The 41,041-nt window shown below is 67.6% G+C and carries 35 protein-coding genes; 21 read left to right on the top strand and 14 right to left on the bottom strand.

Features of this window, described 5'->3' with window-relative positions; genetic code table 11:
• Together EB084_00735 and EB084_00730 are read right to left on the bottom strand one after the other, a co-directional pair.
• The coding region (locus tag EB084_00735) for a thymidine phosphorylase (protein NDD26781.1) at positions 1-1,219 on the bottom strand (1,219 nt) is incomplete at its 3' end.
• A gap of 12 nt (positions 1,220-1,231) precedes the next feature.
• Positions 1,232-2,119, bottom strand: coding sequence for a purine-nucleoside phosphorylase (locus EB084_00730; protein ID NDD26780.1), 888 nt, complete (start codon positions 2,117-2,119; stop codon positions 1,232-1,234).
• A 183-nt stretch (positions 2,120-2,302) separates the two neighbouring features.
• Between EB084_00730 and EB084_00725 the strand changes: the two genes are divergently transcribed.
• Positions 2,303-3,406, top strand: a complete 1,104-nt coding sequence (locus tag EB084_00725) for a hypothetical protein (protein NDD26779.1) — start codon at positions 2,303-2,305, stop codon at positions 3,404-3,406.
• A gap of 45 nt (positions 3,407-3,451) precedes the next feature.
• On the opposite strand, the gene EB084_00720 is transcribed toward EB084_00725, so the two are convergent.
• Positions 3,452-5,449 carry a hypothetical protein gene (locus EB084_00720; protein ID NDD26778.1) on the bottom strand — a complete coding sequence of 666 codons (1,998 nt, stop codon included), beginning with the start codon at positions 5,447-5,449 and terminating at the stop codon, positions 3,452-3,454.
• A gap of 72 nt (positions 5,450-5,521) precedes the next feature.
• Between EB084_00720 and EB084_00715 the strand changes: the two genes are divergently transcribed.
• From EB084_00715 to EB084_00690, 6 genes are all read left to right on the top strand, one after another.
• Positions 5,522-7,396, top strand: a complete 1,875-nt coding sequence (locus EB084_00715; GenBank protein NDD26777.1) for an ABC transporter ATP-binding protein — start codon at positions 5,522-5,524, stop codon at positions 7,394-7,396.
• On the top strand, positions 7,393-9,201 hold the full coding sequence (locus tag EB084_00710; protein ID NDD26776.1) for an ABC transporter ATP-binding protein: 1,809 nt from the start codon (positions 7,393-7,395) through the stop codon (positions 9,199-9,201). The genes EB084_00715 and EB084_00710 overlap by 4 nt, the downstream gene beginning before the upstream one ends.
• Before the next feature lie 20 nt (positions 9,202-9,221).
• The gene (locus EB084_00705) at positions 9,222-9,575 is read left to right on the top strand and encodes a hypothetical protein (protein NDD26775.1); all 354 of its coding nucleotides are present in this window, start codon (positions 9,222-9,224) and stop codon (positions 9,573-9,575) included.
• Positions 9,576-9,670: 95 nt separating this feature from the next.
• On the top strand, positions 9,671-11,035 hold the full coding sequence (locus EB084_00700) for a hypothetical protein (protein ID NDD26774.1): 1,365 nt from the start codon (positions 9,671-9,673) through the stop codon (positions 11,033-11,035).
• A 116-nt stretch (positions 11,036-11,151) separates the two neighbouring features.
• Positions 11,152-11,868, top strand: a complete 717-nt coding sequence (locus EB084_00695) for a Bax inhibitor-1/YccA family protein (GenBank protein ID NDD26773.1) — start codon at positions 11,152-11,154, stop codon at positions 11,866-11,868.
• Positions 11,869-11,928: 60 nt separating this feature from the next.
• The gene (locus EB084_00690; protein NDD26772.1) at positions 11,929-13,455 is read left to right on the top strand and encodes an RluA family pseudouridine synthase; all 1,527 of its coding nucleotides are present in this window, start codon (positions 11,929-11,931) and stop codon (positions 13,453-13,455) included.
• Between the two features lie 117 nt (positions 13,456-13,572).
• Here EB084_00690 and EB084_00685 read toward each other — a convergent pair whose 3' ends face one another.
• From EB084_00685 to EB084_00670, 4 genes are all read right to left on the bottom strand, one after another.
• Positions 13,573-14,073, bottom strand: a complete 501-nt coding sequence (locus tag EB084_00685; protein NDD26771.1) for a hypothetical protein — start codon at positions 14,071-14,073, stop codon at positions 13,573-13,575.
• A gap of 14 nt (positions 14,074-14,087) precedes the next feature.
• Positions 14,088-14,909 carry a septum site-determining protein MinD gene (gene minD / locus EB084_00680; GenBank protein ID NDD26770.1) on the bottom strand — a complete coding sequence of 274 codons (822 nt, stop codon included), beginning with the start codon at positions 14,907-14,909 and terminating at the stop codon, positions 14,088-14,090.
• Positions 14,910-14,923: 14 nt separating this feature from the next.
• Positions 14,924-15,724 (bottom strand): septum site-determining protein MinC, encoded by an 801-nt coding sequence (gene minC, locus EB084_00675; GenBank protein NDD26769.1) that lies wholly within the window; start codon positions 15,722-15,724, stop codon positions 14,924-14,926.
• Between the two features lie 150 nt (positions 15,725-15,874).
• The gene (locus tag EB084_00670) at positions 15,875-16,450 is read right to left on the bottom strand and encodes a hypothetical protein (GenBank protein ID NDD26768.1); all 576 of its coding nucleotides are present in this window, start codon (positions 16,448-16,450) and stop codon (positions 15,875-15,877) included.
• Positions 16,451-16,772: 322 nt separating this feature from the next.
• On the opposite strand from EB084_00670, the gene EB084_00665 reads away from it, so the two are divergent.
• From EB084_00665 to EB084_00655, 3 genes are all read left to right on the top strand, one after another.
• Positions 16,773-17,276, top strand: coding sequence for a hypothetical protein (locus EB084_00665; GenBank protein ID NDD26767.1), 504 nt, complete (start codon positions 16,773-16,775; stop codon positions 17,274-17,276).
• A gap of 173 nt (positions 17,277-17,449) precedes the next feature.
• Entirely contained in the window at positions 17,450-18,214 is a 765-nt protein-coding gene (locus EB084_00660) for an ABC transporter ATP-binding protein (protein NDD26766.1), read from the top strand.
• Complete coding sequence (locus EB084_00655; GenBank protein NDD26765.1) at positions 18,211-19,485, top strand: ABC transporter permease; 1,275 nt, start codon at positions 18,211-18,213, stop codon at positions 19,483-19,485. Before EB084_00660 ends, EB084_00655 begins: the two co-directional genes overlap by 4 nt.
• An 11-nt stretch (positions 19,486-19,496) precedes the next feature.
• Here the strand turns inward: EB084_00655 and EB084_00650 are convergent, their stop codons facing one another.
• Positions 19,497-19,892 carry a hypothetical protein gene (locus EB084_00650; protein ID NDD26764.1) on the bottom strand — a complete coding sequence of 132 codons (396 nt, stop codon included), beginning with the start codon at positions 19,890-19,892 and terminating at the stop codon, positions 19,497-19,499.
• 181 nt (positions 19,893-20,073) lie between these two features.
• Positions 20,074-22,539 (bottom strand): hypothetical protein, encoded by a 2,466-nt coding sequence (locus tag EB084_00645; protein NDD26763.1) that lies wholly within the window; start codon positions 22,537-22,539, stop codon positions 20,074-20,076.
• 255 nt (positions 22,540-22,794) lie between these two features.
• Here EB084_00645 and EB084_00640 point away from each other — a divergent pair, with 255 nt between their 5' ends.
• From EB084_00640 to ftsY, 5 genes are all read left to right on the top strand, one after another.
• Positions 22,795-23,571 (top strand): hypothetical protein, encoded by a 777-nt coding sequence (locus EB084_00640; GenBank protein ID NDD26762.1) that lies wholly within the window; start codon positions 22,795-22,797, stop codon positions 23,569-23,571.
• A 195-nt stretch (positions 23,572-23,766) separates the two neighbouring features.
• On the top strand, positions 23,767-24,879 hold the full coding sequence (locus EB084_00635) for a hypothetical protein (protein ID NDD26761.1): 1,113 nt from the start codon (positions 23,767-23,769) through the stop codon (positions 24,877-24,879).
• 41 nt (positions 24,880-24,920) lie between these two features.
• Positions 24,921-25,802, top strand: coding sequence for a sugar ABC transporter permease (locus EB084_00630; GenBank protein NDD26760.1), 882 nt, complete (start codon positions 24,921-24,923; stop codon positions 25,800-25,802).
• A complete protein-coding gene (locus EB084_00625; protein NDD26759.1) occupies positions 25,795-26,622 on the top strand; it encodes a carbohydrate ABC transporter permease in 828 nt (275 codons plus the stop codon). The genes EB084_00630 and EB084_00625 overlap by 8 nt, the downstream gene beginning before the upstream one ends.
• A 106-nt stretch (positions 26,623-26,728) precedes the next feature.
• Positions 26,729-27,796, top strand: coding sequence for a signal recognition particle-docking protein FtsY (gene ftsY, locus EB084_00620; GenBank protein ID NDD26758.1), 1,068 nt, complete (start codon positions 26,729-26,731; stop codon positions 27,794-27,796).
• Between the two features lie 13 nt (positions 27,797-27,809).
• On the opposite strand, the gene EB084_00615 is transcribed toward ftsY, so the two are convergent.
• On the bottom strand, positions 27,810-28,709 hold the full coding sequence (locus EB084_00615; protein NDD26757.1) for a polysaccharide deacetylase family protein: 900 nt from the start codon (positions 28,707-28,709) through the stop codon (positions 27,810-27,812).
• On the opposite strand from EB084_00615, the gene EB084_00610 reads away from it, so the two are divergent.
• The 5 genes from EB084_00610 to EB084_00590 are packed head-to-tail and all read left to right on the top strand — an operon-like array spanning position 28,594 to position 35,685.
• Complete coding sequence (locus tag EB084_00610) at positions 28,594-30,318, top strand: glycosyltransferase family 2 protein (protein ID NDD26756.1); 1,725 nt, start codon at positions 28,594-28,596, stop codon at positions 30,316-30,318. The two genes, EB084_00615 and EB084_00610, sit on opposite strands and share 116 nt — an antisense overlap.
• A gap of 33 nt (positions 30,319-30,351) precedes the next feature.
• Positions 30,352-30,933: a hypothetical protein gene (locus tag EB084_00605; GenBank protein ID NDD26755.1), complete on the top strand. Its 582-nt coding sequence runs from the start codon at positions 30,352-30,354 to the stop codon at positions 30,931-30,933.
• Between the two features lie 33 nt (positions 30,934-30,966).
• Positions 30,967-32,085: an ABC transporter permease gene (locus tag EB084_00600; GenBank protein NDD26754.1), complete on the top strand. Its 1,119-nt coding sequence runs from the start codon at positions 30,967-30,969 to the stop codon at positions 32,083-32,085.
• Positions 32,086-32,122: 37 nt separating this feature from the next.
• Positions 32,123-33,394, top strand: a complete 1,272-nt coding sequence (gene rho / locus EB084_00595; GenBank protein ID NDD26753.1) for a transcription termination factor Rho — start codon at positions 32,123-32,125, stop codon at positions 33,392-33,394.
• Positions 33,395-33,441: 47 nt separating this feature from the next.
• The gene (locus tag EB084_00590; protein NDD26752.1) at positions 33,442-35,685 is read left to right on the top strand and encodes a hypothetical protein; all 2,244 of its coding nucleotides are present in this window, start codon (positions 33,442-33,444) and stop codon (positions 35,683-35,685) included.
• A 3-nt stretch (positions 35,686-35,688) separates the two neighbouring features.
• Here EB084_00590 and EB084_00585 read toward each other — a convergent pair whose 3' ends face one another.
• Positions 35,689-36,360, bottom strand: coding sequence for a TrkA family potassium uptake protein (locus EB084_00585; protein NDD26751.1), 672 nt, complete (start codon positions 36,358-36,360; stop codon positions 35,689-35,691).
• Positions 36,360-37,112, bottom strand: a complete 753-nt coding sequence (locus EB084_00580; protein ID NDD26750.1) for a TrkA family potassium uptake protein — start codon at positions 37,110-37,112, stop codon at positions 36,360-36,362. The genes EB084_00585 and EB084_00580 overlap by 1 nt, the downstream gene beginning before the upstream one ends.
• A gap of 155 nt (positions 37,113-37,267) precedes the next feature.
• Between EB084_00580 and dacB the strand changes: the two genes are divergently transcribed.
• Positions 37,268-38,851, top strand: coding sequence for a D-alanyl-D-alanine carboxypeptidase/D-alanyl-D-alanine-endopeptidase (gene dacB, locus EB084_00575; GenBank protein ID NDD26749.1), 1,584 nt, complete (start codon positions 37,268-37,270; stop codon positions 38,849-38,851).
• Here dacB and EB084_00570 read toward each other — a convergent pair.
• Positions 38,848-39,963, bottom strand: coding sequence for an XdhC/CoxI family protein (locus EB084_00570; protein NDD26748.1), 1,116 nt, complete (start codon positions 39,961-39,963; stop codon positions 38,848-38,850). The genes dacB and EB084_00570 overlap by 4 nt on opposite strands.
• 65 nt (positions 39,964-40,028) lie before the next feature.
• On the bottom strand, positions 40,029-41,041 hold a 1,013-nt coding region (locus EB084_00565; GenBank protein NDD26747.1), incomplete at its 5' end, for a CPBP family intramembrane metalloprotease.

Here is a 41,041-nt window from a genome sequence, read left to right as displayed (position 1 = left end):
CAACGCGCGACTCGTCGTTGACGTGCAGGGTGGCGAGCACGTCGCCCGCCTTCAGATGCTGGCCGGCCCGCGCCTTGAGCACCACGCCCACGGCCGGGTCGACGCTGTCTTCCTTCTTGGCGCGCCCCGCGCCCAGGCGGTTGGCCGCCTCGCCGATGTCGAGGGCGTCGACCGCCGCGAGCCAGCCCTCGCGCGGCGCCATCACGTCGACGAGCACCCGCGCCTTGGGAAGCAGCCCCAGGTCTTCGGTGACGCGGCCGTCGCCGCCCTGGGCCTCGATCATCTCACGCAGCTTCTTCAGCCCCGCGCCGCTGCGCAAGGCCTCTTCGGCTTTCGCCCGTCCCTCGGTGGGGTCGAGAGCGAGCCCGCCCAGGGCCAGAAGATGCCCAGCCAGCACGAGCGAGACCTCCCACAGCGGGGTGCCCGCGTGCTTGCCCTGCAAGATCTCCACCGCCTCCTCGACCTCGAGGGCGTTGCCGATGTAGGCGCCCAGCGGCGTCTCCATATCGGTGATGATGGCGCTCACGCGACGCCCGAGATGGCGGCCGATGTCGACCATGGCCTGGGCCAGCTTGCGGGCGTCTTCATGGGTCTGCATGAACGCGCCGCGGCCGCACTTCACGTCGAGCACGATGGCCTCGGCGCCGGCCGCGATCTTCTTGCTCATCACCGAGCTGGCGATGAGCGGGATGCTGTCGACCGTGGCGGTGACGTCGCGCAGGGCGTAGAACTTGCTGTCGGCCGGCACCAGGGTCGGGGTCTGGCTGATGACGGCGATGCCGATGCGCTTCACCTGATCGAGGAACTGCTCGCGGGTCAAGCTCGTGCTCAGGCCCGGAATCGACTCGAGCTTGTCGAGGGTGCCGCCGGTGTGCCCCAGCCCGCGCCCGCTCATCTTGGCCACCTGCCCGCCGCACGCGGCCACCAGCGGCGCGAGCACCAGGGTGGTGGTGTCACCCACGCCCCCCGTCGAGTGCTTGTCGACCTTCACCCCCGTGATGCCGGACAGATCGATCTGCTCGCCGGACTCGGCCATGCACATGGTGAGATCGGCCGTCTCCTGCTCGGTCATGCCATTGAGATAGGCCGCCATGAGAAACGCGCTGACCTGGTAGTCAGGGATGCTCTTGTCGGCGGTGCCGTTGCACATGAAGGCCAGCTCTTCCCGGGTGAGGGCCTCTCGGTTTCGCTTCTTGCGGATGACGTCGATGGCGCGCATGCAATGTTCCTTTCAGTGGGCCGCCGCGGGCGCCGCGGCGGGAAGGTTGGCAAGAACGCCGCGCACCAGGCCGATGAAGCGCGGTCCGGTCTCCTTGGCCTGCTTGACCACGGCCTCGTGACCGGCCTCTTCGTAGCCGCCGTGCAGCGCGTTGGTCACACACGAGATGCCCAGCACCCGCAGGCCGCTGTGACGCGCCACGATGACCTCCGGCGCCGTCGACATGCCCACGGTGTCGGCCCCGATCTGCTTGAAGACCCTGATCTCGGCCTGGGTCTCATAGCTCGGGCCCGTGAGGGCCAGGTACACGCTCTCGCGGATCTCGAAGCCCTGCGACTTTGCGACGTCGCGCGCGTACTGGCGCAGTGCGGGGTCGTAGGCGTCGACCATGGGCGGGAAGCGGGGGCCGATGGAATCGTCGTTCGGGCCGATGAGTGGGTTGGTGCCCATGAGGTTGATGTGGTCGCGAATCACCACGAGATCGCCCGGGATGAGGAACTCGCTGATTCCACCCACCGCGTTCGTCACCAGCATGGTGTCAGCCCCCATGGCCTTCATCAGGCGCACAGAGAACGTGATCTGCTGCATGGTGTAGCCCTCGTAGAAGTGCACGCGCCCCTGGTAGATCATGACGTTGCGCCCCTCGAGGGTGCCCAGCACCAGGGTTCCGGAGTGCCCGTGCACGGTGGACGACGGGAAGTGCGGAATCGACGAATACGGGATGCGCACGGCGTTCTCGACTTCGTTGGCGAGATCGCCCAGCCCCGATCCGAGGATGAGGCCGACCTTCGGATGCCAGCTCTCGGCACTGGCGGGTGCGGTGGATGGCGCGGCGGCGGCGATGCGGCGAATGGCCGCGACGGCCTCCTTGAGGTGGTTCGAGAGTGCGTTCGAAGACATGCGGTTCCCTCCTCGGCGACGGTGCGAACGCCCTGCATCGATGCGTGGGCCGCACGCGCGGACGCTGTGCGGGCGTTCAGAGAGAGGCGGCTTTCTCGCGGCCGCTTCGATGTCCTGCGTGTCTGCAAGCCCGGCTCGCGTCCTGCAGAGGAGGCTGGCCCGGCGCGGGCGAAGCCGCCCTCCATGCGAACGCGCCTTCTCACGCTGCTCACTGCCGTCTTCGGGCTCTGCGCCCTTCATCTCATCGGGTTTCCCGTGCAGATCGCCGCGGCGCCCGCACCCGCAGCTTCAGCGGCCCCATCGGCGGCCCCATCGGCGGCCGAACCCGCACCCTCGGCAGACCCGTCGGCCGACCCCGCACCCGCGGCAGACCCGTCGGCCGACCCTGCTCCCGCGGCAGAACCATCGCCCTCGCCCACGCCCGTCGAGGGCTTCGCCTCGCACATCGTCGCCGTGGAAGGGTTCCTCTCGCGCGGTGAGCTGCAGCCTGGCCAGTGGGTGCTTGGCGAGACGCGCTACACGCGCTTGCAGAGCCCGCATCACGTGCAGCTCGACTTCGCGCCGTTCGGATACGCCGAGGGCTTCACCATGCGGCTGGGTCCGAACACCGCGGCCGAAGACGCCCTGGTGGCCGCCGGGGTGGCCCTGGCCACGGGGTGCCCCAGCGTCTATCTGGTGACCAGCCGCAAGGACCTGCCCTGGTTCCTGCGCGACGCCGACCAGACCTACCGCGGGCAGGTGGCCATCCTCGAGGGCCCCGACCCCCTTGCCGCCCTGCACGGCACCCTGGTCAGCCTGAAGCGCGGCGTATCGACCACGCCTCGTCGTGAGCCGAAGACCGACGCCTTCATCGGCTGCCTGATGAGCCATCTCGACGAGCTGCGCTACGCCCAGTCGCAGGCGGTTCTGAAGCGGCTCACCGTCGCCCTGCGCGACAGCCTGGGGGAGCGAACCTCGTTCTGCGAGGGGCTCAAGCCCCGCGACGACGTCGGCCACGACAAGCCCGCCGAAGCGCTGCTGCGCGACGTCACCGCTGTGCGCAACGCCCGTCGATGCGTGTTCTACGTGGGCGAATCAGCCCCGCGTCCCTCCAGCATGTGGGTCGAGGCGGGCGTGGCCCTCTCCACGGGGCATCCCACCGTATTCATCACCCCCACCCTCGACGCCATGCCGCCCTCGCTGCGCCGTGCCTGGCCCACGGGGAACGCACGGGTGCAGGTGTACGGCACGCCCAACGAGCTGCTCGACGCGCTCGAGAAGGACGCGGAGGCCGTGCTGCGCCCCTGAGCCCGGCGGAAGCGCCCTCCCTCATGCATCACGCCCCCTCATGCCTCAGGGAACGCTGAGACCCGCCTTGCGCGCCAGGTCCCGGGCCGGCGTGAAGGCAGGGTCGAGGCGCAGCGCCTCGCCCAGCCATCGGGTGGTCTCATCGACATGCGCGGCCCTGGCCTCCGCCAGCGCGATGTTGTAGGCCAGAGACGCCGAGGGCGCAAGCCTCCACGCCGTCTCGAGCTCGGCCTTGCCGCCCTCGAGATCGCCCGCGCCGACTTTGAGTCGCCCCAGCGTCGAATGCGGCAGGGGATGCTCGGCATCGATGGCGATGGCCCGCGCGCAGGCCTGCGACGCACCCGCGCCATCGCCCGCCGCCGCCAGCGCGTCAGCCAGCCCGCACAGCCCGCGCACCGAAGGCATCTCCCGCGCAGCGCGAACCAGATCGGCCCGGACACGCGAGTCGGTGATCTCCCATGGGGTGGCGGCGCCCGGCCGAAGCGTGTCGAACGCGGGAAGCGAAGCGAACGCGGAAGTGCGCCGCACGTAGACGAGGGCGGTATCGTCGAACCACACCAGCTTCCATCCGGGGTCGACCTGCAGCCAGGTGAGCAGCTGCCCGGTGATGTCATCGGGCTGGCCGTAGCCCACCAGCATCACCTGCACCCCCCAGCGATCGAGGGTCGCGTTGGCCTCGCGCCCCCCGCGGCTGATGACGATGTAGTCGTCGAACAGCTGCTCGTCATAGGTGGGGTCGAAGCCGTGGATGAACGCCCGATAGGCGGGGCGGGCGCGCCACGTCATGTAGCCGCCGAAGTGAAAGGTGTTGAAGACGGTCGTGGGCAGCCCACGACGGGCGATGAACGCCAGCGCCTCGTCTGGATAGGCGTAGCGCGCGGCCCGCAGGGGCAGCCGCTGCGGCGCCAGCCAGACCAGGCAGGCGGCCGCCGCCACGGCCGCCAGGATGGCGAAGGCGCGTGGCGATATGCGCGCCAACGCGCGGCGCAGAAGCTCGGGCGCGAGGGCGCCCAGCGCCGACAGCCCCAGGGCGAGGGTGGCCTGATTGGTGGCCACGAGCTCGCCACACGAGCGGCTGCGCGACTTCGCCGCCCAGGCGAACACCACGAACACAAGCACGTCACGAAGGCGCAGCCCTCGCGCCACGCCCAGCGCGGCCAGGCCCGCGATCTCGAGGGCGACGAAGAGCGTCAGGGGATTGCGACCGAGCTCCGCCGGCGCCCACTCGGCGATGAGCTGAAGGCCGCGGTTGTGAACGAAGATGTGGTCGACGAAATAGACGGCCAGCCAGAATCCGGCGGGGCAGCAGACGGTGGCGGCGAGCGTGAGGGCGAGGGCTCCCGCGTCGCGGCGCAGAAGCGACACGGCGCCGTCCGACAGGCCGAGCAGCCCACGCGCCGCGTTCGCGTCGACCGCGCGGTCGCCTTCCTCGGCACCCGTGCTCTCCCGCGCGGCACGCGCCCTCTCGACCACGCCGGCGATCAGATCGGCCACCATGCGCAGGCCCAGCCAGGCCACGCCGATGAAGCAGCCGGCGTGCAGGTTGCACCACACCAGCATGAGCGCGGCGTAGGCCCATGGCGGAGTGCGCTCACGCTCACCCATGTAGACGAACGCCGCCAGGAAGAGGTCGGTGATCAGCTGGGGACGCGGCATGAGCCGCGACTGCAGCAGCAGCGCGCCGAGCACCGCCGCCAGCGCCGCCCCTCCCCATCCCGCGCCCCGCCTGCGGGCCGTGAGCGTGCCCAGCACCAGACAGCCCCAGGCCGGAAGCGCGGTGAGCAGCAGCGAGAGCCCGCTCTCCCCGAAGGCGTGGTGCACGGCGTGGGCCAGCACGCAGAATCCCCACTCATCGTTGGGAAACCACGGCTGGGGCAGTCGGTCGTTCGGCCACACCCAGTCGCTGTGATGCACGATCTCGCCCGTGCGCGCGATGTGCTCGCCCATCGCGAGATCGAACCAGACGTCGTAGTCGAACACCGTGGGGTGCACGCACGCGACGAAGAGCACGACGAGGCCGATGGCGATGGCGAGGCGACGCACCCCTCGAGATTCGCCCGAAAGCCCGCGGCGCCTCCCGGCCGCGTTTGACAGGCCTCCGCGCGGACGCGTAGAATGCGGGTCAACGCCGCCATGCCCACTTCCACACCGCCACCCCCGCCCACATCGGGCGCCCTCCACGTACTCGGTCGCCTCGCGCGCTACGGGCGGCCCTTCCGAGGGCTCTTCGCGGCGGCCGTGCTTGCCTCTGTGGTGCTGAACGTGGCCAATCTTGTGCGACCGCTGCTCGTGAAGACACTCACCGATGACGTGCTGACCGCTTCCGGGCTCACGGGGCGCTACGGCTTCCTGGCGTGGCTGCTCGCGGCCATGCTCGGCGCCACGCTGCTCAAGGGCCTGTTCACGTGGCTGCAGGGCATCCTCCTCAACCGCGCCAGCCAGGGCTGCGTGCGCGGCCTGCGCGAGCACGCCTACGACCATCTGATGCGCCTTCCGATTGCGTGGTTCGACCGTCAGACCTCAGGCGAGCTCATCACGCGCTTCACCGATGATCTTCGCATGGTCACCGAGCTGCTCACCACCGGCCTGCTCGTCATCACGAACGACACCATCGTGCTCGTCACCTCGCTGGCGTTCATGATCGCCAAGGACGTTCAGCTCACGGTTCTTGCCATGATCGTCACCCCCGCGGCCGGCATCGTGGTGCGGCGGTACGCGCGGCGCCTCACCAAGGCCACCGACGACGCCCACGAGCAGCTGAGCGAGCTCACCAGCCACGTGCACGAGACGGTGAGCGGCATCAAGCAGGTGAAGGCCTTCAACCGCGAGGGCGACGAGAGCGAGCGGTTCCGCGGCAAGAACCAGGAGGCCTTCCGTCACGCCATGCAGCTCGTGCGCCTCACCGCCACCCAGAACCCCATCATGGAGGTGCTGGCCACGAGCGCCATCGCCATCGTGATGTGGTACTGCGCCCTGCGGATCATGAGCGGCCAGCTGACCCTGGGCGATCTGCTTGCCTTCTGGGCCTACATGCTGCTGGCCACCACCCCCATCAACCGCCTGCCCCAGACCACCGCGGTGGTGAGCCGCGGGGTGAGCGCGGGGGCGCGGCTCTTCGCCCTGCTCGACACGCCGGTCGAAGCGAGCCCCGCGCCACGCGCGCCGGGTCACGCCGCCGACGCCGCAACCCCACACGTGGGAAACGCCCCCCTGCCTGCGCCGGACGCGCTGGCATCGGCGGGCGCCAGACCGCGTGGAGCATCCCTGGCGTTCGACGACGTGCACATGCGCTATCGTGATGATCGACCAGAGGCCTTGCGAGGCGTGACCCTCGCGGTGGCGCGCGGGGAACGCGTCGCCGTGGTGGGACGCAACGGTGCCGGGAAATCGACCTTCGCCAACCTGCTGGCCCGCTTCTACAGCTGCGCGCAGGGGCACATCACCCTCGACGGCGCCGCGATCGAGACGCTGCCCCTCGACACGGTCCGCGCCGAGGTGGGGCTCGTGGCGCAAGAGGTCTTCCTGTTCAGCGGAACGATCCGCGACAACATCGGCTACGGCCGCGAGGGCGCCACCGACGACGAGATCGCGGCGGCCGCGAAGGTGGTGGGCGCCCACGACTTCATCGTGACCTTGCCGGACGGCTACGACCACATGGTCAACGAGCGCGGCGCGAACCTCAGCGGAGGCCAGCGCCAGCGCGTCGCCCTGGCGCGAACGCTGCTCGCCGACCCTCGGGTGACCGTGCTCGACGAGGCCACGGCCAGCCTCGATCCCCTGGCTGAAGCCGCCCTCGAGGCCTCGCTGCGCACCGCCACGGCGGGCCGCACCGTCATCGAGATCGCGCACCGGGCCACGGTGGCGCGGGCCGCCGACCGCATCGTAGTGCTCGACGCCGGACGGGTGGTCGAACAAGGCACCCACGATTCGCTGCTGCAAGAAGGCGGCGTGTACGCCGCGCTCTTCGCCGAGGCGCAGCGCCCGTCATGATCGCCCAGCCCGTCAAGAGCGTCCCCAAGTCTCCCCCCATGTCAGGGCGTGAGATGCGCGCCCTGGTGGGCCGCTTCGCGCCCTACGCGAAGCCCTACTGGCCGTGGTTTGTCGCTGGCGTCGCCGCCACGCTGGTGCTCAACGCGGCCAGCGTGGCCCAGCCCTACATCTTGAAGGTGCTCACCGATCGGGTGCTCTCGCATCCCGGCGGGGAGATGTGGGTTCTCAACGTGTCTCTGGCGGCGCTCGTTCTCACCGCCTGTGTGAAGGGGGCCTTCGCCTACGCCCAGGCCTACGCCATGGCCATGGGAAACAACTCCACGATTCGCGAGGTGCGCGAAGACGTCTACCGACACCTGCAGATGCTGCCGCTGTCGTGGTTCGATCAGGCGCGCATGGGCGACATCATCGTGCGCCTCACCGATGACGTGCGCCTCGTCACCGAGCTGCTCGCCGCCAGCGTGATCCTGCTCTTGAACGACACCCTGGTGGCGGTGGGAGCCATCACCTACATGGTGACGCAGAACCCCACCATGACGCTGCTCACGTTCTCGCTGTCGCCCCTCACGGCATGGCTCATCGCGCGCTCCGACCGACGGGTCGAGGGGCTCATCGAGGCCTCGCACGCCACCCACGACGACCTTGCCTCGCAGGTGCAGGAGACGGTGGCCGGCATCCGCGTGGTGAAGTCGTGCCGACGCGAGGGCTGGGAGAGCGCCCGCTACAAGCGCACCAGCCAGCAGGCATACGACCTCTCGCTGCGCGTGCTGGGCCAGACCCTGGCGCAGAACCCCACGGTGGAGTGCATCTCCACCGTGAGCATCGTGGTGGTCATCGGCTACGGCGCGTGGGAGGTGGGCACCGGGCGCATGACGCTGGGCGGTTTTCTGGCTTTCTGGGGATACATCATGCTGGCGAGCACGCCGGTGTCACGCATCACCCAGACCCTGTCGAACCTCCGCAGAGGCCTTCACGCGGCGCGGCGCATCTTCGAGATCAAGGACAGCGAGCGCGAGGTGCACGACGCCCCCGACGCCATCGCCCTCCCGCCCTTCTCTGAGACGGTGGAGCTCGACCGCGTCTCGTTCGGCTACCGCGCCGACGCGGCGCCCGTGCTACACGAGGTGAGCTTGCGGGTGGGTCACGGCGAGATGGTGGCCATCGTGGGGCACAACGGCGCCGGCAAGTCGACCCTCGTCGGTCTGCTGGCGCGCTTCTACGACCCGCAGGAGGGCAGCATCCGCATCGACGGCCACGATCTGCGCACGGTGCGCATCGACTCGCTGCGACGCCAGATCGCCTTCGTGCTGCAAGACAACGTGCTCTTTCGCGGAACGCTGCGCGACAACCTCAAGTACGGCCGCCCCGAGGCGTCTGATGAAGAGATGCGGGCCGCGGCGCGCACCGCGCGATGCGACGCATTCATCGAGGCGCTCCCCGACGGCTATGACACCACGGTGGGCGAGCGCGGCCGTGGGCTGTCTGGCGGGCAGCGCCAGCGCGTCGCCATCGCCCGCGCCCTCATCACCGATCCCCGCATCCTCGTGCTCGACGAGGCCACCGCCGCCCTCGACCCCGAATCGGAGCGACTCGTCCAGGAAGGTCTCGAGGCCCTGATGAAGCATCGCACCACGTTCGTCATCGCGCACCGCCTGTCGACCGTTCGCAGAGCCGATCGAATCGTGGTGCTCGAGCACGGGCGCATCGCCGAGATCGGCACCCACGACGCGCTGCTGGCGCGCGATGGGCTCTACCGGCGCCTGCACGACGCCTTCCACGACGACGCCGTTCCCCACGCCCCCTGAGCCCGAATCGAGGAGGCCCCATGCCCGACAGCACCTTCCACCAACGTCTCGCCCTCGAGCCCTCTCCCGCGCTGCACGAGCAGATACGCTCGGCCTGGGCGCGTCACAGCCGTGCCCTCGAGAGCCGAGACCTCGACGCGGTGCTGGCCACCGTGTCACCCGACTGCGCCTACGAGATCGTGCCCATCGGCCAGCGCTGGGAAGGGCACGCGGGGGCGCGCGCCTTTTACGGCGAGATGTTCGAGGCCACCTCCAAGGGCTGGTGGGGCGGCATGCCGCCCACGGGGCGGGTCATCGAGCTCAAGCTCATCGTCTACTTCCCCTGGGATGCCGTGGCGGAGCGCTTCGCCGGTGAGCGGGTCTGGTTCGCCTGAAAGCGCTCGGACACGCGCGCCATCCTGAAGAGGAACCCACGAAGCCCCGTAGAAGCCCCCCGCCGACTTGCGCCCGACCCTCTCACCCGCTGCTGATGCACGGCGAGGGCATCGGGGCCGGAATCACTGGGGGGAACGTCTTCGTGTCCAACCGTCGCCCGACCAACGCTCTGCTCGTCATCGCCGCCCTGCTCACCCTGCTCGCGCAGGCGCGGCCTATCCTCGCCGAGACCCGCACACCCCTGCGGGCAACGGCCCTGACCCAGCTCCTGCCCTGGATCGCCTCGTCGAGCGTCATCCACGTGTCGACAGACAGGCTGCTCGCCAACATCGAGAAGGCGGCGGCAAAGATCGTCAGCGCCAAGACCCCCTCCGCAGGTGCACCGCCCGCCTTGACCGGCCCGCTTTCATCGCGCGTTGCGGCCTTCGAGCGGTGGCTGACCCGGGCCGTTCCCGACGCTGCCGCCCAGGGCCTCGTGCTGCGCCAGGCGCTGGCCCGTGCGCTGACCAAGGAGCGCAGCGACGGCACCGAGCTCTTCGCCCCCAACCACTACATGCTCCCCGCTGAACAAGAGGGGTATGACAAGGGCGGCGTAGGGCTGCTCGTCGACCCGCGTCCCGATCCGCAGGGCCGCTTCATCGTCTTCGAGCTCCTCGACGGCTTCCCCGGCGCCTCCGTCGGCCTGAAGCGGGGCGACCGGCTCGTGGCGGTGGGCGAGCGATCAGTCATCGGCCTGTCATACCGCGAGCTGGCCGATCTGGTGCGCGGCCCGCTGGGAACGCGCGTCAAGCTCACCGTCGATCGTCCCGGCGAGCACACGCCCGTCGTGTTTGAGGTCGAGCGGGTGTGGCTCAACCCGAATCCCAAGAACATCTCGCACAAAGTCCTCCCGAACGGGATCGGATACGTGCGGGTCAAGTACCTGGGTGAGCGCATGGATCTCGAGCTCTCCCGCGTCATCGACGCCTTCGACAAGGATGGCGTGAAGAAGATCATCCTCGACCTGCGCAACAACGAGGGGCTGCTTGTGGGCACGCAAGACGTGGGCGGCGTGTTCCTCGGGCCCCGCGTCGAGATCACCAGGCTCGTGACCCGCAAGGGCTCCGAGGTGCGGCGCACCCACGGAACCCAGCTCACCAAGGCCCCCGTGGTGGTTCTCGTGAACCGCTACACCAGCGGTGCCGGCGTGCTGCTCGCGGCGGCGCTGCGCCAGAACGTGAACGCGCGCCTGGTGGGCGAAGTCACCGTCTGGCGCGATCAGCCCACGGTATCGAAAGAGCTCTCCGACGGCTCCACGGTGACCGTGGCCAGCGGGTACTACATCCTTGCAGACGGCCAGGTTCTGCGAAACCGCCTCGACAGCCTCAAGCTCGACGCCGCCGTACCGCAGAACCCGCTCGAGCCCTTCGGCACAGACAGCGACGCCCAGCTGAGCAAGGCCGTCGAGCTGAGCCGCTGAGCACGTCAGAGGGACGTGGCCGGATCGGCTGGAAACCTTTCACAACCGGATACGTCACTGCTTCAGACGATTACGAAGGCGCGCCCCACGTGCGCCGCAAGAAAGGGTAGAACACCATGTATCCCGGCACAGTGCAACCTCAATCTCCCACCCCCCTGGGCTCATGGGGCACAGGCGCCGAGCACGGCGACCAGCAGGCGCAGTTCATGCAGCGCGTGCTCTCGAACTTCGGCTTCTCGTTGCTCATTGCGGCCGGCGGCGCCTACGCCGGCTGGTCGCTGCCACCGGCGGCCTACCTCGGGCTGATCCTGGTCGAGTTCATTCTGCTGATGGCCGCCATGTTCGTCCGCCGCTCGGCCACCGCCTCACCCTTCCTGGTCTACGCGTTCGCCGCCGTGTCTGGCGCCACCACCGTCCCCATGATCAAGTGGGCCATCGGCTACACGCATGGCACCGCCGTGGTGTACAACGCCCTCGGCGCCACGGGCGCCATCTTCTGCGCCATGTCGTGGTACGGCATGACCACGAAGCGCGACCTCTCCGGCTGGGGCACCTTCTTGATGATGGGCCTCATCGGCGCGTGCATCGCGTCGTTCATCGGCATCTTCATCACCCACACCCCCATGTACCAGCTCATGATCTCCGCGGTGGTGACCATCGTGATGACGGGCTTCATCGGCTACGACATCAACCAGATCAAGATGAACTGGCAGGCCTACGACATCAACGTCGCGACGCTGAGCCTCTATCTCGACTTCCTGAACCTGTTCGTTCACCTGCTGCGCATCATGGCGATGCTCAGCGGCGGGGGCAGCAGCCGGGACTGGGAATAACCGGCGCGCGTACGTTCACGCTGCTGAGGAATATCGCCCCCTGACGGGCGCTCTCTCCTGATGCTCAGCCCCCTTCCGCCCTTCCTCGCTGCTCCGGGTGGCGTGCGATACCTCTACGAGGGCCGCTGCCCGGTCAGCGGGCAGCGGCTGACGCTTCCCCGCACGACCCGAGCAGAGCAGATCCTCTCCCAGATCATCGAATCGCTCCCCACCGGAGGCGAAGGCAAGATGATCGGCGTGCTCGTCGTGCAGACACCGCAAGGCCTCGCCGCCATCAAGGCCTTCTCCGGTCTCTGGGAGGGAAGCGCCACGCGGAGCGGCTGGGCCCCCCCCATCGGCGGCGAGCCGCCGCCTTCCACCGCGTCCACGCTGGAACGGCTGCAGGCCCTCAAGGCGCACCTGCGGCGCCTCGATGATCACGGCGCCAGCGCGGCGCTGGCCGAGACACGCTTGACGTGGGACGCAGCACAAGAAGCACTGGACGCGCGGCTCTCCGCCGCCAGGGCGCGGCGCCAGACCCTGCGCGCGGCGGGTCATGCGGCGGCAGCGCTCGATGACGAGAGCCGCCGGGACAGCCGCGAGCGACGCCTGTTCCGCCAGGCGCGCGAGCAGGCCCTGGCGCCCCTCACGCAGCACGTGGCCAGCCTGCAGGACGAGATCATCGCGGTGAAGCGCGAGCGCCGCCAGCTCTCGCGGGCGCTGCAGGCCGAGATGCACGCCGCATTCGACGCAACCCTGTCGACCGACCAGCCATGGTCGCTGGCCTCACTCTTTCCCAACGGCCTGCCTACCGGCACCGGCGACTGCTGCGCGCCCAAGCTTCTCTACCACGCGGCACGAAACGGCTGGACGCCCCTCGACATGGCTGAGATGTGGCATGGCCCGCCCAGTCCGAACGGCCAGCGCCAGCCCGGCGTCTTCTATGGGGCATGCGAGAACCGCTGCCAGCCGCTCCTGGGGGCGTTGCTGTCGCGACACGCGTGCCCACTCGACGTGCGTCTCGAAGACCCCCACATTCTCGTGGTCGTCAAGCCGCCTGGGCTGCTGACGGTTCCCGGGCGCGAGCACTGGAAGCACGACAGCCTCCTGGCTCGCCTGCAGCAGAGACATCCGGACGCCCGCGCCGTGCATCGCCTCGATCTGGAGACCTCCGGACTGGTGGTGTTCGCCCGCGACGCCCAGACCCACGCCCGTCTGCAGCGGCAGTTCGCGGAGCGGGAGGTGCGCAAGGTCTACCACGCCTGGCTCGACGGCGAACCCGCGCAGCGTCACGGCACCATCGCGCTGGCGCTGGGCCCGGATCCGCATCGGGCCGGCGGCTACCGCGCCGACCCTTCCGGAAAGCCATCGCTCACCACCTATCGCGTGATCGACGCGACGCACGTCGAGCTGCAGCCCCACACGGGCCGCAGCCATCAGCTGCGCGTACACATGGCCACCGGGCTGCGCTGCCCCATTCGTGGCGACCGCCTGTATGGTTCACCGCGAGACGGGGAGACCCGCCTGTTCCTGCACGCCACCTCACTCGCCTTCCGCCATCCGGAGAGCGGACACGAGGTGCGCGTGGAGGCCGCCCCACCGTGGTGAGCCGCCTTCGAAAGGGCCGCCGTGAGAACGAGAGCGGGGCGCCCGCTGCCGGACGCCCCGATTGAACCCCTGGGGTAGAGCAACCTGCGATTGCCCCACCCACGTCGGTTGCAGCGGCTACAACCCGCTGCGACGGCTCTGCCGACGTCGGCGCAGGGCACGCGCGCGGGCGCGGGCCTCGGGCGACAGCGCGGAGCGACTGCCATCTGGTCGAATCAAGAACTCACCAGAATCTTCAACAGGGTCTTCGGCGATGGCCATGACGCCTCCCCGGCGCCCGACCTCAGCCGCGGGTGCGGTGTCTACGCGGAACAGCTCGCGCGTCTCGTGCACGACCATGCCTTCGCCCCCCCCGTCGCGCTGACGCACCACGGGGATCTGGGCCGCCAGCGCCACGGTTCGACCTTCCGCCTGGACCGCGAGGGTCATGGCGTTCTCGTCGATGATGAGGTAGCGCGAGATGCTGCGCACCACGTCATTGCGAATCTGGTCGAGCGTTGCGGGGGAGAGGCTCAGACGGTCGAGGACCACGCTGCCCTTGAGACGACCGGCCGCCATCTGCGCCGAGTCGTCCTTGCGCATCAGCTTTTGAATGAAATCTGCCCAGAAGTTGAACATGTGCTGCTCCTCTCTCAGGCCTGACGGGCGACTTCTTCGCCCATGCCGAGAACCCGTCGCATGCGCGCCCAGAAGCTCTCGGTACGGGGCGGCACCACCGCCGGCGCGTTGACCGGATCGATGAGACGCTGCACGACCTCTCGGTAGGCCTGACCCGCCTTCGACTGCTTGTCGAGCACGGCCGGCTCGCCGCGGTTGGAGGCCCGCAGGATCTTCTCGTCTTCGGGCACGATGCCCAGCAGCTTGACGTTCAGGATCTCTTGAACGTCGGCGATGCTCAGCATCTGGCCCTTGCGGATCATGTCGGGCTTGATGCGGTTCACGATGAGAGACGGGCTGCACTTGTCTTCCGCCTCGAGAAGCCCGATGACGCGATCGGCGTCGCGCACCGCCGACACCTCCGGATTGGTGACGATGACCGCTTCGTCTGCGCCGGCGATGGCGTTCTTGAACCCGCCTTCGATACCGGCGGGGCAGTCGATGAGCACGAAGTCGAACTGCTCGCGCAGCTCATCGCACAGCGCCTTCATCTGCTCGGGCTTGACGGCGTCCTTGTCCCGGCTCTGCGCCGCCGGCAGCAGGAACAGGGTCTCGTTCCGCTTGTCTTTGATGAGCGCCTGCTTCGCCGTGCGGCACTTCTTCTCGACCACGTCGACCAGGTCGAACACGATGCGGTTCTCGAGCCCGAGCACCAGATCGAGGTTGCGCAGCCCGATATCAGCGTCGATGAGCACCACGCTCTTGCCGGTCTGCGCCAGACCGGTACCGATGTTGGCCGTGGCGGTGGTCTTGCCGACGCCGCCCTTGCCGGAGGTGATGACGATGACCTTGCCCATGGGGAGACCCTCCTTCAGCGACCGTAGAGGCAGGTGGCGACGGAACCCTCGTGGATGCGCGCCATCACCGCTGCGTTGTTGGTAAAGCTCTTCTGCGTGGCAACCATGCCGATGAGATTGCCCACGCGCAGCTGCGAAGCGTGCAGGTTGAGCGCAACGACAACCGCGTCTGCCTTGCCCTTGCACCCCGCGTGAACGATGCCGCGAACGTTGCCGAGAACGATCACGTCGCCCTCGGCCTCGACCTCGGCGCCGGCATTGACGTCGCCCATGACGACGACGTTGCCCGCAAACTGGATGCGCTGCCCGGAGCGCAGCGTCTTGCGCACCATGAGGGTGGGGTCTGCGTCGGCGGGCGACGGCGACGCGGCGGCAGCGCGCTCGACCGGCGCCGCGACTTCCGCGGTCTCGGCAACATCGGCCGAGGCTGCGGCCTCGGCGGCCGGTGGTTCCACAGGCGCAGGGGGCTCTGGCGGGCGCGCGGCGGCTTCCGCCTTCACGCGGGCGTTTCCGCCGTGCTTGGCCAGCCCGAGGGTACCGATGATGCACTTGATGCCCTGCCCCTCGAGCAGCCTGCGGGTGGCGAGCGAGCTGCTGATGACCCCGAGCAGCTTCACGCCCGATTCGTTCAAGACGCGCATCAGCTCGAGGTAGTGCTCTTGCGTCAGCTCGCGCCACCCCAGATCGAGGCTGACGGGAGACCCGGCAAAGAACTGGCGCTTCTCGGCAATGGCGGCGCGCAGCTCGAGCAGACCGTCAGCGAACGGACATTCCTCAGCGATGCTGACGAGAATGCCGCGACGGGTGCCTTTCATCGAGACGTACTGGTGGGTAAGCACTGTCGACCTCCGGTGTTCCCGGAAGATTTCGAAGCGCAAATTGAAATTCCTGCAAGATCATGGGCAGATCTGGCTTGTCATGCGGAACTCACCGATCAAGTGCCTGAACCGGAGCGAACCCCGCGATCAGTTGGGCGCGGCGGCACCGCTCCGCGGCATCGCTGCGGCAGGCGGGGGAGCCGAGACCGCGGCGGCCGGACGTGAGACCGCCGCGCGCGCGGGCGACATGGCCGGCGCCTTCTTGCCAGCGATGGCGGTGGGCGCCACGTCGAGCGCCTGCGCCAGGCGAACGGGCACAGTGCCCCATCGCCCCTCGAGCGAGAGATTCGCGGCCGCGGTCAGCATGCAGCACGTGATGGCCAGCGCGAGCACCAGGGTCGGGTTGAGGCGCTTCTCTTCAAAGGCGGCGGGCGCCCCCCAGATCGTGCGCCAGGCCTGCTGGCCGAAGAGACCGACGCAGGCCAGTCCGAGCAAGGGCGCTCCCAGATAGAGCGCCGAGAGACCGCTGAACCGCATGAACTGCCCCTCGAGCATGGAGTCGTGGTATCCGCCCCAGACGAATGCCGCCACCACAAGCCCGAAGAGCGCGAACGAGAGGGCCAGATACGCCCCTCCCAGCAGCAGCGCCGTGAGCGCGTTCATGAGACCATCGCCAGCGGCGAACAGCATTCTCTCGCCACGGCTGTAGGTGTGGTCGTGCATGTCTCTACCTGCCCTCTCCTGTCGCGCGCAGCATCTCCACGTGGGATGCTGGAGCGCAAGAGCCGGTGGGACGGCGAGCACGAAAGGGCTTCCCTGCCACGGGCGCCCTGGCTCGCGGTCTCGCTCTCGCGCGTGTGCCGCGTGCGGTGAGGTTCGCTTCGGCCCACGGGAATCCTCGTGCCCCCCCCTCCAACAAGAGCGACCAGAGCGCCCCTTTCCCCGAGCGCTGCGGGGCTCGCGCAGAACGTTAACATCGCGGAAACATCCTTCACACATCGTTCACAAATCGACCGTGTACTTTCATCGTCGCCACGTGAGAAGGATGCTCGAGACAGATGGTGATGAGGAGAGACACATGAGCATTCTGGGTGGAATCGGGAAGACGCTGTCCAACGCCGCAGGTCTGGTGACCGAGCCCCTCAAGGTGGCCGGCAAGGTCGTGAGCACGGCCGTTCACACCGACCTCAACCTGCTCAAGGACGTGGTGACCCTGAACCCCAAGGCGTTCGTGAAGGACGCCGCCCACGGCATCAACGAGCAGGTCAACAACCTGGCCGAAGGTGCAACGCACCAGATCGACCACGTCGGCGGCATCGTCGGTGGCCAGGCCGAGACCCTGGGCAGCACCGTGAAACTTGGCACCGAACCGCTGCGCACAGCAGGGCACCTGATCGGCAACCACCTGTCTGGCGCGGGCGACGCTGTCAGCGATCTCGCCGATGGCCACCCGGGAGACGCGGTGGGCGACACCTTCCAGATGTACAAGCGAGACGGCAAGATCCTCCAGGATCACGGCCACCGCGTGCTCCACGATCTGGTGGGGTGAGTCGGGCGAAGCCCGCCAGCGCAAGCGCTGTGGCGCGCAAACAAGGTGCGTCGTGCAGTGCGGCCGGAACGACACCCGTGGAGGGACGGCTCCAGCGCAGGCAGAACAGATGGGGCGTGGAACGCGTGTTCCACGCCCCATCTGCGTTCTCACGGAGGCCTCCCCTGCCCCTCATCGAGTGCTCCCATCTCTGCCGCACCTTCTCCGAAGGCGCATCGCGCTCCACAGACGAGAGCGTCGAAGGCGCGAGCACGCGCCGCCCGGCCCTCGCAGACGCCACCTTCACGGTGGAACGCGGCGAATTCGTCGCGGTCGTCGGCCCTTCCGGTTCGGGCAAGTCAACCCTGCTGACTTTGCTGGGAGGGCTCGACCGCCCCACGACCGGTCGCCTCGTCATCGACGGCGTCGACATGTCGAACGCAACCGAGGCCGAGCTCGATCGCCATCGGCGCGAGCGCGTGGGGTTCATCTTCCAGTCGTTCCACCTCAATCCACGCCGCACCGCCCTCGAGAACGTCCTGCTGCCGCTCGTGTTCGCCCCGAGCGGCGAAGCAAGCGCGGCTGATCTGGCGCGCAGGCGCCTCGAGCAGGTCGGGCTCGCCCCGCTCGCCGACCGCCCCGTCTCGACCCTCTCCGGCGGGCAGCGCCAGCGCGTCGCCATCGCCCGCGCCCTGGTTCGCAACCCCTCGCTGCTGCTGGCCGACGAGCCCGTGGGGAACCTCGACGCCGGAACGGGGCGCGAGATCGTCGATCTGCTGCGGGCCATCAATCGCGACCAGGGCGTCACCATCCTCGCCGTCTCGCACGATGCGCTGCTCCTCGAGGCCGCAGGTCGCCTGCTCGAGATGCGCGAGGGGCGATTGCTGGAAGGAGGCGCCGCGTCGCACACGCGCGCCATATCGCCCCTGCCATCGGCCACGCCCGAGGCCACGCCGTGACTGCGCTGCGAAGCCTCGCCTGGCGAGACGCCTGGGCCGCCCCGGGACGCACCGTGCTTCTCTCGGTGGGCGTGGCCGTGGGCGTGGCGGCCCTGGCGCTCATATTGGCGCTGAGCAGCGGTGTCGAGTCCATCGTGCTGCGCAAGGTTCTCGGCGTGCTGCCCGACCAGCTGGTTGTGGAGCCACAGACAACGGGGGTCGGCCCCCTGCAGATCACCAGCGGCCCCGCCCTCGATGACGCCATGATCGCCCGCGTCTCGACCCTGTCAGGGGTGAAGGCGGTCTATCGGCGCGTGCGCATCCCCCTGCCCTCGCACATCAATGCCGAGTACAACGGCAAGGCGTTCTACACCGACGTGCTCGTCGAAGCGGTCGACCCGCAGCTGGTGGAGGCCGACATCGCCACGCCCGGCGCGTTCACGTTGCGCTCCGAAGCCGATCCGGTGCCCGTGGTTCTGCCCTCGGCCATGATCGATGTCCTCAACATGGGCTTCACCGTGAACACGGGGCTCCCGGCCATCAATCCGAGCGTGATCATCGGGCGCCACTTCACCCTCAACCTGGGCAGCAGCAGCTTCAAGGTCGGCCCCAACGTCTCGATGCGCTGCGAGATCGTGGGCATCTCACCCCGCGTGTTCGTGGGCGGCCCCTCGATTCCGCTGGGCTACGCCCCCCGATTCGATCAGATGCTCAAGGCCCAGGGCGCGGGGCTCACGCTGCCGCCCGCCTCCAGCCTCACCATCTTGTTGAAGAGCCCGTCCTACCTGCCGGCCGTGGCCGAAGGCATTCGTGCCCTCGGCCTCACCGCTCCGCAGCAGGAGAAGGCCCGCAGCGTCACCGCCGTCATCCGCGCCATCACGCTGATGCTGTCAATGTTCGCGGGGCTGGTGCTGGTGGTTGCGGGAACGGGCATCGGCAACGGCCTGGCCCTCATGGTGAAAGACGAGGCTGGCGAGATCGGCCTGTTCCGCGCCGTCGGCGCTTCCCGCGGTCAGGTGCGGGCCCTGTACCTCATGCGCGCGGGCGTGGTAGGGCTCACCGGCGGTGTCGCCGGAGGCGCGGTGGCCCTGGCCATGACCTGGGCGGTGAATTCCGCCGTGGGGCACTGGGTGCCCGGCCTGCTCGAGGGCGGCGAGCGCGTGGTCGCCATGACCCCCCTGCACCTGCTGGCCGGCCTCGGCTTCGGCCTGGCGGCAAGCCTGGCGGCGGGCCTCATCCCCGCGCAGCAGGCGGCTGGGCTAGAGCCCGCCAGCGTGCTGCGCGAGCGGTAGGGCGAAGGCCCTCAGGCGGTCTCTTCCTCGTCGAGGGCCTCTTCGGGCTCGTCGATCTCGTCGACGCCCTCGCCCTCTTCGCCGCTCACCTCTTCGAGGGCGGCGTGGGCGGCCTCGTAGCGCGCCTCGGCGGCTTCGCGCGAGAGCAGCGTCCAGCCCTTGCGCCCCCACTGCTCGTCACTGGGCGGCGACTCACTGGCCGCCACCGTCTTGCCGCCGATGGTGCGCGCGTCGTTGCGCTGCACGCGGAACACCTCCCACGCGTGCAGGCGATCGTCGGCCCACTGCTCGTACATGGCGACCTCCTCGGAGCGCTTGACGAGACGGTAGTCGAATCCGCGACGGTTGAACCGCTCCTTGAGCGGGCGGTACTCCTTCGAGGCGCTCTGGGAAGAGGCGTCAGACATGGGTGTTGGGGCTCCTGAGCATGAGATGCCACGCCGTGCGCGGCAGGCGTCAGACGACGCGCGGCGCTGCGGGCTGGCATCGTTCGCCACGCATGCGCGCGCCTCCCCCTCTGCCCGCGGCGCCGACCCGTCGCCTCCCGCCGGTCACCCCGACACCCCGCTCACCCAGGGCCTGGCGACCTCACGGCTCGCCTCCACCGTACCAGGCGATCCCCGCGGCGGTCACCATGGCGGGAATCACGAGGTCGCGGGCCTGCGGGGCCTTGGTATCGATGCCGTACAACCGCAGGATCTCGGCCTTCTTGGCGGCGTGATCTTCCACGAGCCACTGATACCACTTCAGGTCTTTGAGCCGCTGGTGCTCGAGCAAGACCTTCGCATGGGTCTCCGCAAAGTCTTCGGCCGCATTGGTGGCGCCATACCGTGTCACCGACGCCCCTCTGCCCCAGGGTCCTCGAGACGAATGTCGACCCCCCGCGTCGAGCACGTGACCGGCTTCGTGGTAGAGAAGGCTGCGATCGCGCTCTGATGCCTCGAGAAGCACGTCGCGGTTGATGACGATGTGCTTGCCATCACTCAACCCCTGCACCGTGGTGAGCTGCCCGTCGGCGCGCTCACCGAACCCCAGCTCGCGAGAGAGGTGGATCTCGCGCATGTGCGCGCGGGCCGCGGGCGGCGCCGCGTTGATGGCCTTCCCCAGAACGGCCAGCTCCGCCTGTGACGCATTCCCGTGAACGGTCACCGTTACGGGGACCCCTGCGGCTCCCTCGAATTGACTGAAGTGCGTGCCCAGCGCCTCTGACTCCCGCAGGAGGTCAGACATCGTTCCGCGCGTGAACATGCGGTACCCCGGGTTCTCGTGCACCACCCACGGGATCGAGCGCAGGGCGAGCTGCCGCTGCGCCATCACTATCGCGGTGTTGAAGATGCCCTGCGCACCCGCGCCGTCTGCCGCGGCGACCGATGCGGCAGACCCACGTGATGCGGCGCCTTCGGCAGCGCGCGTGCCCGCGCCCTTGAGCACAGCCAGATTGACTGCACCCAGCCCGAGCTTCACCCCACCGCTCACGCCCAGGCGCCGGGCCTCGGCGTCAAATGTGCCCGCGTCGACGGCGGCTCCAGCGCGCCGGAGGCGCTCACCCTGCTCGGCGTACGCGCTCGCCCGCCCCAGATCGAGGCCCGCGTCGCGCGTGAGACCATAAGAGCCCAGGGTGACCAGCTCAGCCGCGGCACCCGCCACCCCTTCGTGCTTCGAGGCCGTGTGCGCGCCGAAGGTGGCGACATCCTTCACTGCGTCAGCCGCGTGAACCGCCTCGAGGCCGCTCTGCGCGATCGACGCGTCATCGTGCAGATGGCGCGCCTCGAGGGCGCGACGGCGATCGGGCGGCAGCGATTGCATCCACGCCTGCGCGTCGCGCGCCACCGATTCGAACTCTTTACGGAAATCCTCCGGCGTCATGCGCGCGGCTTCGGCAAGCGATTCGAGGGTGGCCGGGGTCTCGAGGTCAGCGGGTCCGAGGCGTATCATGTAGTGGCGGGCCACCTCGAAGACCTCGGCGCGGGTGTCGACATAGCGGATGCGGGTGCGACCGGTGGTGGGGTCCATGATGTCGCTGAAGGCCACGGGAACCAGGCGGTCGCCCTGGCGCGTGATCATGGCACCGCTGCCGCCGCCGGCGAGGAACTTCACAACGCCGTACCCGAGCTCTCGGGTGTACTCTTGATCGAACGGGATGGGGGCCGCGCAGCGCAGCTCGTAGCCGATGTCCTTGTCGACGATGGTGAGCGCGATGCCCCGCGCCTTGAGGCGGGCGCGCACCCGCTCCTTCACCAGCTCGCCCAGGCGGATCTCCGCTAGCCGGAGATGCCCGTGCTCGTCGCGCTCGGCCCCCTCGATCTCGGGCAGCGACGCGGGGTCGAGAATCTCGGCCAGCCCCTCTGCGAGGATGCAGCAGCCGTCAGAGCGCCCCATGGCCAGGCGCTTGATGATGGAGCCCTCGATGATGGCGCAGAGGTGGTCGAAGCTCACCGGGCGCTGGCTGAACTCTTCGGGGATGAGGCTCAGCGTGGCGCCCGCCGAGACGCCGATGCCCAGCGCGAGATGGCCGGCGTTTCGGCCCATGGCGACGAGGAAGTACCAGCGGCTCGTGGTCTGGGCGTCGGTCATGATGGCCTCGACCGTGCGGGTTCCCACGTGGCGGGCGGTCTGGAATCCGAACGTCGAGTAGCCGCCGTCGAGGGGCAGATCGTTGTCGATGGTCTTCGGCACGTGGGCAACGCGGATGCGCCCTTCGCTCGTCTCGAGCACCCGGCGCGAGCTGAAGGCCGTATCATCGCCGCCGATGGTGACCAGGTGCGTGATGCCGAGATCGGTGAGCGACTTCACCACGGTCTCGAGGGCCTTTGGGTCGCGGGTGGGATTGGCCCGGGAGGTGCGCAGAATCGACCCGCCGCTGAAGTGGATGCGCGAGACGTCGCGGATGCCCAGCGGAGAGACGTGGGAGGTGTCGCCCTTCATCAGCCACTGGAAGCCGTCGTAGATGCCCGCGACCTCGAAGCCGCGATTGATCGCCTCGATGGTGGCGGCGCTGATGACGCCGTTGATGCCGGGGGCCGGGCCACCCCCGACCAGAATGCCCATGCGCATGTGTGTTGCTGCCTCCTTGGTGCTCGTGACCGCGTGTCGCATACCGGCTTCGCGCGAGGTCGAGGCCGAGAGGTCGGTCTCGTCGATGCGATGCCGGCCTGTGCAGTCGGCCAAGGATTCGAACGGGCGCGCCGCTCTCCTTCCGCGCGGGCCCGTCATCAGCGTGTCCCGGCACGCGCGTCGGCGTCTGAAAACGGTGCGTTCCGACCCGCTGATCCGGAAGGATCAGCGGGTGCGCGGAGGAATCAGTGCGCCATGAAGATCCAGCGCCCCCGCCTCCCTGTCATCGACCGCGGAACCGTGGTCGATGAGGTCAGCGCCATCGTGAAGATTCCGCGCGGGTTCCGCGCGGGGCACACCAGCGCGGTCGTGCTCGCTCACGGGGCCGGCGGTGGGTTCGATGACCCGCTGCTCACCTACGTGCAGAGCTATCTCGTGGGGCGTGGCTTTCTCACACTGGGCTTCAACTTTCCCTACAGAGAGAAGGGGCGCAAGACCCCGGATCGAGAGCCGCTGCTCGAGGCCACCGTGCGCAGCGCGGTCGACTTCCTGCGCAACCACGAAACGCTGAAGCCGGGGCGCCTGCTCATGGGCGGCCGCTCGATGGGCGGGCGCATGGCATCGCACCTCGTGGCGGGCAACCCGCACATGGCGATGGGGCTCATCCTGCTGGCCTATCCCCTGCACGCGCCCGGGCGACCGGATCGGGTTCGCGACAAGCATCTGCCCAGCATCGCTGCGCCCACGCTCTTCGTTTCCGGCACGCGCGACGCGCTTGCGCCGCTTCCCCAGCTGCAGGCGGCCGTGAAAAAGGTGAGGCGATCTGCGCTGTCCACCATCGATGACGCCGACCACTCGTTCAAGATTCTCAAGCGCAGCGGTCGAACGCAGGAAGACGTCTGGTACGAGGTGGCAGATCAGGTTGCGAACTGGGCCGAGGTGCTGGTGGGCGACGTAGGTGAGCCCCAGGCGCCGCTCACGCCTGCGTCGGTCGAGCGCTTGCCCGGGACGGCACGCACCACGCCGAAGTAGTCGGCGCGCCACGCGCCCTGCTGCAGCGCCCGTCTGCGCGCCTCGCGCGGCCAAGAGGAATCGCCTGCGCTCCGAGGAAGTGTGCGCCCAGGAACCGCCCGCGCCGCTTCTGTGAAGCCCGCCTCGGGCGCCGAATCGTCTCCGCATGGCGCGAGACACGCATGGATGGTGCTGCACCGATGAGAATCAAGACGTTTGACGACTGGACCGACTACTTCAAGGTCTGGCAGCGCACTCGAGCCGTACGAGTTTCACGTCGGCTTCGACGACATCAAGTCGAACGAGATCGAGTTCGGCGACTGGAAGGGCAGCCCGAAGTGGGAGACGGTTCTGCAGATTCCCACGCAGAACGCCCGCGACTCGCTCATGGAGCTCATCCGCTTTCAGGGCGACACCGAGTTCGCCTCTTCTGAGCAGCAGCGCGGCCTCATCGAGTCGGCTCCAACGCGTGAAGACCTGCAGTCGCTGGTGCGGGTGATTCGCGAGGAGGGGCGTCACGGCTGGCAGATGGCCTACCTGCTGGTGCAGTACTTCGGCGACGACGGCAAGCGCGAGGCGCAGAAGCTGCTCGAGCGCCGCTCGGTGGCCATGAGCGGCACACGCTCGAACCGCCGCCTGCTCTGGGCGTTCAACGAGCCCATGGATCACTGGATCGACTTCTTCTACTACACCGAGCTGGTCGACCGCGACGGCAAGTTCCAGCTCGAGATGCTCACCCGCTGCGGGTTCGCTCCCATGGCGCGCAGCACGGCCTACATGCTGGGCGAGGAATCGTACCACCTGCGCACCGGTCACCTCGGGCTGAAGCGCATCATGCAGGCGGGCGTGATTCCCATCGACATCATGCAGAAGTACCTCAACAAGTGGCTGCCCACCGCGCTCGATCTCTTCGGCAAGGACAACTCGAGCACCGCGGTGTGGACCTACGTGTGGGGGCTGAAGGGGCGCTATCGCGAGCACGCGCAGCCCGACATCGAGTCGGTCGACCGCAGCACCCTCAACGACCTGTCGCGCATGGCCTACTATCGCGAGGTGCAGGGGCTCATCGATCAGATCAACCGTGCAGCCGCGCCCGGAACGCCTGAGCTCGTGGTGCCGGATCTGCGGTTCAATCGCCGCATCGGCGAGCACGCCGATCAGCCGTACTCGGTGTCCGGCGAGCGGCTCTCTGATGAAGCCTACGCCCGTCATCTGCTCGAGGCGCTGCCGCAGGCATCTGATCTGGCTCGGCTCGACGCCATCTTCAAGTCGGGTGAGGCGTGGCTGGCGCCCATGCCGGGCGCTGACAAAGAAGCCCAGCCGGCCTGATCGACGGCGGGCCGGCATCGAACGTGGAGCGCTCCGGCCGCGTGGCCTGGCTCTTTCTCGCCCCCTCGCTCATCGTGCTGGGGCTGTTCACGTTCTATCCGTTCATCTACGGCATCTGGCTGGCGTTCTGCGACTGGAGCCTGCTGGCCCACGATGCGCAGGGCCGGCTCCTTGCGCCGCGTTTCGTCGGCATGGCCAACTTCGTCGAGATGTCGCACGACCGCTACTTCCACATCGCGCTGCTGAACTCGGTGCGCTACCTGCTGGTGGTGCCGGTGCTGCAGCTGCTCGCCATGGCGCTCGCGGTCGTGCTGAACCAGCGTCTGCGCGGCCTCACCTTCATACGCGCGGCGATGTACGTTCCGGTGATCACCTCGGTGGTTGTGGTGGGCATCGCGTGGCACTGGGTGTACCAGAGCGACGGGCTGCTCAACACGCTGCTGGTCGACGTGCTGGGCGTTCTTCCGCGGCGGGTGGGCTGGCTCACCGATGGTCATCTGGCGCTCTGGTCGGTGATGTTCGTGACGGTGTGGCAGGGTCTGGGGTACTATGTGCTGCTCTACCTCGCAGGGCTGCAGGCGATTCCGCCCGAGTTCGAGGAAGCCGCGCGCATCGACGGCGCTTCGCCCGTGCAGGTCTTCTTCCGCGTGACAGTTCCCCTGCTGCGCCCCACGCTGGCGCTCTGCAGCATCGTCTCGTGCATCGCGGCGTTCAAGGTCTTCACCGAGATCTACGTCATGACCCGGGGCGGGCCTGAGCACGCCACCACCACCCTCGGCTACTACATCTTCGAGGTGGCCTTCACCGACTACTCGATGGGTTACGCGGCCGCGCTCGCCCTGGTGCTGGGACTCTTCGTGGGGGTCATCTCGTACGTGAACCTGCGGTACTTCCGCGAAGGGGGGCTGCAGTCGTATGGATAGCCGTCCCAAGGGGCCCGTCGGTCGTCGTATCGTGGCCTACGCGGTGCTGATGGCGCTCTCGCTGATCATGGTTGGACCGTTCGCCTACCTGGCGCTGGCGTCGATCACCGAGGGCAGCGCCCTGCAGGCGCTTCGCGACGGCCACGTGAACCCGACGTTGCGCTTCTATGGCGATGTCTGGCGCACGTTCACAGAGATGCACCTCTTCATGAACACGCTGGTCATCTGCGTGTCCGGGGTGGCTCTCGAGCTTGTGCTCGCGTCGCTTGCGGCCTATCCGCTGGCGCGGCTCGAGTTTCGTGGAAAGGGCGTGGTCTCGGGGCTGCTGCTGGCCACGATGATGCTGCCCGTGCAGGCCGGCATGATCGTGAACTTCACCACCATCCGCGCCCTCGGCCTGTTCGACACCTACGCGGCTGTGGTGCTGCCCAGCGCCGTGAGCGTCTTCGGCATCTTCCTCATGCGCCAGGCGTACCTGACGGTTCCCAAGGAGCTCGACGAGGCCGCGCGTCTCGACGGGGCAAGCGATGTCGTGATATGGTGGCGGGTGCTGGTGCCGCTCTCCCTGCCTTCGCTGGCCACCCTCGGGCTGTTCTCGTTCGTGGGGTACTGGAACGCATTCGTCTGGCCGCTCGTCGTTCTGAAGCACCAGGAGCGCTACCCGCTCGCCGTGGGGTTGGAGTTCATGGCGGAGGTATTTGACAAGTCGTTTGCCAAGATTGCCGCGGGCTCCGTGCTGTCGATGATCCCCGTCATCGTCTTGTTCGTGCTCATGCAGCGCGCATTCATCAAGGGGATCACGGCCGGCGCTGTGAAATAGGCTTTGAGACAGGCCTGATCGTCTCTGAGACGAGTTCTCAATCGTGGGTCTCATCGACCAGGAGGTTGTCGTGTTCGATCGTTTTGCAGACAAGCTGCGCGGGCGCCTGAAGAAGCAGGAAGAGGCTGCGGCCCAGGAGGCCGCCGAGCCGGCGCCCCCCGCCCCCATCGCCGTGGAGACCGCCGCAGAGCCGGAGAAGCCGAGTCTGCTGAAGCGCGTGTGGCAAGAGCTGAACAAGGACGTCACCGAGGTGGCCATCATCGGCCCCTCGATGACGCGCCTGCGCGATGGGCTCAAGAAGACCCGCGAGGGCTTCGTGTCGAGCGTGCAGACCCTCTTTCGCCTGCACAAGCGCATCGACGAGAAGTTCTGGGAAGAGCTCGAAGAGATTCTCATCACCGCCGACGTGGGCGTGCAGACCAGCCTCAAGATCATCGACGCCATGCGCGCGGTGGTCAAGGAGCGCGGGCTCACCGAGCCGGAGCAGCTCACCGAGGTGCTCAAGGCCGAGCTGGCGTCGATGCTCGCGTCGTCTGGCGGAGGGCTGCTCGCTGCCCCGTCGGGGCCGACCGTGGTGATGGTGGTGGGGGTCAACGGCGCGGGCAAGACCACCACCATCGGCAAGCTGTCGTGGCAGCTCAAGAACGCCGGCCAGAAGGTTGTTCTCGGGGCGGCTGACACCTTTCGCGCCGCCGCCATCGATCAGCTGGCCGTGTGGGCCGAGCGCACCGGGGTCGAGCTTGTGCGTCACGCCGAAGGCAGCGATCCGGCGGCTGTGGCGTTCGACACGCTGGCGGCCGGCAAGGCGCGCGAAGCCGACCTCGTCATCGTCGACACGGCGGGTCGCCTGCACTCGAAGGCCAACCTCATGGAAGAGCTCAAGAAGGTGCGCCGCGTCATGCAGCGCCAGATCCCGGACGCCCCGCACGAGGTGCTGCTCGTGGCCACCAACGGACAGAACGCGCTGGCCCAGGCCCGCACCTTCAGCGCCGCGGTCGATGTCACCGGCATCGTGCTGGCCAAGCTCGATGGCACAGCGAAGGGCGGCATCGTGCTGGCCATCGCCGATGAGCTCAAGATTCCCGTGAAGTTCATCGGGGTCGGCGAGTCGGTCGAAGACCTGAGGCCGTTCGACCCCGCCGCCTTCCTCGACGCCTTGTTCGCCACCGAGTGACGCGCCCTGGGGGTCAGTGCCCCGTCGACGAGATGTTCGCGGGGAGGGGAGGGATGGCGATGCCCTCGAGCTTTGCCAGCTCGGAGATCGTCACGAACTGGTAGCCCTTCTTGCGATAGGCGTCGATGATGGTGGGGAGCGCGCGTATCGTCACCAGGCGACCGGAGTGCAGGCAGATGATGGCGCAGCGGCTCGAGTGCATCAAGATGAAGTCGTAGAGCCGTGATGGCTCGCTCTCGCGGTAGTCGCCCGGGTTGTCGTTGTCGTTGACCACGGTGTAGCCGAGCTTCTGCACGAATGCGCAGCGCGAGCGGTCGAGACGGCCGCCGGGCGGGCGCATGATGGGGGTGGCGATGCCCGTGAGCCGCCGGATGAGCCTGTCGGTCTCGTTCAGCTCTCGCGCGATGCCCACCTCGTCGAGCCCGACCAGCGAGGCATGGGTGAACGAGTGGTTGCCGAGCTCGTGGCCGTCGTCAGCGATGCGCCGCACGAGCTCGGGGTGCATCTGGGCGTCCTTGCCTTCAATGAAGAACGTGGCCTTGACCTGGTGGCGTTTCAGCAGGTCGAGCAGCTGCGGGGTGAGCTGGGCGTAGGGGCCGTCGTCAAAGGTGAACGCGATGGCCTTCGGCGTGGTGTTCGGCGTCCACCCCATGCGAATCCACACCATCTCCTTCATGCGCCGGATCACGCGGTCGAGCGGGGGAGACACGGTGTGCGCGTAGGGGATGCCAGGCGTCACGATGAGCGGCACCACCTGACGGCGGGCGTGCACGTACAGCTTGGCCGTGGCCAGGGTCATGAAGCCTGCGGCGGCCACGATGATGCACCCGAGCAGCACCCTGCCCAGGCTGCCGAGCAGGCGCGCGATGAGCGGCCGGGGGGAAGGAGGTGTCGGGTCGGGTGTCTCTGTCATGGGCCTTCCAGGTCGATCGGGAATGCGGCCGTGCGAGGTTCGATGCGGGGGCGGGCAGTTCCTGGAAGCGGTTTCGCCCTCACCTCTCCCTGGGCAAGAGCGGCAGGGGAGAGGCAGGAAAGTTCTCGTTCACGTTGAACCTGCCCCCCGCGCATTCTGTCCCCCCCGTGCAGCCGCAGGGGGGGCTGAGACCGCCAAGCGCCCTGGCCACGACCAGCCTGGGGTGCGAATCCGAGACGTGAGGAGTGACGACGTGAAGGCCTGGACGTGGGGATCTGCCCTGATCATCTGCGCGCTCGTCGCCACGCTCGCCTCCGCCATCGCCTTCGGGCAGATCGACTGGCTTCACATCACCATCGGCATCTTCACCATCCTCAGCGGCATCATGCTCTTCGCCGGTCTGGGCGACCGCAGCCGCAAGGGCGCCCTGAAGAGCGACTGCTACCGTCCGTTCGTATCGTGCCTCATCGCGGCGCACAACGAGCAGGAGGTCATCGAGGCCACGGTCCGCTCGCTGTGCCAGATGAACTACCGCAAGAAGGGCAAGCCGAACTTCGAGGTCGTGGTCGTCGACGACGGCTCTACCGACGACACGCTGGCGATCCTCCAGTCGCTGCAGCGCGAGCTCCCCTTGCTCAAGATCGTCGAGCGCAAGCCGCCGGAGTGCGCAAAGGGCAAGTCAGCCGTGCTCAACCACGGCTTGCGCGCGAGCCGCGGCGAGGTCATTGCCGTGTTCGACGCCGATACCCGCGTTGAATCGAACTTCCTGATCAAGAGCGTGCCCTGCATGATCGATCCCGAGGTGGGCGGTGTGCAGGGGCGCGTACGCATCTACAATGCTCAAGAGAATCTCCTGACCCTCGCCCAGGAAGACGAGTTCTCGGTTCTGGCTCACCTGGCGCAGAGCTCGAAAGACGTCTTGAACGGCATGACCGGCCTCGGCGGCAACGGTCAGCTCACCCGTCGCACGGCTGTCGAAGAGGTAGGGGGCTGGAACGAGCTCTCCGCCACCGAAGACCTCGACCTCACCCTGCGCCTCCTCATGAACGGGTACAGCGTCCGCTACTGTGGCGAAGCCGTGCTCTGGCAGGAAGCGGTCTCCCACGGGCACGCCTTGCTGCGTCAGCGCGTGCGGTGGTCGGAGGGCTTCATCAAGTGCCTGTTCGACTACTCCTGGCCCATGCTGACGCGCCCGATGCCTCTCTTCAAGCGCTTCGACGGCTTCACCAGTCTTGTGCGGTGCCTCATCCCGATGTGGATGCTGGTGGCGTACCTGGCTCTCGGCATCGGCTATGCCAGCGGAACCCCGCTGACGAACTCGGTGCCGTGGTGGCTGTTCGCCTCCGCCTCCGGCGTGTTCTTCGCCGTCACCTTCCTTGGCATCCTCACGATGCAGCAGCTCTCGGTGCCGCGAACCGTGACGCGCGTCGTGCTGTACTGGGCCTACAACTTCATCTGGGTTCTCGCGGTGCCCCTGGGGTTCGTCAACTGCCTCAAGAACCTCGATGGCATCCGCTGGGACAAGACCGAGCACCGCGGCGACCAGCCTCGGGTCTCTGTCGCTCACGTACCGTCCATGTCCTTGCCCCTGGCCGAGGTCGTCGACTGACCCGAACCCTATGTTCGGAAGAGGTGCCTGCAGTTGGTTCTCACCATCGCCCGTCGTCTGAGCCTGTTCGTGCTCTTCATCGGCATCACCGTCAACGGCCTGCTCCTCGTGATGGCGGGTCGTGCTGGGGCGACCAACACGACCGCCGCGGTCGCGCCCACGCTGCACGTGCGAGTTCTCGACAAGAGTGCCGCTGACGGTCTCGTGGGGGCCCTCAAGAAAGAGAAGTTCATCCAGACGGCGGTCGTCAGCTCGTCGAAGACCGAAGCCCTCGTTCCGACGGGGCGTTACATCGCGGGCCTCGAGATGGAGCCCGAGCGCACGGCCGGAATCGCCCGTGCCCTGCAGATGGGGGGGTTCCCCTCCACAGTCGTCAAGGGCGACACCACCTGCCTGATCCGCCTCAAGGAGACCTTTACGACGACCGCCGCCGCGCAGGCGCGGGTTTCTGCGGTCACGAAGACCGTGGTGGTCAACCTCTCTGTGCAGGAGGAGAAGGTGAAGAAGATGGCTACCGTCTACATCGTCGACATCACGGTTGGCGACGACGCCTCCTTCCACGAGGCCCGCGAGTTTGTGAAGAAGAAGCTGCCGAAAGCCGAAATCCAGCCGTAGTGATCGCCCCAGGCAAGGTCTGTCTCAGCCAGTGTGCAACGTCACTCCTCCACGGGTGCCGTGGAAAGGGTTGACCTCGGGGCGGAGCCAACCGCCCCGCGTCTCTCGAACGTCGTCAGGGCCGTCGTCTTGAAGGAACTTGCCGATCTGCGACGAAATCGCACCCTCATCGTCAGTCTGCTGGCGCCCGTCTTCCTGGCTCTCGTGTTCGTGCACGTGATGGAGAGGGTACGGCATTCTGGTATCGTCCGGGTCACGGTGCTTCGTGGCTCTGATGAGAAGACCCGCGCGCTTCTCACGCTCACGGGTGCGTTCGATGTGTCAGAGGTTGCTGATACGCGTGAAGCCCGTGAGCGCGTGGAGACCCGCACTGTCGATCTGGCGCTCATCCTGCCCAGAGACTTCGACGAACGCCTGGGTTCGGAGGCGCAGCCTCAGGTCTCGGTGCTCGTACGTCGTGATTCCCCTCCCCACGTGGCTGCCGCCGTTGCCGCATTGACCGAGATGCTGCGCGTGCGCGCCGGCCAGCGCAGCCCCGTCTCGCTCTCCCTCGAACCTGTCGGGCCAGAGGCCGCGGGTGCGATGCGGGCCCAGTGGGTGATGGGTTTCATCGTGTTCGAGCTGCTCATGGGGTTCGGCATCGCTGCCACATCTCTCGTTGAAGAGCGGGAGCGTGGAACGATGCGCGCCATACGTGTCACGGGAGCATCCCCCGCAGGGGTGCTGCTGGGCAAGGCCATCGTCGTCTGGGGCCTCTCCCTGGCGGCGGCGGTTGCGACCATCGGTCTCTGCGGTCTGCTCCATCCGCCACTCTCGGGTGTCCTGGTTGTCATGGCCGCCGGCAGCGCATTCGCCGTTGCCTTCGGCCTATGGATGGGAGGCCTGTTCCCCAACCTCGCGGCGGCCAATGCCGGCCTCCCCGTGGTGTTCATGCTCGTGTTCCTTCCGACTGTTCTGGGAAGCCAGGCAGCGCGTCCCGCGTGGGTGAGGCTCACGCCCGGCCACTGGTTGGTGGAGGGGCTGCAGCAGACCCTGGTCGAGTCGGGGGGGCTCGAGTCGGCCTGGAAGGCTACGGGGCTCCTCGTCGCATGCGCGCTGCTCTGCGCGTGTGCCTCGTGGGTCACGCTTGCCAGACGTCCCGAGCGCGAGTAGAGATCGGTCTACTACAGGTGCCATAGAAAGGAAGCCAATGGAAAGCATCGCCGAACTGGAGCGTCAGCCGCGCTCCGAGCTCATCGAGATCGCCCACGACCTGGGAGTCGCCGGGGCCGATCGGATGAAGGCGCAGGAGCTCCTGCACAAGATCTACGAGTCACGGGCTGACTCGCAGGGCCTGACGTTTGCCACGGGAGTTCTCGAGATTCTCCCCGAGGGCTACGGTTTTCTTCGCGGCAAGTCGTATCTGCCGGGCAACACCGACATCTATGTCTCGATGACGCAGGTGAAGCGTCACGGCCTGCGCATGGGCGATCTCATCTCCGGCTATGTTCGTACCCCCAAGAGCGGGGAGAAGTACTACGGCCTCGTGAAGCTCTCGGCCATCAACTCCGTCGACCCGGAACTGGTGCGCGGTCGCCCGCACTTCGAGAACCTCACCCCCATCTTCCCGAATGTGCGCTTCAACCTCGAGACGGTCAAGGACGAGCTCTCGACCCGCATCATCGATCTCTTCTCGCCTATCGGAAAGGGCCAGCGCGGGCTCATCGTGGCTCCTCCCAAAGCGGGCAAGACCGTGCTGCTCAAGAAGATTGCGCACGGCATCACCACGAACAATCCGAACACCCACCTCATCGCGCTCCTCATCGACGAGCGCCCTGAAGAGGTGACCGACATGGAGCGCTCCATCGAGGGCGAGGTCATCTCGTCGACCTTCGATGAGCCTCCCGAGCAGCACGCCCGCGTGTCTGAGCTCGTTCTCGAGAAGGCGAAGCGGCAGGTGGAGATGGGCCAGGACGTGGTCATCCTGCTCGACTCGCTCACGCGAATGTCGCGTGCCTACAACAACATCACCCCGCCCACCGGTCGAACCCTCTCCGGTGGTCTCGATACGGCCGCGCTGCGCATGCCCAAGCGGTTCTTCGGTGCGGCCCGCAACATCGAGGGTGGGGGCAGCCTCACCATCATGGCCACCTGCCTCGTGGAGACGGGCAGCAAGATGGACGAGGTCATCTTCGAGGAGTTCAAGGGCACGGGCAACATGGAGCTCGACCTCTCCCGCCGCCTCGCGGAGCGGCGCATCTTCCCCGCCTTCGACGTCAAGAAGAGCGGCACGCGCCACGAAGAGCTGCTGCTCGAACCGGAAGACCTCAAGAAGATCTGGGTCTTGCGGCGCGCGCTCGACATGCTGGGTGAGGTCGAGGTCACCGAGATCCTCATCGAGCAGATCAGCAAGACGCCGTCGAACGACGCCTTCCTGCGCGCCATCACGCGCGAGGCCCTGTCGTTCGGCAAGAGCTTCTGACCCCCTCGACCGACCCGTCGGCCACCACTGACGCAGGTCGAGACGCGGTGCCGGGACCGGAAGACGGGCAGCCCTCCGCTGCCTTTGTCTCCATCGCGCTCACCTGTCTGGTGGTGGCGGCGTACGCCTCGTCGTGCACGTCCGGGATGCTGTGGGACGACAGCGTCATCGTCACCGACAACCTGGTTCTTCGGCTTCCCGACGGCCTCGCGCGCATCTGGCGCGGCGAGACCGTGGTCGACTACTTTCCCCTGACCTACTCGCTGGTCTGGTTGCAGTACCGCTTCTTCGGCAATCACGCTGCCGGCTACCACGTCGTGAACATCGCGATGCACAGCGTCTCGGTGCTGCTCGTCTACGCGGTGCTGCGCCGCCTGCGTGTTCCCGTGGCGGCACTCACGGCCGCGCTCTTCGCGGTGCATCCGGTGGTGGGAACGTCGGTGGAGTGGATCAGCGAGCAGAAGAACACCCTCTCGCTGGCCTTCTACGCGGCCTCCACCCTCGCGTTCATCCGCACCCTCGAGCTGCCGTCGGGAGAGCGGCGCGCATTCTTCTGGTGGGCGGTCTCCCTTGGGATGTTCCTGCTGGCGCTCATGGGCAAGCCCAGCGGCATTTTCCTGCCCTTTGTCTTTGCGCTGCTGGCGCGCACCCGCGGACGCGGGTGGGGCGACATCGCCGTCACCATCACGCCCTATCTTCTGCTGTGCCTCCTCATGGGCGTGGCCACGCTCTGGTTCCAGAAGTACCACTCCATCTCTGTGGAGGAGATTCCCATCGACCCCTGGTCGGTGAGGCTTGCGGCCGCGGGGTGGAACGTGCTGTTCTACGCGCGCATGCTGGCGCTTCCGCTTCGTCAGAGCATGGTGTACCCGTACACGACACCGGATCCGGCGACGCTCGTGGCGTGGATCCCGGACGTGCTGCTCGTCGGTGTGGCCTTCGGGCTCTGGCGGGCGCGGCCGCGCCTGGGTTCGCTGCCGCTGATCGGGTTCGTCTACGCCCTGCTCATGCTGGCGCCGGTTCTCGGCTTCGTGCCCATGTCGTTCTCGCGGTACTCGCGGGTGGCAGATCACTTCGTCTACCTCGGCGCCATCGGTTTCCTGGGGCTGTATGCGGCGGCTGCGCACGCCATCACACGAACGTGGACGCCGCGCTGGGTGAGGTCAGCCGTGGTGGGGCTGGTGCTGGGGGGACTGGTCTGGCTCGATCAGGGGCGGTGCGCCGCGCTGGCCTCGCGAACCACGTGCTGGCGCGATGTGATCGCGAAGTACCCGGATGTGTGGGTGGCCTATGCCGACCTCGGTTCGTCGCTCATCGCCGAGCGTGACCCTGCCAGCGCAATTCCCATTCTCGAGACCCACGTGAAGCTGCGGCCAGACGACGCGGGCTCCCACTACAACCTCGGGGTGGCGCTCATGGCGCTCGAGCGCTACCCGGAGGCAGAGAAGGCCATGCGCACGGCAACCCGTGTCGAGCCTCGACGGGCGGCGGCCCACAATGATCTCGGCATCTGCCTCATGCAGCTGCGTCGCCCAGATGATGCGCTGCGCGAGTACCGGTGGGCCCAGCGGCTCGACATGAGCCTGTCAGACGCGTTCAACAACGAGGGCGCCCTGCTCCTCGATCTGGGGCACCCTGCCGAGGCCATTCGACCGCTCGAGCGTGCGTGCAGGCTCGCGCCCAATGACGTGAAGCCCTTGACGCTGCTCACCCACGCCTACCTCGACAGCGGTCGCGCGGCCGACGCCATCGAGACCGCGCGACGTCTCACGACAATGCGTCCTGAAGACGCCGAGGGCTGGGTGCTTCTCGGAATCGCCTCACTCGACAGCAAGCACGAGCCGGAGGCGCGAGAGGCTCTGCGGCGCGCGCTCTCGGCACGCACCACGAAGGCCATCGTGCTCAACGACGTGGGGCTTCTCTCGGCGAGGCTGGGTGACCGCAGAACCGCGCTCACCCTGTATCGCAAGGCCCAGGCGAGAGATGCCGCATTCCCGCTGGCGGTGAACAACGAGGCATGGCTCCTCGCCACCGCGGTGGAGGACGACCTCAGAGACGCCAAGGCGGCACGCGAGGCTTTGCGCCGTGCCTGGACGCTCAGCCGAGCGGACGATCCGCAGGTGCTTGACACAGCCGCGGCTGTGGCGGCAGAGTCGGGCGATCTCGCGCAAGCCACCGATATCGCCCACCAGGCCGCGTGCATCGCGCGAGAGCGCGGCATGGACGCGCTGGCGCGTGAGATCGAGCGCCGTCGCGCGCGCTACGCGGAGGGGCATCCCTGGCGGGAGTAGGCCTCAGCCGATGGAGGAAGGGCCCATGAGCAGATCGCGCATGTCGGCGAACTGCTCGTGCTTGGCGAGCGCAATCACCACGTCCTTGTCTTGAAGGCGGGTCTGCCCGTTCGGCACGATGGTGTCATTGTCGCGCAGCACCATGGCGATGGTGCAGTGAGGCGGAAGGGACAGCTCCTGCAGCATCTTGCCGTGCGCCGGTGATTCGGGGGTGACGGGGGCCTCGATGATCTCCACGCCGCAGCGGCGCAGGGCAAGCGACGTCATCACGCCGTGATGGGCGATCTCGTCTTCGATGACGGCGAAGATGAGCGCCGTGCTGCTCACGGGGGCGTCAACGCCTAGCTTCTTGAAGATCTCCTCGTTCCGGGGATTGGCCACGCGGGCGATGGAGAAGTCGACCTTGAACTTGCTCTTGGCCACCTGGCAGATGATGAGGTTGTCTTCGTCATCGGCGGTCACGGCCACCACCATGTCGGCGCGTTCGCACCCGGCTTCGGCGAGCACCGACGGGTCACATGCGTCACCGTGCATGGCGACGCTGCCGAGCTCCTTGTTGATGCGCTCGACCTTGTAGTCCTTCTTCTCGATGATGGTGACTTCCTGACCCGATTGGATGAGGGCCTTGGCCAGGTAGTAGCCCAGCTTGCCGCCGCCGGCGAGGAGGATGAACATCAGTACTCTCCTTTGGAAGGGACATTGACCGCGTGGTCGCGCACGTCGAGCAGCTCGGCGACCTGGGCCATGGCGTCGGCGGTCACGACGCCGAAGAGGCTGTCGCCCGCGCGGACGATGTGGGTCGGGGTGGGAACCAGGGGAACCTGGTCGTGGATCACGCTGCTGATGCGGAAGGCGCCCTCGATCTCGAGCTCCTGGACCTGCTTGCCGTCGACGGCGTCGCCCACCTTGAACTCGAGCGCGACGGCGCTGCCGTCACCCAGCTGGTAGTTTCGCAATATGCGTGGCGGAATGATGAGATTGCGAATCATGCGCGCGCCCACGGTGGTGGCCGACACGGTCTTCAGGCCGAGATCATGGTAGATGCCGGCGCGCGCGGGATCGTACACGCGGCAGACCACCCGAGGGACCTCGAACACGACGCGCGCGATCTGGGCCGCCATGAGGTTGGTGTTGTCGCCGTTCGTCACGGCCGCGAAGGCGTAGGCGTCTTCGAGGCCGGCGCGCTGCAGAACGTCTTCGTCGGTTCCGTTCCCCAGCAGCTTCTGGCCGTGGAAGTCTTGCAGCCGCTGGAAGGCGGCGGGCTGCCGGTCGATGACGCAGACCTGGTAGCGCTCGGCTTCGAGCAGTCGTGCCAGGCGGGCTCCCTGTCGGCCGCAGCCGACGATGACGCAGCGATTCGAACGCAACGATGAATCCTCTCTTGCGGGGCGCCTGTTGGTGGACAGATCACACACCTGACCACGGATCGGGCACGCTGTGACGTGCCCCGACGACCGCTTTGGCGGGCTTGTGCTTCACGCCTCGCCTTCGCGAACCCTTCCACGCGCAGCCGATCTCTTGGGGGAGGGGGGGGCTCCCAGCGTCGTACCTGATCGCTCGTATTGGCTGATGCGACCCCCGCATGGACGGCGCATCTCCCCTCGTGGCCAGGGATCTGGCGCTTGCAAGGGGAAGGAACGGCGCCGTGGAGCGAGAATCAGAATTGAAACATATTCACGGCCCGCGCCTGCTCGTGGGTTCGTTGAAATCGGAGGCAAGCCACGTGCGCACCCCCTTCTTCACCCCTCGATATCTGCACATATGGCTTCTCCTGACGTGTGTCGTGGCACTCGCCCAGGGCGCGCCGGCGCATGCTGATCCGGTGGCCACCGCGAAGCTGCGCATCGCGCGCATCCTGGCGAACGACGGCCTGTCACGCTCGCAGGTCGGTGTCTATGCTCGCGCGGTCGACAGCGGGCGCGTGGTGTTCGCCCGCAACGCCGACGCTCCCATGATTCCGGCGTCGAACTTCAAGCTTGTCACCACGGCCGTGGCTCTGGCGTGTCTGGGGCCCGACTACCGATTCACAACAGACCTCCTCGGCCCCCCTGTCGATCAGGGCACCGGCGTCGTGAACGGGAACCTCTACCTGCGGGGCACGGGCGATCCCACCCTCGTCGAGCCCTGGACCCGGCCCGCTACCGGACCTTTCGAGGCGTTTTCCGCCGAGCTTCGCAAGCAGGGGGTCAAGCAGGTCACCGGCGCCCTGGTGGGCGATGATTCGGCGTTCGATCGCGACTTCATCGGCAAGGGCTGGCTGAAGCGCTACCTGATGCTCGACTACGCGGCCGAGACGGCGGCCCTCTCCATCAACGGCAACGTCATGAGCCTCGACGTCCGCCCCGGAAAGATTCGCAGCTACCCGCCCACCACCACGCTGAAGTACAAGCACGTGGTGAGCAGCCGCGGCGGTCTCACCGTCACGCGCCCCACCGACAGCAGCACCGTCATCGTGCAGAACCTCAAGCCCGGGAAGTCGCTGCAGACGAGCCTCACGATACACAACCCCAGTGAGTACACGACGGGAGTGCTCCTCTCGATACTGCAGCGTGATGGTCTGAAATTCGGTGCGCCCATGCGCCTGGTGGAAGAGACCGACCTTCCGCTGCCAGACGGCCTCGTGCGGTACGGCTTTCACGAGTCGGCGCCGCTGCTCAAGATTCTAAAGCGCATCAACAAGCACAGCGACAATCTCTTTGCCGACCACGTGTTCAAGGCCATCGGGTTCCATCGCCTCGGGAAGGGCACCCTCGACAACTCCACGGCCGCCATCAAGGAGCAGCTCGGAAAGATGGGCGTCGACACCACGGGGCTCGAGATCGCCGACGGCTGCGGTTTGAGCGTGCTCAATCGCGTCTCTCCTCGGCAGTTCGTTCAGCTGCTCGAAGGCATGGCCCGCCGACCGGATGCCGAGGTGTTCAGGTCGACCCTCGCGGCCGGCGGCAAGGAAGGCACGCTCTGCGGTCGTCTCGTCGGGCTTCCCGTGTACGCCAAGACAGGCACCATCGACGGAACCTGCACCTTGAGCGGGTATGTGGTGACCCGTGCCGGCCAGCAGATCGCCTTCTCCATACTGGTGAACCACCACCACACCTCGAATGACGCCATCCGGGGCCTGCAAGACGTCATCGTGAAGGTGCTGGCCGATATCGGAGAGCGGATCTAGCCAGGTCGGCGCAACGTCATCGAGCGCCCTGTTCCCCCGCGTCGCGTCTTGATGATCTCGCCCATGATGCTCACCGCGATCTCTTCCGGCGTCTCTGCGCCGATGTCGAGACCGATAGGGGAGTGCACGCGATCGAGGCGTGAGGGATCGTACCCGTCTCGCTCCATGTCGGCGAACACGGCGCCGATGCGTCGACGGCTTCCGATCATGCCGATGTAGGCGAGGTCGCGGTTGACGATGCGCCGCAAGATCGCCTCATCCTGCTTGTGCCCCCGGGTCACGAGCACGACGTGGGCGTTGGGGCCGAGGTGAAGCGCCTCGACCTCGTCTCCCAGATCGCCCACGACGATGCGAGCCGCGTCCGGGAATCGCTCTGATGTGGCGCACTCTGGTCGGTCATCGAGAATCACCACCTCGAAGCCCAGCATCCTTCCAAGGCGGGCAAGCGGCAGCGCACAGTGTCCGGCACCCGCGATGACCAGCATCGGCGGGCGTTCGAGAACCTCGACGAACAGCTCGGTCTCGCCAGCGTGCTCGTGTCGGGCGGCCGATCGGAGCGCGTCGCCCTCGAGACAGGCAACGATGGAGCGACGGGCGTGAACGAGCGCAGGGGCTGCTGATGTCACCGCGGCGTCGAGTCGGGGGCAGCCCAGGCTCCCAAGGCTCCAGCCGCTGTCTGACGCGAAGCGTTTCTTTCCAAGGTGTGCTGACGGCCCTGCGATGGCGGTGCACACCACCACCCCGTGACCGGCGTCGAGATGGGAGATGAGCGCTTTCGCCGTGCCCAGGTCTTCGTCTGTCCAGAGATCGATGAACACGTCCATGCGGCCGCCACAGATCTTCTCGCCCCCGTCTTCCGGGTTCTCGGTGAGATCGACCGTCACCACGCGCGCCTCGCCGTGTGTGAGCACCTCGCGGGCTTCCTGCCAGACCTCGGCCTCGCCGCATCCACCGCCCACCGTGCCGAAGAACGTGCCGTCGTCGAGAATGACCATCTTCGCGCCCACGTGTCGAGGCGTCGAGCCATAGGCGCGCACCACCGTGGCAACGGCGACGCGCCGATGCGTGGCGGAGAGGGTGTAGAGCTTCTCGAAGACGTCTTTCTGCTCCATTGGAGGGCGCTGCGGCAATCGGTAGAGGGTGGTGCGGGTCTCTCGGGTGGGTCCCGAAGGTCCCGTCAGGAGAACATCAGCATGAAGAGCACGAAGGTCTGGCCGTTCCAGAGCCCGTGGCAGATTCCAGAGGTCGCCAGGGAGCGGGTTCGCTCGAAGCCGTAGGCCAGCAGCATGCCGAGGGTGGCCAGGGGCACCAGCGTGTTGAGGTCGCCGTGTATCGCGGAGAACAGCAAGCCGTTCAGGGGAATGGCGAGTGCGGCGGGCAGCACGCTGCGCATCGACGTGTAGATCACGCCGCGGAACAGGATCTCCTCGAAGAGGGGGCCCATCACGGCCACGAGCGTGAGGAGCGCCACCGTCTGCCCAGGGTGGGACGAAGCCTCTTCGATGACCTTGAACACAGGGTTGTTCTGGGCGCTCGGCGTGTGGAAGATCTGGGTCATGAGCCAGCCCACGCACAGCACAACGACAAACGCGCCCCAGTAGAGGCAGAGTCCGCACAGCAGGCTGCGGCCGAACCGGCGCGTGTGCAGTCCGATGGTCTCCCACCGGAACCCGACCGCCCAGCCCATGAGGGCGAGCATCACGGCATAGATGATCATCTGCACGCCGACCACGGCGAGAACCGAGCCGTGCGCGGCGACGCTCTCTCCCTGATGGGCGAGGAAGGTGCTGATCAGCGTGCCCACGAGGGCCGAGACAACCTGGAACACGCAGAGCATGCTCCACCCCACCAGGGGGTCGAGCCCTGCGGCGCTGGAAGGCGACGCGGGGTCGGCGGGGGTGCTCTCCAGGTTCCACTGGCGCCCTTTCAAGAGCCAGATGAAGAGCACGATGACGCCAAGGCTGAAGTTGACCAGGAACAGCAGCGCCACCATTCCGAGGACGGCAGCGGTTCCCACGGCCTGCGATTGCAGCGCGGCTTCGAGGGCTGCTTCGTCTGCGGTGTCGTGTCCACGCCTGGCGAGCGCGAGACGCGCTGCCAACCCCTGCCAGCCTTCCACCTCTTCGAGCGCCTTCTTCGACTCGGCGACCTGTGCCGGAGAGAGGGGGGGAGGGGTTGGCCTTGCGGTTG

The sequence above is a fragment of the Pseudomonadota bacterium genome (assembly GCA_010028905.1).
GTDB lineage: Bacteria > Vulcanimicrobiota > Xenobia > RGZZ01 > RGZZ01 > RGZZ01.
This window is presented reverse-complemented; position numbering and strand designations above follow the sequence as displayed.

What these genes read in the sequence shown, in the direction of transcription:
- EB084_00730 (NDD26780.1), bottom strand. Translation starts at nt 2,119, where the DNA reads ATGTCTTCGAACGCACTCTCGAACCACCTCAAGGAGGCCGTCGCGGCC.
- EB084_00725 (NDD26779.1), top strand. Translation starts at nt 2,303, where the DNA reads ATGCGAACGCGCCTTCTCACGCTGCTCACTGCCGTCTTCGGGCTCTGC.
- EB084_00715 (NDD26777.1), top strand. Translation starts at nt 5,522, where the DNA reads ATGCGGGTCAACGCCGCCATGCCCACTTCCACACCGCCACCCCCGCCC.
- EB084_00710 (NDD26776.1), top strand. Translation starts at nt 7,393, where the DNA reads ATGATCGCCCAGCCCGTCAAGAGCGTCCCCAAGTCTCCCCCCATGTCA.
- EB084_00705 (NDD26775.1), top strand. Translation starts at nt 9,222, where the DNA reads ATGCCCGACAGCACCTTCCACCAACGTCTCGCCCTCGAGCCCTCTCCC.
- EB084_00700 (NDD26774.1), top strand. Translation starts at nt 9,671, where the DNA reads ATGCACGGCGAGGGCATCGGGGCCGGAATCACTGGGGGGAACGTCTTC.
- EB084_00695 (NDD26773.1), top strand. Translation starts at nt 11,152, where the DNA reads ATGTATCCCGGCACAGTGCAACCTCAATCTCCCACCCCCCTGGGCTCA.
- EB084_00690 (NDD26772.1), top strand. Translation starts at nt 11,929, where the DNA reads ATGCTCAGCCCCCTTCCGCCCTTCCTCGCTGCTCCGGGTGGCGTGCGA.
- EB084_00685 (NDD26771.1), bottom strand. Translation starts at nt 14,073, where the DNA reads ATGTTCAACTTCTGGGCAGATTTCATTCAAAAGCTGATGCGCAAGGAC.
- minD (NDD26770.1), bottom strand. Translation starts at nt 14,909, where the DNA reads ATGGGCAAGGTCATCGTCATCACCTCCGGCAAGGGCGGCGTCGGCAAG.
- minC (NDD26769.1), bottom strand. Translation starts at nt 15,724, where the DNA reads ATGAAAGGCACCCGTCGCGGCATTCTCGTCAGCATCGCTGAGGAATGT.
- EB084_00670 (NDD26768.1), bottom strand. Translation starts at nt 16,450, where the DNA reads ATGCACGACCACACCTACAGCCGTGGCGAGAGAATGCTGTTCGCCGCT.
- EB084_00665 (NDD26767.1), top strand. Translation starts at nt 16,773, where the DNA reads ATGCTCGAGACAGATGGTGATGAGGAGAGACACATGAGCATTCTGGGT.
- EB084_00650 (NDD26764.1), bottom strand. Translation starts at nt 19,892, where the DNA reads ATGTCTGACGCCTCTTCCCAGAGCGCCTCGAAGGAGTACCGCCCGCTC.
- EB084_00645 (NDD26763.1), bottom strand. Translation starts at nt 22,539, where the DNA reads ATGCGCATGGGCATTCTGGTCGGGGGTGGCCCGGCCCCCGGCATCAAC.
- EB084_00640 (NDD26762.1), top strand. Translation starts at nt 22,795, where the DNA reads ATGAAGATCCAGCGCCCCCGCCTCCCTGTCATCGACCGCGGAACCGTG.
- EB084_00625 (NDD26759.1), top strand. Translation starts at nt 25,795, where the DNA reads ATGGATAGCCGTCCCAAGGGGCCCGTCGGTCGTCGTATCGTGGCCTAC.
- EB084_00610 (NDD26756.1), top strand. Translation starts at nt 28,594, where the DNA reads ATGAAGCCTGCGGCGGCCACGATGATGCACCCGAGCAGCACCCTGCCC.
- EB084_00615 (NDD26757.1), bottom strand. Translation starts at nt 28,709, where the DNA reads ATGACAGAGACACCCGACCCGACACCTCCTTCCCCCCGGCCGCTCATC.
- rho (NDD26753.1), top strand. Translation starts at nt 32,123, where the DNA reads ATGGAAAGCATCGCCGAACTGGAGCGTCAGCCGCGCTCCGAGCTCATC.
- EB084_00585 (NDD26751.1), bottom strand. Translation starts at nt 36,360, where the DNA reads ATGTTCATCCTCCTCGCCGGCGGCGGCAAGCTGGGCTACTACCTGGCC.
- dacB (NDD26749.1), top strand. Translation starts at nt 37,268, where the DNA reads ATGGACGGCGCATCTCCCCTCGTGGCCAGGGATCTGGCGCTTGCAAGG.
- EB084_00570 (NDD26748.1), bottom strand. Translation starts at nt 39,963, where the DNA reads ATGGAGCAGAAAGACGTCTTCGAGAAGCTCTACACCCTCTCCGCCACG.